The organism is Paenibacillus sp. TSM33 (genome assembly GCF_056099025.1).
On the sequence record NZ_JBLZXB010000018.1, the window covers coordinates 1 to 57,671 of the forward strand.

Consider the following 57,671-nt stretch of genomic DNA (forward strand, 5'->3'; position numbering starts at 1 on the left):
GATTGCTCCGCCTTTCCTCCTTCTCCCATGCAGGAAAAGGATGTATCGGGTATTAGCTACCGTTTCCGGTAGTTATCCCTGTCTTGTGGGCAGGTTGCCTACGTGTTACTCACCCGTCCGCCGCTAGATTCATTAGAAGCAAGCTTCTAACTAACCCCGCTCGACTTGCATGTATTAGGCACGCCGCCAGCGTTCGTCCTGAGCCAGGATCAAACTCTCCATTAAAGACCAACCGAGGTTGGTTATAGAAAGAGCGATTAGCTCATGTTGAAACTGACGAGATAAAATATCTCTTTTGGATTTTGTAAACAAAATCCGTACTCACTCGTTGTTCAGTTTTCAAAGATCAAACTTGCGTAACCCCTTATTTTTAACTCACTTCATTTCTTCACCGCATCTCAGCGGCGACTTAAATAATATATCATATTTCTTTTATCTTTGCAACACTTTTTTAAGAGAATTTTTCAATTAATTCTAATTTGTTTTTGTGTTGCTAACCATCTTGTAAAAGACAACTATAAGAATATACCACATGACTATGCTAATTAGCAACATCTTTTTTAGTGACATTATTCATGTGTAGGATTACTGCATTTAAAAAAAGAGACTATCATTCTCAACTAGCAGAATAACAGCCTCTTTAACATTTATCCCTTTCACCTTACGACTAACAAATCGGGACGGTACTAGTATTTACCTCTTTCTTATATTTATCTGTGTCAGTCATTAATCCATGGATTTTGACGTGCACGAGCACTATAGGATGAGGAGCGAGATCTTCCTCCTGTCGATTTACGGGATTTATGCTTCTTAACAGTAGCATGTTCACTTGAAACCTTAGCTTTAGACGTTTCTTCCTTGAAGGCACTGCTAGAGTTGTCTTTTGATTTGCCTTTAGACGCGCTATCTTCTTTTTTTGAAGAAGCAACTTCATTTTGCGATGGAATAGTCAGATTGTTACCTACCTCTTGCGTTCCCGGAGAGGCTGGCGCCGACTCGATGTTTCCTTCCCGGCCTCCACAGTCTGGCATAAACATATAGGGCGTTGTATATCCCTCTAATGGATACATAGGTGCATTTCCATGTGCGAACGGATGATATGGATGATTCGCGGAGTGTTGAGCTATTGGTTGACTAAAGTCAGACACGTATCCACTTGCAGGCATACTATATTGCGGTCCTCCCCATGCGTTGCCCCACTGGCTACCCTGGACTGCACTCTCTGATTGCTGCTGCAGGCCAGCTTGGTGGATAAATGGAGGATAGACAGGATAGGATGTATTTTCAGACGCTTCATGACTCGGATAATATCCAGGGGTGCAGCAGCAATCTGAATAAGCAGGATAAGGTGTGGGATGAGCATGTATAGGTGCTGTCTGCACAGGTCCCCAACACCATGGATGCTCACAGTCATGATGATAGCCCTGATCTGCAACTACAGTAGGAGAGGCATGTTCTGCAAAGGAAGTATTTACAGGGGCATTCCCCCAATTCTGAGGAGACCCAATCCCCGGATACAACGAGTTCGGCATTGCATTTATTGGCGGACTGTAATCAAATGTCGGTTGCTGTAATGGCCATGAGGAATTTTCCATCGGTTTCGAGCTTGTGCAGCCACAAAACTTTTCAGTTACAGGTTGCTTTTCGATATTAATTGGAAGCTGCGGTTTAGGTGCAATCGGTTGTGTGACTATAGGTTGCATTTGTTGAGGCGGGGCAGGTTGAGTAATTATGGGCTGCAATTGAGGTGGAGCAGGATTTACGGGCGCCATATTGACAGGTGCCATATTGACAGGTGCCATATTGACGGGCGCCATATTGACGGGCGCCATAGGAACTTGAGGCAGTTTTAATTCAGGAAGCTTAGGAGGATTCACTGTTTCTTTCGGCTGTGTCATTTCTTCTTTAGGGTTAGGCATATTCTCCGGTTTAGGCTGTGTTAATACCGCCTTGGGCTGGGTAAGTTCTTCCTTGGTTGGGGATTCGGTTTTAGGCTGTGTCATCTCTTCTTTCACTGCGGTGTTTTTTTTATTCACAGAAAGATCAGATACGTTTTCTTTGTAGTGTGGAATATTAACTGTTTCTCCAACCAAAAGTGCGTTCGGGTTTTTAAGCTGGGAATTAGCATCAATAATTATCTTAAGCGGTACATTCCACGCCTTGGACAACTTCCACAACGTATCACCTTGCTTAACCTTGTGTTGATAGACCGTTGACGGCTGTGTTTCCATCGTAACAGGATCTGTCGGAATTTTGATTTTCTCGCCGATGTTCAACTGATTAGGGTCTGCCAATTGGGGATTGGCGGCAATAACTTTCTCTAGTGTCACATTATACTTCTGTGCCAGTAAGTACAGAGTGTCACCTTTTTTGACGATGTGTATTTTCACAGGTCACAAACCTCCTAGACTTTCGTTCGGGCGGGATAAACGCCCGGCTTCTGTTATTACATCCTATGCACCTCCCGGGCGAATGACCCCCTACAAACAAAAAAATCCTCTCAACCGAATACACTTACAAGCATTCAGTCAAAAGGATCTCGTATTATTTTAGTCCTGCCACACTTTATAGCCATCCTGATCCACAATCTTCCGGAACTCTGCCAGGAGCTCCAAAGTCACTGGACCAGCAACACCGGAGCCGATTGTACGACCATCTACTTCATAAGCTGCAATCACTTCTGCCGCAGTTCCCGTAAAAAACACCTCGTCCGCGACATATACATCATGCAATGTAAAAGGTTGCTCCTTAAGCGAATATCCAAGCTTGGCACACAAATCGATGATAGCATTACGAGTAATCCCCTCAAGCGCTCCCAAATAGCAAGGCGGTGTGTACAACACTCCATTTTTGACAATGAAAATGTTGTCAGCAGAACCTTCCGTCACATATCCTTGGGAATTGAGCATAATAGCCTCGCCTACACCCGCATAGTTAGACTGGATCTTCACCAGGATATTGTTGAGGTAATTCAATGATTTAATCTTTGGATTCAAAGCATCTGGGATGTTGCGTCGCTGAGAGACAGAGATTGTTTTCAGACCAGTCAAGTAAGCTTCTTCCGGATAAATGGCGAGCTGCTCGACGATAATGATGACACTTGCCTTCGCACAACGAAGAGGATCTAAACCTAGATTTCCGACACCACGGGATACAACCAGCCTGATATAACCATTACGCATTTCGTTAAGGCGAATCGTTTCAGCCATGGCTTCCAACATTTCATCAGGAGACAACGGAATGTTCAACTGAATAGACTTCGCAGAATCATACAGACGTTCTAAATGCTCCTTACATTTAAAAATGTTGCCGTTATAAATACGAATCCCCTCAAATATACCATCTCCGTACAAGAAGCCATGATCATATACAGAAACCTTTGCGTTCTCCTTAGTCACATGCTGCCCATCCAAATAGATCCATTGTTCTGCCATTACAACCCCACCTCCGATTAATGTTCCTTCAAAATAGGTTCGATCGCTGCTTCAACATACTTGTAGCTTGGATAAGAACCAAGAATGCGTACATGGCACCCCAAAGCCTCGATCTCTGCAAAGGCTGCCGGAAGCAAAACGGAATGCAGAGATTCCAGAACTTCAATGTAAAAATAATAATTCCCCAATTGCTTTTTGGTCGGACGCGATTCAATACGAGACAGATTTAACCTGCGCCATGCAAATGCAGATAATACCTGATGCAGCGCTCCTGGGAAATCCTGCGGCGGCGTGACCAAAATACTGGTTCGCTGGCCTTCTGGCGTACGCGGGAACCTTACAGGTTGATGTCCAATCAAGACAAAGCGGGTAAAATTGTTATCGTGATCCGTCACTTTGCTGGCTAAAATATCCAATCCGTGTTTGACAGCCGCAAGCTTGGTTCCGAGAGCGGTCCAACCTTTACCTGGGTTATGTTTAACAATTTCGACAGCCTCTGCCGTACTTCCTGCATTCTCCAGTTCGGCTTGAGGAGCGAAAGCTTGTATGAATTCTTTACATTGGGGAAGCGCTACAGGATGAGACATAATTTTGACCACTTTACTCAAATCCAGCTTGTCCTGATCCCCAAGAAATTCACTACGATGTCCAATAAGATTTTGAATCGAAGGGTATACCCATTCCGCCTGCATTGGAATGTCTACCTCATGTACAAGCCAGTCCATATGCAAACTCACAGAGCCGTCAATCGTATTTTCAATAGGAATTACACTATAGTCTGCCTGTCCCTTGTCTATTGCCTGAAATACGTCTGCTATGTGCTTGTAAAACAGAAGTTCACAGGGTGTATCTCCTAACAAATATTTAATCGCTTCATGAGAAACAGTCCCCTCAGGAAGAAGTGCAATTCGTTTCATATCGTAAGTTCCCCTTTAATCATATCCATAAAAGGGTGTGTATTCCCTTCCGTATATACTTTAACCCCTTCAACCTCTGGACGCAATTTTAAAACAGACGCAGTGATCCCTTCTTTGTTCATTGTCTCCGTTAAATACTGTTCAAGCTCCGCTTTACGATTTTCCCGTTGATCCGTCAATGCCAGCAACGTCGGTCCAGCACCACTAAGTGCCACACCCAATGCACCATAATGCTGCGCATCCTGTAGTATCTCTGTCATACCCGGCACAAGTGCCGCACGGTAAGGCTGGTGAAGCTGATCACGCATCGCTTCGGCGATTAGATCTGTTCGGCCCGATGCCAATGCGGCTACCAGCATTGAAGCATGGCTTATATTATATACAGCATCCTTCAAGGATACATGGGCGGGCAGAACCTCTCTGGCCTTCGACGTGGACAGTTGAAAATCTGGAATAACTACCATAACCTCCAGATTAGCGTCTGGTTCAATCCGTAAGTGCTTGGCATGCTTGCCATCCCATACCGCAGTAATAATACCACCAAACAAAGAGGCTCCGACATTGTCCGGATGCTTTTCAATAGCGCTTGCCATGTCAAATAGCTTGGAATCCGACAGAGGCGAGCCAATCAGTGTATTAGCAGCCACCAGGGCGCCTACAATGGCAGAAGCGCTGCTGCCCAAACCACGGGTAAGCGGAATGTCCGAGTACATCGAAATTTCCAGTTCAGGAACAGATACACCTGCTTCACGAAAAACCATTTGTGCTACCTTGTAAATCAAATTGGTTTTATCTTGAGGAACGCCATTCATTTGATCTCCGTGCAGATGGAAAACTGTCTGCTCGGCCTCTTTCAATTCAATCCATGCGTATAGAGACAACGCCATGCCCAATGTATCAAAGCCAGGTCCCAGATTGGCTGTACTCGCAGGCACGCGCACTCTTGCTGTTTTCAAAACGGTCATACAGATGATTCCTCCTGCGTTTATTGACTATCCCTCTACCCGGTATACACTCTTGATGCGGCGAATTACGTCCAAGGTTTCAAAATGTTCCAAAACCTTTATCATACTTGCTTTACTAGCTAAATGAGTCACGATAATAATTTCAGCATCGGGATTCGTCTCATTCGGTTGCTGCACAACAGATGCCAAACTGACATTAAATTCAGCAAATACCTGCGTAATCTGTGCCAACACCCCAGCTTTATCATCCACATGCAAAAGCACGAAATTTTTGAAATACACGTCTTCGTCATTGCTAATTTTTTTAGGATTGTAGGGTACGATTGCTTTAAGCCCATTTACGCCGAGTTTGAGGTTTTTCACTACAGCTACCAGGTCAGCCACAACTGATGTAGCCGTTGGCATTTCGCCTGCACCTGCACCATAAAACATGGTTTCACCCACCGCTTCACCATGTACATAAACTGCGTTGAACACCCCGTTCACCGAAGCTAAGGGATGCTGCTTGCGCACCATAGTTGGCTGAACATTAATCGTAAATTCATCACCTTGACGCTCTGCAATACCAAGTAATTTCATTTCATATCCTAATCTTTTAGCAAAAGCAATATCTTCACTGGTTACCTTGGATATGCCGCTCACGCTTACATCCTTGAGCTCTACATTAGAGCGGAAACCGAGGGTGCCTAGTATTGCCATTTTACGAGCTGCATCCAACCCTTCGACGTCTGAGGTCGGATCAGATTCTGCGTACCCCAGCTCTTGCGCTTCCTTAAGAACCTCCTCATACGAGGCTCCTTCCTGACTCATTTTAGTCAAAATAAAGTTTGTTGTACCGTTCACGATTCCCATAATGCGGGTAATACGGTCAGAGGAGAAACCTTCAATGAGTGTACGAATAATCGGGATACCACCTGCGACACTAGCCTCATAAAAAATATCACATTGTTTTTCCTGTGCTTTTGCCAGTACTTCAGAACCGTGCAATGCCATTAAGTCCTTGTTGGCCGTTACAATGTGCTTGCCTCTCTCTAACGCTTCGAGAATGTACTCCTTCGTCTGATCAATCCCACCCATGACTTCGATAATCACATCAATTTCAGGATCTCGAATGACTTCCCACGGGTCCTCCGTAAGCTTGGCGGTGTCTACTTCAATGGAACGATACTTTTCTATGTTTTTTACAGCTATTTTTTCAATGACGATCGGTGAACCGACTTGTCTGCTCAAGTCTTCCTGATTACCCTCAACGATTCGAACGACTCCCGTACCTACAGTCCCCAAGCCTAACAATCCTACTTTGACCGGTTTCATCCATTCCCCTCCTGGTAACTTTTATCTAACGAACTGTATCGCCTCAGCCTTGCCCAATCAGGCGGACCCGCTTGACTCCAGAAATGCTTTCCAAGCCCTCCAGCAGAACACCCAATTCATCACTAAGCCTGGACATTTCTACTGAGATGACTACGTTGGCTCTGCCTTGCAGTGGAATACTTTGCTGGATCGTCAGCACATTACCTCCGTAATCTGCCACTCTGCCGAGCACCCTGGACAGCATGCCGGATTGATGCTCTAGATCAATAGAGATATTGACAATTCGCTCACGCTCCAACTGGTTAACCAAATGTATGCCATCTTTATATTTATAAAAGGCGCTTCGGCTTAGCCCAACTTGCTCCACAGCATCATGTACGGTTTTAACATCTCCCGAAGCCAGCAGCAGTTTTACCTGTATGGTCTTAACAATAGCTTCAGGCAAAATATCTTCCCGTACCAAGTAATAGCGCTCTTTCAAGAACGTCCTCTCCTCAAAGACTTATGTTTTTGTATAGAGGACATTATATCGAAACTCATGAAAATCGGCAAGCTAACAATACAAAAAACGGCTACTGCCTTCTATAGAATTCCCTATAGTGCAGTAACCGTTCAGGTTTTAAAGCTTTATATAATTTTTAGTAGTAGCTGCTGCCTTCTACGAATTCGAACTCGAAATCAGCAATGCGGACAGATGTACCATCTGTGGCACCACGCTTGCGTAGCTCAGCATCCACACCCATATGACGCAACGTTCTTGCTAATTTCAAGATGGCATCATGCGAATTCATCTGCATGCGCTTCATCATGCGCTCAATTTTGGGGCTGTGCACCACGAATGTGTCGTTTTCACGTACGATCGTAAAGCCCTCGTCTTCGGCCGTATCCAACTTAAATACCTTACGTTCATTGACTTCTGCTACTTCCTCAACAATCGGCTCGTCCGGTATTTGATCCAACAGATCAGCAGCCCGATAGAGCAGTTCCTTGACACCCTGACGTGTCAAAGAGGAAATAGGCATGATTTCAAGGTCAGGACGTATCGCAGCAATTTGCTCTTTGAAGTGAGCAAGATTTTCTTCAGCTTCCGGCATATCCATTTTATTGGCCGCCACAATTTGCGGACGCTCAGCCAGAGCTGCATTATATTGCTTTAATTCGTCGTTTATTTTGGTCCAGTCTTCAAACGGGTCACGTCCTTCAGAGCCCGCCATATCCACGACATGGATAATAATTCGCGTCCGTTCAATGTGCCGCAGGAATTCATGACCCAGTCCAGTGCCTTCATGGGCTCCTTCAATCAAACCAGGCAAATCGGCCATCACAAAGTTCCGCTGATCCCCCACATCTACGACGCCCAGATTTGGGGTAATCGTTGTAAAGTGGTATGCGCCAATCTTAGGTTTTGCGGATGATACAACTGACAACAAGGTAGACTTTCCTACACTAGGAAATCCGACCAAGCCTACGTCAGCCATCACTTTTAACTCAAGCGTAATATAACGTTCTTGTCCCTCCGCACCGTTTTCAGCCAATTCAGGCGCCGGATTACTCGGTGTAGCAAAACGAATATTTCCGCGTCCTCCGCGTCCTCCTTTAGCTACGACGACCTGTTGCCCATGACGTGTCATATCTGCCAATACTTCACCAGTGTCATCATCCATGATAACTGTCCCCGGTGGTATACGGACAATCATGTGCTCTGCGTTGGCTCCGTGTTGGCTTTTGTTGCGACCTTTTACTCCACGCTGGGCTTTAAAATGCCGCTGGTACCTAAAATCCATCAAGGTACGCAAACCCTCATCTACACGGAAAATTACATCTCCACCGTTCCCTCCGTCACCACCAGCTGGGCCGCCATTAGGAACATATTTCTCACGGCGAAACGCAATTAATCCGTCTCCACCGTCACCGCCTTTAACAAAAATCTTCGCTTTATCTACAAACATGGTTACACCTTCCTTATGTCTGGCACTGCATTCGAATTTGAAGCATATCGCCCGTAGGGAGCTTCTCTGTTCGAAGGCGTTCACTTCCGAGTACGGATCTGACCTGCTTTAGCATATTTAAATCGGCAGGTATGTCACTTCCTTCAAACCGGACAATAACATCATTCTGATCCATACCGAAATAAAGTGTCAATCTGCGCACTTCTCCCCAGGACGACCGGCCCCCGCCATATTGATACGCACGCACCGTTTGTATGACGGCCGAGGCAAGCGACTCGCCGTCTTCGGGAGACATGACAGCGTCTAACTTTAACTCTTCCTCAACCTGTACCGACAATTGTAAATTTCCGGCGTTCACGCGAAAAGACTGCAAATAAAACACCAGCGAGGGAATACCCAGCTTAGATAATTTACTGTCTTCCGACACCCGCCCTTTTATTGTTTCCACATAAGCAGCTGATTTATCATGCTTATTCATACGAATATAGCCATAAAGCACCTGTAAATCATTCATCCAGTCATGCCGATGATGGTTAAGCGTTGCTATCGCTGTACGCTCAAAAGAACGCAAAGCAGCTTTCCGCTCATGTTCAACCTGTTTATGGGTATACCACATACCAAAACAAGCAGCAGCTACAGCCCACACAGCTAGTATGATAATCGTTAATGCTTTGGGATAGAGCAGTGAAAAAACCAAAGGAATCAGAATGGAACCCAACGCCAGATAAGGCGCTCTTATCCGCTGGAACATGGCTTCTCTCCGTTCTGCGATAATTAAATGGACTAGTCAACAACCTTAATCCAGTATAGCACAGACTAACTTTCCAGTTCATTACCATCATGCAAAAAAGCCTCCGACAAAAGTGCCGGAGGCTTTTCAGCGTGTCTAAGCCGCTATTAAGCTTCTACAGTAGCTGCTACTGGAGCAACGTCGATCGGGTAGATGCTCACCTTTTTGCGATCACGGCCCCAACGTTCGAACTTCACAACGCCGTCCACTTTCGCGAACAGAGTGTCGTCCTTACCGATGCCCACGTTCGTGCCCGGGTGAATTTTCGTTCCGCGTTGACGAACCAAGATGCTACCGCCGGTAACTGCTTGACCGTCAGCACGTTTCACTCCAAGACGTTTCGATCTGCTGTCACGTCCGTTTTTTGTGGAACCTACACCTTTTTTCGATGCGAATAACTGAAGATCCAATGTCAATTTCAACATGATGTCTACCTCCTTCTTTGTTTATTTTCTATTTGAATATACTTACCGTATGATTCAGCAATGCTTGTCAGCATAATCACCATGGACTCCAACAACAGTTGAACCTGTGCGTTCGCATCATGATAACTTTCAGGAGAAAGATACGCGCTTAAAAAGCCGTTTTCCATTTCCGTTTCCATTTCAACGTCCGTAAGAGCTACAATCGAATTGACAGTTCCTACGGTTACCGCCGAAACACCAGCACATACGATATCCTCGCCAGATTTAGCAAAATTCGCATGGCCTTTAACAGAAAACCCCTGTATGCTGCCATCCTCCAGTCGTATAATACGCACGATAATCAATTATCGCACCCTCTTACGCTTGGATTTTTTCAATCGTCACTTTCGTGTACGGTTGACGATGACCTTGCTTCACATGGTAGTTCTTTTTAGGTTTGTATTTGTATACGATGACCTTTTGACCTTGACCATGCTTCTCAACTTTAGCTGTTACAGAAGCTCCAGAAAGAAGCGGTGTACCTGCTGTCAAGCCATTGTCGCCGGACACTGCCAGAACACGATCGAACGTTACAGTTTCACCATCATTAGCTTCCAACTTCTCGATGAACAATACATCGCCCTCTTGAACTTTGTATTGCTTACCACCTGTTTCGATAATTGCGTACATTTGCTTGCACCTCCTTATGTCTCAGACTCGCCTAATAGCAGGTGGCAGTTTCCTTAGGATACTGCACTTCAGTACCTGATTGGAGCGGTTACAGCATGTGCAGCCAATCTTACGCATCACACATACTAAATGATTGTAGCACAAGCTTCGTACACATTCAACCTTTAGTTTTGAAATAATTTTGATTGCACGTTCTATACGAGAGTCTTTTCTTCACGCACTTTTTTGCGGGTCATTTCCAGTAAACCTAACCGCGTCCAACCGACAACATATGATTTAGTCCGGTCCTTTTTTAATCTTGCCTCCAGCACAGAGGATACTTCCCTACGATTCTCCTCTTGTTCCATATCGATAAAATCAATGATGATAATACCGCCAATATCACGCACACGTACCAGGCGGGCAATCTCTTCTGCTGCTTCAATGTTAGTCTGGGTCACCGTCTCTTCCAGATTACTGCCGCCCGTAAACTTTCCAGTATTCACATCAACGACGGTCAATGCCTCCGTATGATCAATGACAATGTATCCGCCACCCTGAAGCCATACCTTTCGCGCAAAATCGCGTTCCAGCTGCTCATGAATGCCATAAGCTTTGAAAATAGTTTCTTCTGCACTGCGAAATATACTTACATGAGCTTTCGCAGAGCCAATCTGTTGCAGCATTATTTCTGCATCCTTTGCTTGCTCCTCACTATCAATGACCAGTTCATCTTGCTCAGGTGTAAACACATCACGAATTAAACGCTGAACGATACTCAGATCCCGGTGCAATTCACACGGTGCGGAGTGTTCACCCGCTTTACGCTGAATTGCCGCCCATTGCTTACGCAGTTGATTCAGATCATTTTCAATCGCCTCTATACTCATTTCCTCTGAAACAGTGCGAATGATAACCCCTTCTTCACCCGTGCGCAGTTGCTCTCCCATTGCTTTCAAACGGGCGCGTTCTCCCTCACGCTCAATCTTCTTGGATACGGCCACATAATCAGCACGAGGCATGTATACAATCCAGCGGCCCGGAAGTGAAAAATGAGTGGTCACCCTGGCTCCTTTGCTACCAACTGCCTCTTTTAATACCTGTACTACGATTTCCTGCCCCACCTTTAACAGTTCAGAAATGGACGGCTTTACCTCTGGCTGCTTGTCCAAATGAGCATGAAGTACATCATCCACATACAAAAAGGCATTCTTGCGCTGTCCAATGTCAACAAAGGCGGCTTGCATTCCTGGTAGCACATTAACCACCCTAGCTTTGAAAAAAGAACCTAGAATTCCCCGTTTTCGCGGTAGTTCAGCCGCATATTCAACCAATCGTCCCTCTTCCAACAGTGCCATTTGGGTCATCTGCTGTTGGCATTGTACAATCATTTGCTTCATGGTTTTTCAACCTCTCTGAATACAGCCTCTTCCTCAATTCATAAAACATTATTTGAGCTTGGATTCTCCACCATTTGGCGGGCGCGCCGCAAAATAAGAGCGTATAAGTCGTTGCTCCGGTAATACGGCTACAATCCGTCCCTGTTCATTCATGACGTAAACCATATGATATCGATCTCTTCTGAAAAGACGCAAAACAGGCTCCAAATGTTTCACTGGCAGGGATACAATAGGTAAAGCAATGCTTCCTTTAGCCGCTTCGCGGTAAAAAAGCTCGTCCCTCCCCAGCAAAAAACGTATAAAACGGTAAGGGATATTCCGATAATCCACAATATTAGAATAAAGCAAAAAAATCCCTACCGCCAGCAGATTTAAATGTAAAGGCTCATCTTGCCTTAATAACGGCGAAATACCATACAGGCAAAATAGCAGACTTGTTACAATACTGGCTCTAAAGGTCCACACTAATGTGCGGTGATAAGAAAAGAATAGGCTAATCAGTGACTGCAATATTTTTCCACCATCGAGCGGTAAAATGGGCAACAAATTAAACAATGCAATAACAGCATTCCCTTGAATTATATAATTTACATAATCATGCTCCAACCCACTTACATGCCTAAGCCACAAAAGGATGATGATCATGATTCCGTTCTGTAGTGGGCCCGCTAGGGCAATGACAATCTCCTTCCACGCATTGAGCTTCCCCTGATCTTCAATGACAGCCACTCCTCCAAAGGGTAACATCTGTATGGAAAGTAAGCGCGCTCCCAGCAACGAAGCAGCTGTCGCATGACCTAGTTCATGTATAAACACCAGTGTAAATAAAGTCATGATCTCGATAAAATGTCCAGTTAACACAGAGGTCAGCATAACTAGTACAAACAGTGGATGCAGTGATAGGGTCACCCCTCGGACATTAATCAAGGGCTACCACTTCCGACGGGTCAATGTATTGATCCCCTCTTTGAATTGCTAAAAATAAAGTTGCCGCCTCGCTACCACCGTGACTTGCTGGCAACACACCGATCTCTTCGCCCTCCTGAACCCAATCGTTCACTTTTAAGGTAGAGCGTGAAAGCCTTCCGTAAGTTGCTGTGATACCGCCAGTGTGACGAACTGTAACCGAAATTCCGCTTTTGGGATGGTTTAACACGTCTAATACACGTCCTGCATCTATACTTTTAACAGCGATTGCCCCGTTATCGGTAACATTCGGCGTAATTTCTACCCCTTTAAGACTCAGTACAAATGGTTGTGTTACATTGCCTTCAATCGGTGGAGAGCCCTTTCGACTTGCATCTACCTGGTTGGTTTCATGCTCCTCGCCAAAAATCGGTAAGAAGGAAGGAGCTCCGTCAAAATAAGTTTCATACCATTGCCCGGCGGCTGCAAAATCCATGTCCTTATTCAAGGCATCTGCGACAAACATTCTCAAATTTACTGCATAGGGAATATCCCAGCGAAATAAGCCCCATACCACTCCAAATAACACTGTTGCTATGATAGTTCTGCGCCAAAATGAACTCCAAAAAGACGGACCACGATTTGCCCCAAAAGATTGCTGCCAACGTTGTCGATCATTTTTCCACTCGGTTTCCGGATCTCTGGGCGAGTTGGCACTGACTGCAGGCATTGATTTCATTTCTCTGTACCCGTACCTGTTCTGATCTATGCCTGAGGAATACGCCTCCGCTTTGTTTCCCTCGATTAGCTGCTGTATACGTTCTTTTCTGCGCTGCTTGATTCCGGAATTCTTATCCATCTTGTTCAGCCCCCTCAGCGAGGTAAGTTTATTACATCTTATGAGGACGGGCTTCAACTTATGTTGTCCGGTTGGGGATTACATACCCTAAAAATCAAAAAACCGGCGCTAGCGCACCGGATATGTTTTGTATTTATCCATTTATGTAATGACCTAAATATACGAACCATTATCATAGAAATTTAAAAAAAGAAAACCAAAAACACTTAAATAAGTTGCCACTTATTTAAGTGTCTAGTATTACAAATGAACCCTACTGTAACACTTACCTTAGAAATCAGTGAAAATATCTCACCAGAAAGGGCCAAGCAACTACCAGCAATACCAATACTTTCTGTTTTCCTTATCCACCCATACCAAAGAACTTCTTAAAGCGTGTCATCACGCTCTTCTTCTGGTCAAGTTGCATAAGAGGCACAGTATCGCCCAAGATTCGTCTCGCAATGTTCCGGTAGGCAATTGCTGCCTGTGCATCCGGATTCATAACAGTAGGCTCTCCTGTATTAGCTGCTTTAATTACCATTTCATCATCCGGTACAATCCCAATAAGGTCTATGCTAAGCACTTGTAAAATCCCATCAATATCTAACATATCTCCGGATCTAACCATACTATTGCGAATACGGTTAACCACCAACTTAGGTGATATCACATGTGAACTTTCCAGTAAACCAATGACCCGATCTGCATCGCGTACAGCAGCATTTTCTGGAGTAGTCACAACAATGGCCTGATCCGCACCGGCAATGGCATTTTTAAAGCCTTGCTCAATACCCGCAGGGCAGTCGATCAATATATATTCAAAATCCTTCTTAAGCTCTAAAATAATATCCTTGACCTGCTCTGGCGTAACAGCACTCTTGTCCTTGGTTTGAGCAGCTGGCAGCATATACAGCTCCTCAAAACGCTTGTCTTTAACCAGTGCCTGATTCAGACGGCAACGACCTTCCGCTACATCAACAAGGTCATAAATAATCCGGTTTTCCAGACCCATCACAACGTCTAGATTACGCAAACCGATATCCGTATCCACCAAACACACCTTTTTGCCAAGCAGTGCAAGCGCTGTTCCTATATTGGCTGACGTCGTCGTTTTGCCGACGCCGCCTTTTCCTGAAGTGACGACGATAGCCTCTCCCATGTGCTACACCCCTTTGAACACGTTAAAATCGCGGCCCAGACGCACAATATTGCTCATTTTATCTATTTGCATAGCGCCATCCTTGAGATACGCAAATTCCATGCCGGATTCACGTGTCTCCCATTCATCTGGTGGACGGCTGATCATTTCGGAAATTCGCAGCTGTGTTGGTGCAAAATAGGAGGCCGCGATAATCGCTTCACTATTTCCCTCCATCCCTGCATGCGCCATACCCCGCAGAGCGCCAAGGACATAAATATCACCGGTACAAGTAATAATTCCACCCGGGTTAACATCTCCCAAAAAGAGTAAGTTTCCATTGTGATGAAGCACTTGTCCTGAACGGATAATCCCTGTCACCGTGTGAATGGGGGGCTTGCCCTGCACTACCGCAGGCAATCCGGGTGATTCTACAGACCTGATGAGCAGATTCCCCTTCTGCTTCAAAATCTCCAGAATACTTTCCTTCTGCTCCTCAGTTACTTCCCGACTTCCCAGCTTAATATCCACATGAATGATCGGGCCTGTTAAAATATTTTGATGACTGTGCTCCAGCTTAAAACGCAGTTCACCCAGCAAATCCTCAAATTCGCATTGATCGTCCAGCAGGAATACCAGGCCATCTTTGATGCCTTTAATCGTGACATGATTCGATTTCACCGCCATAAGCCTGTCCCTCCTATCTCAATCATTTCGTCCCCGGGACGTCAAATCCCTGCTAACCCGGACAAAATGTGTGTAAAAAGACCTAGACAGTCTCTTCCTTTTTCACACGGGTGCCCAAACGCTGCAATTGCTTGCGAACTGGGACATAAATGATGAGGGCGAACAGAAAGTGGATAAACAAATCAGGAATCATATACTGAGCAAGTGCCCAATTGAAAGTCTGATGATTCAGCTGGAATAGCTGATCAATGGCAAAAAGCATAGAATCCAACAGGAAACTACCAATCAACACGGCCGCCATCATAATGGGCATCGGTGCACGTCTAGCTGTAAACACAAGTCCTAATAAGTATGCAGACAACCCCATTGCAAAAGAATAAGGGCCGATGATAAACCCGTAGTACACTACGTCATGAATAAGTCCAAAAACAATACCTAGCACCAACGCTGTATGACGGCTGTAATACACAGATACAAACAAAATTATAACATACACAAAATTTGGTACCATTCTTGAATGCCAACTATCCGGGAGAAGCCACGGAAGAATCGTTCCTTCAGCTATAAACAGGACAAACAGCAGCAGTATCAGAACCTGACCGCGCATCTTCATTATTCCGGTACCTCAGGAGTGTAGAGGACGAGCAGTTCTTTCCAATCCACAAAGCTGGCTGCCGGTTTAATAATCGCTGTCCGTGTTTTGCCGAACTCTCCAACCTGAATTTTCTCCACCGTTCCAATCATTAGGTTTTTGCGGAACTTCCCGCCTGCACCAGACGTAATAATCTGATCACCCTTTGCGATTGGATCTTTTTCTTCAATGCGAGTCATTTGAAATCTGTTTGTACCCGGATCATAGCTTTCAATCATACCAAACGATTGATTTTCCTTACCCAAGACTGTCGCTGCAATAGCATAAGAATTCGGATTTTTAGGGTCCAATGTAGTCAACAGCGTAACGGTAGACGTAAAATTCCCCGTGCGGCTAATGACTCCAACAAATCCTTCAAGTGAACTAACCTCCTGACCAACCTTGGCTCCGTCCTTCTCACCAATATCAATCACGAGCGTTTTGGAATCATTGCTAACACTGTTCACTTGAGCAACACGATAATCATAATTATTTTTCGCCTTTTGCGTTTGGGTGAACTTCAGTTCATTCTGCAATCTGGCATTTGTTTCAACATAATTATGAGTCTGAATCTGGTCACGAGTCAGCTTGGCTACGGCTATTTTTAACCGCTCATTTTCTTCATAAATACTACGCATATTGCCGATATCTTCAAAGAAGCCCGCTATTGCTGAAGCGGGCCTGTAAAAGATACCTTGCACAAAGCCAATTGAATCTCTGGCGAACTTCTCGGGCCAGGTTAAGGAATTTCTCTGTCCAAGTGTAATCCCCATAAGGGCAATAAACAGAACGATTCCGATCAATAGAACAAATAGTCTTTTATTGCCAAACAGCTTAAACAGTTCCTACACCCCCGATTCAACGTTTGGAACGGACGGCAGAACTGCTGCGCGATTTGAACAAATGGATATTTTCCAGTGCTCTACCCGTACCGATTGCCACACAATCCAGAGGATTTTCCGCTACGATCACCGGCATTCCGGTCTCACCTGCCAACAACTTATCCAGGTTACGCAATAGTGCTCCACCACCAGTCAGTACAATTCCTCTATCCATGATGTCCGCCGCCAACTCGGGAGGGCATTTTTCCAATGTTACTTTGACTGCGTCCACGATCGCATTAACAGTATCCGATAATGCTTCGCTAATTTCATCGGAGGTAATCGTAATTGTCTTCGGTAAGCCTGTTACCAGATCACGTCCGCGAATTTCCGATGTTTCCACTTGCTCTAATGGCATAGCTGAGCCAACTTCCATTTTCAGCTGCTCAGAAGTCCGTTCACCAATCATCAGGTTGTATTGACGTTTCACGTATTGAATGATGGACTCGTCCATTTCATCGCCAGCCACTCGTACAGAACGACTTGTTACGATCCCCCCCAAGGAAATGACCGCAACTTCGGTTGTACCTCCACCGATATCGACAACCATACTGCCCGTAGGCTCCCATACTGGCAGATCAGCGCCAATCGCCGCTGCAAACGGCTCTTCAATCGTGTACGCCTCTCTTGCGCCTGCTTGCTTGGTCGCATCTTCAACAGCACGCTGTTCCACTGCAGTAATGCCCGAAGGCACGCAAACCATCACGTTCGGATGGCGCGGAAACAAAGAACGTTGTGCTTGCGCCTGACGGATGAAATATTTAATCATCGTTGCAGTCGTATCAAAATCGGCAATGACTCCATCCTTCATTGGACGAATTGCACGGATATTTCCCGGTGTGCGGCCGATCATTTTTTTCGCAGATTCCCCAACAGCCTCAATGGTTTTTGTATCTGTACGCAAAGCGACTACAGATGGTTCACGAACCACAATTCCCTTACCTCTTACGTATACAAGCGTGTTTGCCGTCCCCAAGTCAATTCCCAAATCTTTTGTAAAGCCACCCAGCATGATGTTAATCTCCTTTTCTCTTCCCTGAAATCTGTTATCCCTGTATAAACGGTTTATTCAGGCCGGTTTATCCGGTCGTGTTTAAATGTTTGATTTAAATATTATATTATATCAGACCTTGTTCCTTCAAACTTACAAAGGTCCCGTCCCCGATCACAATATGATCAAGCACGTCGATGCCTACGATGTTGCCCGCTTCCATCAGACGGCGAGTCAACTGGACATCTTCCGGGCTTGGCTTCGGATCACCGCTCGGATGGTTATGAGCGCAAATAATCGAAGCACTGCTGCACTTGATTGCAGCCCGAAATACTTCACGAGGATGCACGATGGCGGAATTCAGGCTGCCCATAGATAGCGTTTCCTGAGCAATGACATGGTTTTTGGTATTTAGAAACAGGCAAACAAAATGCTCTTTCTGCAAATAGCGAAGCTGTTCAAACAGCAGATCTGCCACATCCCGCGGGCAACTAATCACCGGGGTCTCCAAGTGGCGTGACAATGCCAATCGACGCCCGAGTTCGATACCCGCTTTTAGCTGTATCGCTTTAGCATTTCCAATCCCCTTAATCTGGGTCAACTCGCTCAGACTCATATCCACCAGTTGACGCAGATTCCCTGCCTGCTGCAAAATACGCTGCGCTAAATGCACAGATGATTCACTTTGTGTTCCTGTACGCAGTAGTATTGCTAGCAACTCCGCGTTGCTTAAGGCATCCGCCCCATATGTCATCATGCGCTCTCTTGGTCGTTCTTCATGGGGGAGGTCGCGAAGCATCAGTATTGGCGACTCCAGCATATGTTTATCCCCTTTTATGGACGCAGCACATTTACTCCAAAATCGGACAACATGTCCGACAGCAAGGAAAGCGGCAATCCTACGACGTTAAAATAACAACCCTGAATAGATTCCACCAACGTAGCACCCATGCCTTGAATGCCATACGATCCTGCTTTGTCAGACGGTTCTCCAGTATTTACGTATGCCACAATTTGCTCTTGGTTTAGAGGCTTCATTGTGACCTCCGTTTGGCGATGTCTAACAAGCATCTTGCCGGTTCCGGTATGTATGCAGGCTACCCCAGTGTACACACGGTGTGTTCTTCCCTGCAATGCAGTCAACATACGAACCGCGTCCGCATGGTCAGCAGGCTTGCCCAATACCGAATCCTCCAGCACGACAATCGTATCACTGCCAATCACCAATCCAGCTTCCTCGGACTGTGCGGCAGTGCGCACGACCGCTTCGGCTTTGCGGGCCGCAAGGGTCTCCACGATTTGCTGAGGCGTCCAGCTCTCAGGCGTGCTTTCATCCGCATGACTCGGCACCACCTCAAAGGGGAGTCTCAAATATGCGAGTAATTCCTTCCTTCTTGGTGAAGTCGATGCCAGAATAATGCGGGGCGTAATTTTCCCGTCCATAAGGGAAGCTCCTTTTCATCAGTTAGAGCCTGCGATACAGCCAGAATGCGGCGATGATGCCGATCAGACTAAGCAGGCTCAATTCAAAATTTATCGTTATGTTGTAGCTGATAATATCCAGATCCGCTCTCGGCGACCAGGATATCGTAGTGGGGTGGGTCAGAAAGGAAAGGACTTTGACCGATTGAAGGGCCTTAGCAATCCAGGCACCCAAAAGCCAACCGAGCAACAAAAACAGTATAAGCATTCCTACATTTTTTTTCATCCTGATCTTCCCTCGCCATTTTTTGACACCTTCATTATTATACGGTGATTTGTACTGCAATACAAACAGAAATCCGGCATGGGGAACTATTTCCAGTTCCTTGCCGGAAAGTATGGTTAGTCTACTGTTTTATGAATTGGATAAATTCCTTCTCACGCAAAACATATTCCATCATGGAGGACTGAATCTCCCAAATGTGTTCCTTGGCTGTGTTCTTGTTATATTCTCCAAGTGCAGAGACTGCGCTGTTCATCGCCTTTTCAAGCGAAGTTGCGGTGGCAGCCGCTTCCTTCGGAAGACCAGTGGGAAGTGCAGCGATATTTTGTGTCCACTGCTGATGCAGGTCGTTCAGCTCGCTCATGTCGGAGGCTGGCACCGTACTTAGGCCTTCTTCTCTGAGCAAAGTTGAGGAAAGTCCGCTCAGCTTGCCCACTAATGAGTTGCTTAACTGAAAAAAGGTAGTGAGTTTATCACCATTACCTCCGTAAGCCGCTTTTTCGAAACCGGGTAATTCGAGCTCGCGGACATACAATTCCACTCCTTGTGTCTTCAATTGATTACTTAGCAACTTGGCTTGCTCCCTATCCGACGATATTCCTGCATATACTCGGTTTTGATCCTCGCTATCCCCTTCTGCTGCAATGCCTGCCTTCAACAGTTCTTCCTTTGCCTGTAAAGCCCTCTCTGGAGTGCTGAAAACCCCGTATTGCAGCAAGTAATAGGTTTGTGGAGACACTTGAGTCGCTACAACGGTGACAGGGGCAGAATTCTCTTTTGCAGACGTTGTATCGACATCAACAGATTCTTTAAAAACGGGTACAGCCTCATTATCCAAAGAATCAGATCCCGGGACCATACTACCTCCGTTAAACAGTAACAACATAATATATCCGAACATGCCCCCAGTCACCAACGCACTGGCTACAGAACCGATTAATCTCCATCTGGAAGGGTGAGGTGGACGCTTTCTATACTCTTGACCGGAATAATAGGCCTCCTCAACATCATCCTCTTCTGGACTTTCCGGTAGAACGTCCGCATCTGACCAGGAAGCTGCCGAACGACCAAAAGGGTCGTCCCATCCCTCTTGTACCCTCAATGTTGGAGTAAAGCGCCGAGTTGCAGTGCGTTTATTCGTCTCCACAGGTTTGCCGAGCTCTGAATGTTGTGTAGTTCGAGTATGTTTCTCCATACTACTAGTCCGTTCCATTCCTTTACGCTGGTTATCCGTTTGATAAAGCTCATCATCGTGGTGTAACTCCGTATCTCTAATCATGTCACGCTGTCCGTTCGTAAACGACTCATTTTTGTTCGGAAGCACCTGTAGCTTATCCTCCCGGCTTGTTTCCGGCAACTGTTGATCGAACCGGAATGTCATCTTGGCCTTGTTCATGGATGCACTCCCTCCTTGTCCCATACTTCCTCATAGTCTGTTGTATGAGTCAAGCTGAGGAAATATGCCACGGCATTACAAAAAAGGGTATCCCGAAACACTTTCGTGTTCGGAATACCCTTCAAAGCTATAATACATTGGCGTAACAGCCTATATCCATGCGTATTACACTTGTTGTCCGCGAAGATGGCGTGCTAATGCGTCGCCAGCTTTCCAGATATCTCCTGCTCCCATTGTCAGCACAAGATCACCTGGTTGTAACCGATCTTTCAGCTCTTCGATCACGGCTTCTTTGGTCGGTAAATAGATTGCATTCGCATTGCTGTTTTGGACGATTAAATCCACCAGTTTGGAAGAATGCACACCTTCAATCTGTTTTTCTCCCGCTGGTGAATAAATATCGGTAATGATCACTTCACTAGCCTCGCTAAACGCACGGCTGAACGCATCCAGCAGGAAAAAGGTACGACTGTAGCGTTGTGGCTGGAACACGGCTATAATACGCTTGCCAGTTGCTCTCGCTGCACTGATCGTAGCCTCAATCTCTGTTGGGTGATGCGCATAGTCATCAATAATCAAAATGTCATTGCCTTCACCTAGCACTTGAAAACGACGTTTTGCTCCGTGAAATTCCACAATAGTTGCAGCAATTTGATCAAATGGAATTCCTGCTTCCAGACATGAAATTACGGTAGCCATCGCATTATACATGTTATGTTTACCTGGTACAGACAATTCAATCGTTCCGAGTGCTGTTCCCTTACGGCTCATCGTAAAGCTTAATCGGCGGTCACCTAATTGGATATCTGTCGCCATGTAATCCGCTTCATGCTCTACCCCATAAGTAATGACCCGAGTCTGGAGCTGAGGCAGCATCTCTCGGATGTTCTGATCATCTGCGCATACAATAGCTGCTCCATCCGGCCGAATTTGACTTAAAAACTGTACGTAAGCACTTTTCAGCCGATTAAAATCTCCATCGTAATTTTCCAAATGATCCGCTTCAATATTGGTTACGATACCCTGCCAAGGATGATATTGCAGGAAAGAACCATCGCTCTCATCCGCCTCGGCAACGACAAACTCGCTTTTACCCGCTTTGGCGTTCGTTCCCAAATTCGTGATTTCGCCGCCAATAATATACGTTGGATCAACGTTACATCTCTCCATAACCAGAGCGATCATAGAAGAAGTTGTCGTTTTCCCGTGCGCACCCGCAACCGCTATACCCTTACGTTCGTTAAGCAGGCGAGCCAGCATCTGTGAACGGTGCAGTGTTGGAATATTCAATTCTTCCGCTGCCACCCGCTCTACATTGTCACGTGACAATGCTGTTGAATAGACGACGATATCTGCGCCCGCAATATGTTCAGGCGTGTGTCCAATATATATTTTTGCACCTTTTGCCGCCAGTTTTTCTGTCAGCTCCTGTGATGCCACATCTGAGCCAGTCACGGTATATCCCATCTCCAGCATGACCCGAGCAATCGCGCTCATCCCGTAGCCGCCGATACCGATAAAATGAACATGTTCCGAAGTAATCAACAAATTTCACCAACCTTTTTCCGAATCGGTTTGATACATAAGGGTAGCCCGTACATCCGCAATAAGATACAGCGTGCCGGACACCACCCCCAGATCTTCCGCTTCCGTATGTGACTGAAGCAGGTCTAAAGCCTTTTTCCAGTCACCTTCTACAATAATTTTTAAATCCGTTTTGGCATAAGACGGCCGCAGCTTCTCCACGAGATGAGCCAAATCAGTGGCATTCATTTTGCGGCGAAAATCGGGCTCGGTCAGGATAAGCGTATCCACTAGTGGCAGTATATGCTGCAAGTATGCTTCATGATGCTTGTTTGACAGCATCCCCATCATTAAAACCAATTTTTTGTACGAATACACTTGTGGGAGACTCTTGGCCAGCGTCTGCGCCCCTTCTGGATTATGAGCCCCATCAAGGACAATTCTCGGCGATGTACTAACTTGTTCGAGACGCCCTGCCCAGGCAGCTTGCTTAAAGCCCTCCAGCAGATCCTCATCATCCAACACAAAAGCCATATACTGACGCAGGACTTCAAGTGCCATCAGAGCTCCTGCCGCATTAGAACATTGATGCTCACCTAACAACGTGATGTCGATTTCCATATGCCGAAAGGGTCCGGCGAATGAAAAGGTCTGACCTGTTTCATTCCCATTTAACCGTTCATACGTAAATTGTTCTCCAGCCAGGTACAAGGTAGCTCCTTGCTTGGCCGCCGTTTCACGTATGACCTGAATAGCCTCGGGCTGGGATACACAACTGACGACAGGTACACCCGGCTTGATGATCCCAGCCTTTTCTCTTGCAATCTGTTCCAGTGTATCTCCCAAAATGTCCGTATGGTCATAGCCGACATTCGTAATGACCGAGACGATAGGACTCACGATATTAGTTACATCCATCCTTCCCCCGAGACCTGTCTCCCATACCACAACATCTGGAAAAGATACCGTAGCATAGTACAAAATAGCCAACGCTGTGGACACCTCAAACATCGTAGGTGATCCCAACTCACTATCTGCGATTTCTTTCACCAACGGATACAAGCGATTGGCGAGTGAAACCAGCGTTTCATCTGGAATATCGGTCCCATTGAATTGAAAACGGTTCGTAAATCGGGTGATGTACGGAGAAGTAAAGGTCCCAACATCGTATCCACATTTCAGAAGAACAGAGGTTAGAAAGGCACAAGTCGAGCCCTTACCGTTGGTTCCCGCAATATGAATAAATTTCAGATGTCGTTGGGGATCACCCAGCCTACTCATCAGCTGTTCGATTCGTTCCAGTCCGGGTCTAATGCCAAACGGAATCAACCCGTTAATCCATTCCACTGCTTCATCATAACTTTGTAAAGGGGCTATGTCGCCGCCCCTGATCGTATCTGACATCCTCTTCACCTTCAGGTCATTTTATTGTGAGTGAAATTATCCCTTGAGTTCTTCAATACGTGCGATAACTTTAGCGCGCTTATCTGAGTAATCGGCTTGCTTGGCCTTCTCTTCCTCGATGACTTTGGCTGGTGCCTTTGCCACGAAGCCTTGGTTGGAGAGCTTTTTCTCCACGCGCTCCACTTCACTGTTCAAATGCTGAAGTTCTTTTTCGAGTCTGCTAATTTCCTGGGCAATATCTAGCAGTCCGGCTAACGGCAGGTATAGCTCTGCGCCGCTAACAATAGATGTCATGGCTTTATCTGGAGCGGTGAACTCTAATCCCGCGTCGAATTCAGACGTATTACAGAATCGACGTACATACTCCCCATTGCGGTTAATGATATCAAGAACGGCTTGATCGCCGGGTTTTATGAGCAATTCAATTTTTTTACTCATCGGCACGTTGACTTCAGCGCGGATATTGCGCACAGCACGAATCACGTCGATCAGCAAATTCATTTCAGCGACCGCACCCTTATCCTCGAAAGCAGGATCGTAAGCAGGCCAAGCAGCTAGTGTGATCGTTTCTCCCTCATGCGGAAGATGCTGCCATATTTCCTCGGAGATAAAAGGCATGAACGGATGAATCATGCGCAGTGTCCGATCCAAAACATAGGCAAGGACGGATTGTGTTTTCTTTTTCGCCTCTGCATTATCGCCATATAGGGAAAGCTTCGCAAACTCAATGTACCAGTCGCACAAATCATCCCAAATAAAGTTGTACAGAAGGCGGCCTGTCTCGCCAAATTCATAAGCATCTATTAGACGCGTGATGTCGCGTGAAGTTTCGTTTAGACGGTGCAGAATCCAACGATCAACGGTGCTCAAGTCACCGGTAATGTCTATATCTGCCGCAGTGACGCCTTCCAGATTCATCAGCGCAAAGCGTGATGCATTCCAGATTTTATTGGCAAAGTTACGCGCCTGCTCCACACGTTCCCAGCGGAAACGAAGATCTTGTCCAGGTGTGCTGCTGGTGGAGATCATATAACGCATTGCATCGGTACCATATTGGTCGATCACGTCGAGCGGATCAACACCATTGCCCAGGGATTTGGACATTTTTCTTCCGTCCGCGTCACGAACCAAACCGTGCATAAGTACATCCTTGAACGGAATCTCTTCCGTGAACTCCAGCGCGGTAAAGATCATACGCGATACCCAGAAATAAATAATGTCATAGCCTGTCACCAGAACATTCGTCGGATAATAGCGTTTGAGATCCTCTGTCTGCTCAGGCCAACCTAGGGTCGAAAACGGCCACAAAGCAGAGCTGAACCAAGTATCGAGTACATCCTCATCCTGTTTGAGCTTTCTACCGGCATATTCAGGCAAAGTGGTAGGGTCCTCCGCCGATACAATCACTTCTCCGGTTTCCTCATCATACCAAGCCGGAATACGGTGTCCCCACCATAATTGACGGGAAATACACCAATCTCGCACATTTTCAATCCAATGCAGATAAGTACGCTCAAAGCGATCCGGTACAAAGTTTACACCGTTGCCAGCCTTCTGTGCTTCAATCGCCTTAGCTGCCAGAGGCTTCATTTCCACGAACCATTGCGTCGACAGATAAGGTTCTACAACTACGCCAGAACGCTCACTATGACCTACTTGGTGTACATGCTCTTCAATACGAATCAGTACACCCTGCTCTTTCAAATCAGCGACGATTTGCTTACGGCAATCGCTGCGATCCAGTCCCTGATATTTGCCTGCTTCAGCATTCATCGTTCCCGTCTCGTCCATCACCGTAATTTGAGGCAACTGGTGACGTTGACCCATTTCAAAGTCATTCGGATCGTGAGCCGGTGTGATTTTAACCGCGCCGCTACCGAAATCTTTATCTACATAGTCATCCGCAATGACCGGAATTTCACGCCCGATGATTGGAAGCACAAGCGTTTTGCCGATCATTTGCTTATAGCGTTCATCTTCTGGATGTACAGCTACAGCCGTATCGCCCAGCATCGTTTCAGGGCGTGTAGTGGCTACAGTAATAAAGCCGCTACCGTCTTTCAGAGGGTATTGCAGGTGATACAGATTTCCGTTCACCTCTTTGTATTCCACCTCAATATCCGACAATGCGGTACGTGCAGCGGGGTCCCAGTTAATGATGCGTTTACCGCGATAAATCAGACCCTTTTTGTACAGTTTAACGAATACTTCGCGTACTGCTTTGGACAGTCCCTCATCTAATGTAAAACGTTCACGAGAATAATCGAGAGAAAAGCCCATTTTCTCCCATTGATTGTGGATATTGTCCAGATAAAGATCCTTCCACTCCCACACTTTCTCCAAAAACTTCTCACGGCCCAAATCGTAGCGAGTTAGGCCTTCTTCACGCAGCTTCTGTTCTACTTTTGTTTGAGTAGCAATACCTGCATGGTCTGCCCCTGGCAGCCACAAGGCATCATAACCCTGCATTCGCTTGGCGCGGATAATAATATCCTGCAAAGTAAAGTCAAGAGCATGTCCAATATGCAACATACCCGTAACATTCGGTGGTGGAATAACGATGGTAAAAGGCTCCGCCTCTGGATGTTGCCCGGCGCGGAAATAGCCCTTCTCCATCCACGTTTTGTACCATTTTTGTTCTGCTGATTTGGGATCGTACGTTGTTGGCATTTCCAAGGTTGTCTTGTTGTCTTGTTCTGACATATCAGGATACCTCCATGATTTTCAATTGGCAAATAAAAAAAGCCCTTCATCCTCAAAGGACGAAAGGCTGTTCTCTCGCGGTACCACCTTTGTTTCACCCCTAGTGCATGTATCCACTGATCCATTACACATGGTGTGACACTTTATGCAGATAACGGTTGCGGACCGGCCTTATTCTACCGTGAACCTCTTACCTTCCGAAGGAATGAAATGAGGAACCGTTCAAACAGGCGACTCCCGGGTGACTTCGGCCAGTAGCTTCCTGCGGAACCTCACAGCGCTGCAATTCCACTCTCTGAAGGGCTTGCTGCCTACTCTTCCCGATCTCAGTCTTTCAATAACTATACCACATCATACATTTCCCATTGACTATAGTCAACACCCATTTCTCATTGACGATAGTCAGCACTTCGTCGCATGTTTCAGCAACCGAATCAAGGGATGTACAATACCTGCCCTTCTTCTACATGATGCTCTGCCAATCTGTTATACAATTGAAGCTCCCGTGTGCTGAGTTGATAACGGTCTGCTATCGTTTCCAGTGTATCCTCGCGCTGTACAATGCATAACCTTACCTTGCGGAAAGGCGTTTCATCCTGTGTATGGAAAAAAAGATTTTTCCACTTGGCATCCTCACGCTCTTCGTCGACTTTCTGATCCTGACCTTGCGGTTCATGTTCCAGTTGCTGCTGGTGTTCCGCTTCTTTTACCGAACGGCTGGATTGAAGCAATGATGAGTAGACAACCGGGTCCGGCTCGTCTGCTCCTTCATCCTTTTTACTGTTAAAAGCCACGCGCATCTCTGGCTTTTCCTCAGTAAAGGTATCATGAACTTCATGGTTTACCTGTTCTGACGCCTCAGGCCTGAAGTCAAAGTCATTCCCCTGACTTGCTTCCAACTGCGGCTCCAAATAAATCTCCGACTCTGTGTCAGAATGCGGCTCCGACAGCAAAGAGTCGTATGCTACATTGGGAGATGTAGAAGATACTTTAGGCTCATCTCCTACCGTCCCTACTGCCTCTTGCTGAATTCCCCACACTTCCGGTGACTCCTGCTCATGCTTCACTTCGGAAGAACTGTCTTCAATTGCTTTTCCCGTCCATGGCTCATAATATCGATTCGGATCTACTATCGGGTCATAAGTCTGCTGCTCCAATGATAACTTCTGTTCAAGTTGATCCTCTGACGACTGTTCCCAGTAAGCTGACTCCTGTTGCGCTGCTACTGTGTATGAAGTTTCCGAGTCTGTATAGTTGTTGAATGCCGAGTCTTGGGTAGAATAGGCCTCTTCGTGACGATGCTCCCCATCGCCGGAAAGAGATGGAGCCGGATGCTCAGGCGCATGCACTACAGTAAACTCCTCATCCAGCCAAACCGCTGTCTCCTCTGCATGAGAGCTTTCCACCCCATGCAAAGAAAGAACCCCTGTAATGTTTAGACTGCGTAAAGAGAGCAGGTCCACATCAAAATTTTCAATCTCCACAGAGATATCTTCCAATCTTCCTACCCGATTCAGCGGAATGGTAATTTCCACAGGGATCAAATGATGAAGCTCGCTCGTGATCTGTTCAGGTGTGCGGTACACGCCCTCCAGCAGCAAATGCCCTCGCAAAGCGGCATGGTCGCCGTGGGTTACAACCTGAATGCGTGGCAGAAGCTCAATTTCCTCCAACTCGGCAATCCCGGCAGCTTCCTCCGTCAAATGAATGCGTTCATAGATATCAAAACGCAAGCCTTGCGGCTGATCATTCTGTTGTTTATTCAAGGATGGCATCCTCCTTTGGGCAGCCTCCGCACATCCTCTGACTCGTGTCAGGCGCACGGAAACTCCATATTGCAAACCGTTTCTAGGTTCAAGTATATGCGCCAAAATAGAAGGCATGCCATCTTTTATAGCTGTTTATGCAGCTTTTGAAAATCATCCGGCCAAGCATCCTCCACGTTTATCGTTTCACCGCTCAGCGGATGACAGAAGGTAAGGCGCTCTCCGTGAAGGGCCTGTCTGCCAAAATCAGCAGCACGACCGCCGTATAATACGTCCCCAAGTAAAGGATAGCCAGCATGACTAAGATGTACGCGTATCTGGTGCGTCCGACCTGTCTCCAGCGTCAGATACACGAGACTGACCGCATTCGGACCACTACCCGATACTTCTCCAACTTCCACATGGGTAACCGCCTTCTGTCCAGTTGGGGATACACGGCGGCGCTGTTTATGATGCCTATCCTTGCCAATCGGCCAATCCAACGTCCGCAGCGATTGAGGTACTTTCCCTCGTACCAAAGCTACATAACGACGACCGATGTCCTTAGCTCGCATTTGTTCGTCCAGCTTGAGCAACGCAAATTCATTTTTCGCATAAAGCACCGGGCCTGTCGTGTCCACATCCAGACGATGTACATGCCGTACTGCTGTATGAATGTCGTTGATTTCATAATAGGATGCGACAGCATGATCCAACGTCAGCGGTCCATCCTTTACACCACCGTCTGGATGGACCGCCATCCCCGCTGGTTTGTGCACGACCAAGCAAAAATCATCCTCGTATAGTATCTTCAAATCATACCAACGTGGGACGACGCCGAGGTCCACTACAGGAAAAAGGGCCAGCCGCAGCCGGTCCCCTGTAAGTTCAATCCCTTTTTCATGCCGTAGCCTGCGCCACAGCTTGTCCGGTAATCCCAGACGGTTCAGCAACCAGCGGTCCACAGCTTCAGCACGATTTTCATCAGTTGCAATTTCTCGCCCTGGTGTGACTTCCAGCCACGGTCCTCTTCTTTTCCAGCTGCCTTTCCAACTCATAGACGTTTGAGCGCGCGATAGTTCGCTTCAATGGTCGCATCAATATCCTCAACTGTATGCACACCTGATACGAACATGCCCTCAAATTGAGATGGAGCTACACTAACGCCCTCATTGACCATTTCAGTAAAGTAACGGCGGAAGTGGTCCTGATTACTCGTTTTAGCTGTATCAAAATTGACAACCTTCTCATCTGTGAAGAACGGACACACCATAGAACCTACACGGTTAATCGTGACAGGAATCCCCAGCTCTCGCGCGTTACGTTCGAATCCGGCCTGAAGCCGTGCTGCCCGTTCTTCCAGATGATCATATACTTCCGGTGTCAGCAATTTAAGCGTCGAATAACCTGCTGCCATAGCTAGCGGATTTCCGCTCAGCGTACCCGCTTGATAGATCGGGCCAGATGGTGCAATTTGCTCTAGAATGTCGCGACGGCCGCCATATGCACCTACAGGTAGGCCACCACCAATCACTTTGCCCAGACACGTAAGATCCGGCGTCACACCAAAGCGCCCTTGAGCAGAATGAAGTCCTACCCGGAATCCAGTCATCACTTCATCAAATATCAGCAGACTTCCGTACTGTCGGGTTACCTCACGCAAACCTTCCAAAAATCCAGGCTGTGGCGGTACAACACCCATATTGCCGGCTACTGGCTCGACAATAATCGCAGCAATCTCTTCGCCAAATTTCTCAAAAGCCAGCTTCACCGACGCCAAATCATTATAAGGGACAGTGATTGTATGTGTGGCCACGACTTCAGGTACACCCGGACTATCGGGTAGACCTAGGGTCGCAACACCAGAGCCCGCTTTTATCAGCAAGCTGTCCGCATGACCGTGATAAGAACCCTCAAATTTAAGGATTTTACTACGTTTCGTAAATCCACGTGCGAGTCGGATCGCACTCATTGTCGCCTCGGTCCCCGAGTTGACCATACGAACAATGTCCATAGAAGGAACACGCTCACATACGAGCTTAGCCATTTCCGTTTCCGCCAACGTTGGGGCTCCGAAGCTGGTTCCTTTTACAACAGCAGCCTGTAAGGCTTTAACCACTTCGGGGTGCGCGTGGCCCATAATAAGCGGTCCCCATGAACACACATAGTCTATATAGGATTGACCGTCAATATCATATACACGCGATCCTTCTCCACGCTCGATATATACCGGTGTTATACCTACGGATTTAAAAGCTCGAACCGGACTATTCACGCCACCCGGAATATATTGTTTTGCCTCATCAAAGGCTGCTTTGGAACGCGTATCCTTGCGTACCGTTCGTTGTTCGTCGATCATTCTAATCACTCCTGTCTTCTGAAAAATACACTTATTGCTTCAACCATCTTGCCGCATCCTTGGCAGAATAGGTAATAATCATATCTGCACCGGCACGCTTCATGCTTGTCAGAATCTCCAGCACCATTGCTTTTTCATCAATCCAGCCTTGGAGGGCTGCCGCTTTGACCATTGCATATTCACCACTGACATTGTAAGCCACCATAGGCAAATCAAATTGGTCCTTAATGGTGCGCATTACATCCAGATAAGAAAGAGAAGGCTTCACCATCAGCATGTCTGCACCCTCCATCACATCGGACTCCGCTTCCCGCAACGCCTCACGTGCATTGGCAGGGTCCATCTGATAGGATTTGCGGTCACCAAACTGCGGCGCAGAATCAGCAGCTTCCCGGAAAGGACCATAAAAAGCAGACGCATATTTGACGGAATACGACATAATTGGAATATGTGAAAAACCTTCCAGATCGAGTCCCTGCCGAATCGCCTGTACAAAACCGTCCATCATATTAGAAGGAGCGATAATATCTGCACCGGCTCTGGCCTGAGAAACGGCTGTACGTACCAGCACCTCCAGAGATTCATCATTCAATACTTCACCGCATACCTCACCATCATGCTCATGCATGTGCACCATACCGCAGTGTCCATGGTCCGTAAACTCACACAAGCAAGTGTCTGCCACGACCAGCAGTTCGGGATAACGCGATTTGATCAAACGGGTAGCTTCCTGAACAATACCGTTGTCCACAAAAGCTGAAGTCCCTACACTGTCCTTGGTTTCTGGTATGCCAAACAGGAGCACAGCAGGAATGCCGAGCTCACTAATTTCTTTCAGTTCTTCTTCCAGCCGATCCAGGGAAAAACGGTATACACCTGGCATGGAGCTGATCTCCTGTTTCACTCCAGTACCAAATGTTACGTAGATCGGTTGGATAAAATCAGCTGGATTCAATACCGTTTCACGCACCATGCTGCGGATAGCAGCCGACTGGCGCAAACGACGATGTCTGGTAAAAGGGACACTCATAATTACAAACCTCCATTTTTTATACATTCACTTGTAAAAATTAAAATTTATAATGTCATAACCGTACTTGATTGTTTCCAGTCACATAACGATTGAACTAGACTTTCAATGGTCGCCTTCTCTGACATTAGGCTGACAGTCAAGCCGGCCTGGGTTGCTGTCTCACCAGTCAAAGGACCGATCACAGCGATCGTAACTCCCTCCAGCAGCGAGACTGGATCACTGATCCCCATTTGTCTGAGGGCTTCCATGAAAAAGGTTACGGTTGAGGAACTGGTAAACGTAATTGCATGAATGGCACGCTCCTCCAGCAGCTTGAGAAGTTCATCATCCTGTGTGTTGGCCGCCAATACCGTTTGATACAAATCAGCCTCGGTCACATGAAGTCCCATCTCCCTCAGCTGATCCGGCAACCAGGAGCGAGCAAGGTCACCTCTTGGCAGAAATACGCTTTGTCCTGCCTGCAAATCCTGTTCAAACGCCTCAAGCAATCCCTCTGCCTGAAAAGGTCCTTCGATCTGTTCTGCTACAATTCCGTGTTTTCGAAGTGCGTCTGCTGTAGCTGGTCCCACTGCGGCAATACGAGCTTTGTATAGCGCACGTACATCCTTGCCCTGTTCCTTTAAGTGAGTGAAAAAGTATTCCACTCCGTTAACGCTGGTAAAAAACACCCAGTCATATTCAGGAAGTCTCGCAAATGCCTCTTTAATTTTCAGCTTTGTTGGCTCGTCCGAAGGGACAACGGTCTGGATAACTGGGAATTCATAAGGTTCACCGCCAAGCTCTTCAATCCGGTGAACCAGACTGCTGGCTTGCGCGCGTGCGCGAGTAACCAAAATTCGCTTCCCAAACAAAGGCATATCCTCAGCCCATTTTAACTGTTCACGCTGATTGACCACTTCTCCGACAACGATGACGGCGGGCGGTTGAAAATTCGCTACCTTCACCTTGGCTTCAATATCCGCCAGCGTACCCACTAGCGTATCTTGTTCGGCGCGGGTCCCCCAACGGATCAAAGCAACTGGAGTATCGGACGGCTTACCGTGCTTTATCAGCTGATCACTGATATAGCCGATCTTCGCTACACCCATCATAAAGATCAGTGTACCCGTTGCGTTCGTTACTTTATCCCAATGAATACTTTTATCGAGTTTATCCGGACTTTCATGACCTGTAATGATAGACAGCGACGAGGCCATCTCCCGATGTGTAACGGGAATGCCTGCATAGGCAGGCACACTGATGGCTGATGTGATGCCAGGTATGATTTCATAGGAAATACCGTGTTTACGCAGTAGCCCGGCTTCCTCGCCGACTCGTCCAAAAATAGTGGGGTCTCCCCCTTTGAGCCGGACGACTGTTTTTCCTTCCAAGGCTAAATCCACCAGCAGCTGATTAATTTCCTCTTGCTTCATGGTGTGACGATCTGGCAGCTTGCCAACATATATTTTTTGGGCCCCTGGCTTCATCAGCCCCAAGAGGCGAGGGCTTGCCAGTCTGTCATACACAATGACATCACCCAGTTGAATGCACTCCCAACCCTTGACCGTAATTAATCTTGCATCTCCAGGTCCTGCACCTACTAAATATACCTTTCCCACCATTCCATTATCCCCTCACCTGAGCCAGAATCTGTTCTGCTCCTTTGGCTATCAAACTGGCCGCTACCGCTTCTCCCAGCTTCTGCGGATCATTTCCCTGGAGCGTTTCCTTCAAAATAACTTCGCCGTCTGGCGAGCCTACCATCCCTGTGAGGCTGATTTCTTGACCCGCCCAAACCGCATGAGCTCCGATTGGCACTTGGCATCCCCCATTTAACACACCCAGAAAGGTTCGTTCTGCTGCAACCGTAGCTGAGGTATCCTGGTGGTTGTAGAGACGCAACAATGCCAACAGCTCTTCATCGCTCGCACGGCATTCAATACCGAGCGCTCCCTGTCCCACCGCCGGCAAACATGCCTCCTCCGGTATATAGGACGTAATTCGGTCTTTCCAGCCCATCCGGTGCAAGCCTGCTGCTGCCAAAATGATGGCGTCAAAACCTTCCGTCTCCAGCTTTTTAAGACGGGAATCAATATTGCCACGTACTGGCTCCAATTGTAGATCAGGTCGCATGGACTTGATTTGACTGGCTCTGCGCAAGCTGCTTGTGCCTACCTTCGCTCCTGGAGGCAAATCCTCCAGACTCTTGGCGCCCAAGGTGATCAGGCAATCGCGTGGGTCCTCACGGCGCGGCACAGCGCCATTGACAAGACCTTCCGGCAATTCGGACGGCATATCCTTCATACTATGTACTGCCATATCAATGTCACCAGCCAGCATGGCCTGTTCAATCTCTTTCACAAAAAGCCCTTTGCCACCCACTTTGGACAAGGTTACATCTAATATTCGATCACCCTTGGTCAGGATTTTTTTGACGACAAATTGTAAATCCAATCCATGCTCCACGCACAGTGCATTCAAATCCTCAATGACATGCCCGGTCTGAGTTAACGCCAGAGCGCTCTGTCTGCTGCCTACCACAATTGTTCGCATGTTATTCCTCCTGATTTTGCGCAATCCATAGATCTATTTCTTTTTCGGTCCAAGCCATAAATTCATGACGTCGTATCTGTTCCAAAATTCCGCTACTCGCCAAGCGCCTTAATAGTTTGGTCCTTTGTTGTGGGGAACTTATCTTGCGTTTGATGACTTGTCTCATATCGTGCATGAAATCCAGATAAGGCTCGTATTCGCTACTGAACAACGTATCCAGGGCTGATGTAATATCAGCGGTCACAGCGGGTCCTGCCCCTTCGGTTGAAATACTAATCGTCAGTCTCCCTCGTCGGATGATGCCTGGCGTTATAAAATCTCCCTCTTCCGAGCGATCCGCTACATTTACCAGTATACCCCTTTGTCTGGCCTCATGCGCAACCGTATTATTCACTTCTCTCTGGTTCGTAGCGGCATATACAAGAAAGGCTCCCTGGAGGTCGCCCTCGCGATATACGCGATTTACCCAGTGGAGCTGCTTGTGATCGGCCAGGATCTGCAAATCCGGCGTTATATTTGGGCTAATGACGGTAATGGAAGCCCCACTTTCCATCAACCCCTTAACCTTTCGTTCCGCAATCCTGCCGCCGCCTACAACACAACAGATCTTATTGTTACAATTCAACGAAATCGGGACAAAATGCTGCAAATGGCTTTTCACTCTCCCGTCCACTGATGAAATACAGACCAGGAATTCAGCAAAAAATTAAGAATTAACAGCGTGTAGCCAACCAAAGACCACTTTGCCATGACTAGGCCTGAACGCTGGTTCAATCTTTTGCTCACTAAAAAAACAATATACACACATAAGGCAATCGCTGTCATCAGCACTTTGGTATCTAGCAAAAGACGCCAGCGTTCCTCGGCAATAATAGAAATAACAGCCACAACAATAGAAACTCCCAGCAAAGGAGTACCAATTAATAGCGCCATATGTGTATACCGATCCATCATTTCCAGACTCGGCAGGCGCTTGATCGTGTCATTCCATTTCTTGACTTTCAATTTACGATGCAAAAACAGATACAACCCCGAAAATACAGCCGCTACCGTCATCGCGACAAAGCCAAGATTAGCTAGCGCAATATGAATCAGAAGCAGCCCATGTACGGTATGCCAATTTCCAAGCGGGTTGTCAATCGGCTCCATCCATATATTGTTGAGCACAAGAACAGCAAAACTAATGATATTAAGCAGCAACACCGCAAATTCCGATCGCTGATAACGTGACAGAATCAAAGAAATCAGTACCAGGATAAATGAGAACAGAAACAGAAAGTCGTAGGTCACAAAAATAGGAAGATGCCCTTCATTCCAGGTTCGCATTCCCATAAAAACAAGCTGGAGCATTACAACGACAATAAGAAGCCCTGTACCTGTCCGTTTAGCATTCGCATTGCGACGAATTCCATCCGAAAATACAAACAGAAGGCTCAGGGCAAAAACATAAATCATTGAATCATATATAAGCATGCCTGAGGCCACGTCTGTTCACCCACCTTTACAGGCTGGCCGGCGCAAACGACGCTGGCAAAGCCTGAGCCTGACCGGTTTTTCCATGAACACCAGCCTCCGGTTTTATTAACGCAGATGCATCGCTTTTATCTACTTTCTGAGCGGCGTCCTCCAAACGATCCTCCAAAGCAAAAATGTGGCTAAACATGTCTAGCGCCTCATTTCCCTGCTTTTGGACAGCCAGTTCCTTAACCCGATTGATTGGATCATGCATCATCTGATTCAGCATACTCTTCGTCAAGCGGCTTATCACTTTACGCTGCCGTTCATCCAGCTCGGGAAGCTTGTTAAACAAGCTTTCCAGGGTATCCTGATGTACAGACTCCGCTTTTTCCTGTAATGCACGAATCACCGGACGCACTCCCATCGTTTTCAACCATTGATAAAACTCACTAAGCTCATCTTCGATCATATGCTCGATTTTTGCAGCTTCAGTACGACGCATTTCCAGATTGCTCTCCACGATCCCTTCCAGATCATCAATATCATATAGGAAAACATTCTGCAATTCGCCAATAGCCGGGTCCAAATCGCGCGGAACCGCAATATCAATCATAAACAAAGGACGAGACTGGCGACGTTTCATACTGGCTTCGACGCGATTGCGATCCAGAATATACCCCTGAGCACCAGTCGAGCTAATCACAATATCCACATCCGCCAACCGATTTATGCCTTCCTCCATCGTAACTGGCGTTCCGTTAAACTTGGAGGCCAGATCCTCGGCGCGGGACAAAGTTCGATTTGCTACAATAACCTCAGCAGCTCCGCCGCTGTACAAATGCTTAACGGTAAGCTCGCTCATTTTACCAGCACCGAGGATCAGTACCTTTTTATCCGTAAACATCCCGAAAATCCGTTTGCCCAGCTCAACTGCAGCATAGCTAACAGATACGGCGCTCTCTCCAATCGACGTCTCCGAATGGGCACGCTTGCCCAATGTGACGGCCTGCTTAAACAACATATTAAACCAGGTTGCCGTTATTTTCTGAGATTGAGCCTGAAGAAAGGCATTCTTTACCTGTCCCAAAATTTGTGTTTCTCCGATAACCATAGAATCCAGACCACAAGTCACACGGAACAAATGCCGAATAGCCTGCTCGTCCTCATATATATATAAATGTTGTGTAAACTGATCACGAGGAATACCAAACCATTGTTCCATAAAACTGCGTATAAAATAACCGCACATGTGAAGGCGGTCCACCACAACATATATTTCAGTCCGATTGCAGGTTGCGACAACTACGCCCTCCAACACACTTTTGGTAAGTTTGAGTTGTTCCAGCGCTTTTGGCAAATCCTGTTCTGCAAATGTAAACCGTTCTCTGACTTCCACAGGCGCCGTACGATAATTCAACCCAACAACGACGATGTGCATTGTAAAATTCACCTGCCTAAACTGTAATAAGAATACTCACTGTTATCATAAACTATGTTAATTATATCACAGAAGTCCGAATCCCCTTCGGCTGTTTTATGAATTGTTTATGAAAATTGGATGGCTTTCATAAACATCCAGCACGTTCTGTACGATTTAGTTTAGTGTAAACCACTTTTAAAACAAATAACCATGGAAATGTTCCATGGTTATGGTATAGGACGCACACGGCTCCATAAAGGAGATTTACACCAACTCAGCGAGCTTGCACTCCGGGGATTCCACCTGAAGTTCACCCAAGCCCCGAATCAGTTTCTTCGCATATGTTTTTTTCGGTTTTAGAACGGATACCAGGTAATCAATAGCTAGCTGTGGATCAACAGTCTCACCGCAAGTATAACAATCAATAGCGGCAAACCCTCTCTCAGGATACGTATGAATAGAGAGATGACTCTCCGACAATAGTACAAGCACGGTAGCTCCCTGTGGTTCGAATTGCTTGGATTGAACGGACATCACCGTTGCTCCGCAAGCTTCAGCAGCTTCAACTAATTGAGTCTCCAGAAACTGCGCATCGTTCAGTAATTCAAACTCAACACCCCAAGTATCTACGGCAACGTGTCTTCCGAAAGTTGAGTATTCCAATTCCATCTTTCGGTTCCCCCTTCCTAGGAATAAAATGTTTGAAAAAAATTTCATCCGCTAGGACCTACGTCATTCACTTCCCGAGGGATAACCTCTCGCAACATTCAATGTCCTGAGTGAATCCTGGTTCCTATATTCATTTTCAACGAGATTAAAAATAACATCTATGTGCAGCAAATGCAATCATTTTTTTGGAATAAAAAAGCCCCTTTCGGTAAAGAAAGGGACTACACTGTATAACAATTCATTCCATATTCAGCCTTTTAAGCTTCCAGTGCAAATAATTTGGAGCAACTCATCCGAAGCTTGTGGTCAATCTGTTCTAGCTCAGAGAAAGTACGCGCCAGATTCCGCTCGTCAAGTAACGAATTAATGAGATTGTATACATCTGCTATTTCTTTTTCGACGTTCTGATGTTGAAAAAGCTGTTGCAGTTCTTGCACTGTATTTCTATATTCAAACACCAACCTGGAGCCTTCCGCATTCTTTTCCATAATTTTGCGAACCGCACCTTCATTATAAAAATACACCATAGTGAATCCTTGATACATGCGGTAAACAATACCTTCACCCTTAAAACGAACAAATAGCTGGCGTATAAACAGGGTTAGCTGTGGATGAACTAAGCGGCAAGTTAATTCACAGACAAACGCTCCCTCTTTGGCTTCAAAAAATAAATGAACTTCCTCACCCGCCATATGCTCCAGAACGATTTCCTGTCTTCCGTTATCCAGAACTTTAATGCGGTAATGCACCTGAGGATCATTCACTGCCTGCAAAAATTCGTCCATTTGGGTTTCTGACAAGGTCAAAGTGGTTTTTACATACTCTGTGGCTAACCGCTGTGCCATACCAATCTCCTCAATTCTTTCCTCAAACCTGTAGTGTAAACTTTATGCTTTATTATACATCAGACCTGTAGCGCTTTCTTGCGCATCAAATCATAAATATCCGGCATTCATCGGAAATAAACGGAGAATAACGGAGTCTCAGCTGCATAATCCCCCATTTGCTCACTTTTATGCTTAAATCCCACGATATCCTTTGTTTATCATATATTATTCCTACCCATTTAGTGAGTTTAATGTCTTTGAATCTAACATCACGAAAAAAAGGCGTCCTTCAGGACGCCCCTAACCTTACAATTCCGTCTGCTCTTCGTCGTTATTCTCGATATAGCTGGAGATGACCGACCACAGCTCTTCCTTGCCCATGCCTTCTTCGGATGAAAAGGGGATAAACAAACCCCCGGGAAGTATTCCGAGTTCCTGCTTGATTACCTTATAGTGCTTTTCTCGCCGTGTTTTAGGGATTTTATCTGCTTTTGTGCCTACAACACAGACCGGAAGCCCGTTATGGCGCAGCCAGTCGTACATCATGATATCATCCTTGGACGGTGGGTGGCGCAAATCTACCATTTGCAGCACCAGCTTGAGCGGCTCACGTTCCAGCAAATAAGACTCAATCATCTGCCCCCAAGCCTTGCGAGACGTTTTGGATACTTTAGCATAACCGTAACCAGGAAAATCGACAAAATAGAGTTCATCATTAATCCGGTAATAATTGAGTTGCTGGGTTTTACCTGGCGTAGAACTGGTACGCGCCAAATTTTTACGGTTAATCATCCGATTAATCAGTGATGATTTACCAACATTGGAGCGCCCCGCCAGAGCAATCTCTGGCAAAGCGTCCACAGGAAACTGATCCGGGCCAACCGCACTTATTATAAATTCTGCTTTTGTTACTTTCATTGTGTCTTTAATTCCTCTCTAATGTACCCTTGCCTGCTCAACCAAAGCATGCTTTAACACCTGATCCATATGGGCAACGGGAACAAATTCAACATCCTGCCGGATACTGTCGGGAATATCCTTCAAATCCCGTTCATTATCTTTGGGAAGCAGAATTTTTTTGTAGCCAGCCCGATGGGCAGCCAGCGACTTTTCTTTCAAACCACCAATCGGTAATACACGACCGCGCAGGGTAATTTCGCCCGTCATCGCTACATCCTTGGATACATGACGGTTGGTCAAAGCCGAAATTAATGCGGTAGCAATCGTAATTCCGGCAGATGGGCCATCCTTTGGAATCGCTCCCTCAGGAATATGAATGTGGATATCATTTTTCTCATAAAAGTCCAATTCAATACCCAGATCGACCGCCTTGGAACGAGTGTAGCTAAATGCCGCCTGCGCGGATTCTTTCATGACGTCTCCCAGTTTACCTGTAAGAATCAGTTTCCCGCTCCCAGGCACGACCGTCACTTCAATCATCAGTGTTTCACCACCGACCTCCGTCCATGCCAAGCCTGTAACCGTACCGATCTGATCCTCCAGTTCTGCTACACCGTAACGGAATTTGGCGATACCCAAATAATCTTTCAAATTATCCGGTGTGATTTGAATCGGTCCTTCACCACCGGATACAACTGACTTCGCCGCCTTGCGGCACAGAGAAGCCATTTGCTGTTCCAGATTCCGCACACCGGATTCACGGGTATATTCGCGAATGACACGGAGCAACGTATCCTCCCCAATAACCAATTGTTCCTCTCCTAAGCCATGCTCTCTCTTCTGCTTGGGCAGGAGATACCGATTGGCAATTTCCAGCTTCTCCAGTTCGGTGTAGCCGGGAATATAGAGCGTCTCCATACGATCCATCAGCGGACGCGGGATATTATGTGCAGCATTGGCTGTCGTAACAAACATCACGTTGGACAGATCAAACGGCAACTCAACAAAATGGTCACTGAACGTGTTGTTTTGTTCAGGATCAAGCACTTCGAGCAATGCCGCCGATGGATCGCCTCGGAAATCGGAGGCCATTTTATCAATCTCATCCAGCAAAAAAACTGGATTAGATGTTCCTGCGGTCTTCATTCCCTGAATAATCCGTCCCGGCATCGCGCCAACATAGGTCCGGCGGTGACCACGAATTTCCGCTTCATCTCGCACACCTCCAAGAGAGATGCGGACAAATTCCCGACCCATGGATTTGGCAATCGAGCGAGCCAGCGAGGTCTTGCCGACTCCTGGCGGACCTACGAGACACAGAATGGGTCCCTTAATGGTCTTCACCAGTTTGCGCACGGCCAAATACTCCAACACTCGCTCCTTGGGCTTATCCAGCCCGTAGTGGTCGTTATCGAGTATTTCTTCTGCTTTGACAATATCGAGATCATCATCTGTGAACTTGTTCCAAGGCAAGCTTAACAGCCAATCAACGTAATTGCGGATGACACCACCCTCGGCTGAGCTTGCTGGCATTTTTTCCAGACGGTCAATTTCCTTTTCGACCTTCTCCTTCACCGGAACAGGCAACTCTCGTTCACTTAGCTGGTTGCGTAGTTCTTCAACTTCTCCTGCGCGACCTTCCTTCTCACCAAGTTCCTTCTGAATCGCCTTCATTTGTTCACGCAGATAATACTCCTTTTGCGTCTTTTCCATCTGCTTTTTCACACGCTGGTTGATTTTACGTTCCAGCTCCAGCACTTCACGCTCATTATTCAAAATATCTAGGAGCTTCTCCAGACGCTGAGTTACGTCGATCGTCTCCAGTATATCCTGCTTTTCCTTAATTTTGAGCGTTAAATGGCTTGTGATCACATCAGCCAGTCGCCCTGGCTCCTCAATATCAGATACCGCAGCGAGAGTCTCTGGTGTTACCTTTTTGGACAAATTGATATAATGCTCGAACTGAGTTAATACAGTACGCATAAGCGCATCCGTTTCAGGCTGTACGTTTTCTGCCTCGTGCAGTTCCTTAGCCATTACCTCATAATATTCTTCATTGTCCGTATATTGAATAATCTCGGCGCGTTCCAGCCCTTCCACCAATACTCGAATGGTTCCGTTGGGAAGCTTGAGCATTTGGCGTACTTTGGCTACCGTGCCGACTCGAAAAATATCCTCTTGTGTGGGTTCTTCAATATTAACTTCTGATTGAGAACACAGGAGAATCAAATTGTCTTCAACCATCGCTTTTTCCAAAGCCTTAACCGATTTTTCCCGGCCCACATCGAGATGCAGAACCATGCTCGGGTAAACCAGAAGTCCTCTTAAAGGCAGCAAAGGAAAACGACGACCTTTTATCTTGGTGGGTCCCATCGCTTTCGCACCTCCAGTGATTCTCAGGTTCCGGATTTTACAATCCTCACGTTGCTATCTTTCATATTTTATCAAATGTTTTATAAAAAAACCAATGAAAGACTAGTTCATTAGCAAGATCCCGTATCTGAAATCGTCCCATTATGTGTTCCATCCGCCTGCAACAAGGAGGATTGAGATGGGCGAAAAGTCTCAATTGGCGCATGTACAGGCGCATCCGACGTCATCTCTTCCCCAAACACATGACGGAACACTTCAGTAACCGACTGTACAGGGATGACTTTTAGACCTTCAATGCTGTCAAAAAGAGCTTGCCAGTTGTCCTGCGGAATGATCACTTTTTTGGCCCCAGCCTGAAAAGCAGCTTCGACCTTGGCTAATACGCCGCCAATCGGTTTGACTCGGCCATGGATGCTAATCTCGCCAGTCATGGCAATTTCATGATCCACCGGAATGCCCCGCATCGCGGAGGCAATAGCTGTTGCCATCGCAATCCCTGCCGACGGACCATCTACTGGCGTCCCTCCAGGAAAATTGATATGCAGATCGTAATTGGACGGAGATAAACCGAGCGTACGCAAAACAGTCAGAACATTTTCCACAGAGCCTTTAGCCATGCTCTTACGACGCAGTGTTCGGGAATTACCTCCGATCTCTTCTTCATCCACAACACCCGTAATATTATAGCTTCCCTTTCCTTCGGGAACCGGAACCGCAGTAACTTCAATTTCCAGCAGCATGCCCATGTTCGGACCGTATACAGCTAATCCGTTAACGAATCCGATTTGCGGTAAGCCCGGTATTTTCCGATCAGGACGGGGTTGAATTTGGCTGCTACCCGCCACCCATTCTACATCCGAAGCATCGAGTCGTTCCCTTTTCTCGGTAAGTGCCAAACCAGCAGCAAGCTGGATCATATTGACTGCCTCTCGGCCGTTTGTCGCATAACGCTGTACAACCTCTACTGCCTCTGGACAAGGGCCAAAGCCTAGCTTGTGTACGGCATCTTCAGCAATACGAGCAATCTCCTGCGGCTGCAGGGCACGGAAGTAAATTTCCATACACCGGGATCGAATAGCAGGTGGCAGCTCATGCGGCGAACGGGTTGTCGCACCTACCAAACGGAAATCCGCAGGCAGACCGTTTTGGAAAATATCGTGAATGTAAGCAGGCGTATGCGAATCCTCTGAATTGTAATATGCACTTTCCAAAAATACCTTTCGATCCTCCAGCACTTTCAACAGCTTATTCATCTGCGTTGGATGCAGCTCGCCAATCTCATCAATGAATAGCATCCCTCCATGAGCCTTCGTTACAGCTCCGGGTTTAGGTTGAGGGATACCCGCTACACCCATCGCTCCTGCCCCTTGATAGATTGGATCATGTACTGAACCAATTAACGGGTCCGCAATACCACGCTCGTCAAAACGGGCCGTTGTAGCATCAATCTCCGTGAATTTAGCATCCCCCTTGAACGGGGAGGACTGATTCTTCTTAGCCTCTTCCAGCACCACACGTGCTGCAGCCGTTTTCCCTACACCAGGAGGGCCATAAATAATGACATGCTGCGGATTCGCACTGCATAACGCCGCTTTGAGCGCACGCAGCCCGTCCTTCTGACCGACGATATCCTGTAACGTGGCAGGCCGTGTGCGTTCAGCTAGCGGCTTAGTAAGTGAAATAGAACGCAATTTGCGCAACTTATCCAATTCCTTCCGAGATTCCCGATCCACCGCACTACGGTTCGTTTTCTGGCTCCGCAGAAGGTTCCAGAAATACAGACCAATGACAATCCCGAAAAACATTTGCACCAATAACAATATCATAGTCAAGTCCATCGTATTTCCTCCGTTTCTCATCTCAGCAATTTGAAAATGCTGTTCTATGAAAGACAGTATTTCCTTTTCCACGAGAGCTAAACGGCAGTCTTTCAAAAGATCAGAGAGAAATACAAAAACGCCGCGAAGAACAGTTCTGTAGCAGAGCTGCTCTCCACGGCGCTTATACAATGACCATAGTTTATGATTATACCTGTTTTAAAATAACCGCTTTTGCCTACACCTTCTCGGCAGAGTGACGCTCTTCACGTCCCGGTATTTTACCTGTTTCCTCATAAGCCTTGACGATAATATCAATTTCTTTTTTCAATTCGTCAACCATTTCAGCCTCAGGGACTTTGCGAATCATCTTTCCATAACGGAACAATAGACCTTCTCCGCGTGCTCCAGCAATTCCGATATCAGCTTCCTTCGCTTCACCCGGGCCGTTAACTGCACACCCCAGTACGGATACTTTAATCGGCACCTTGAGTTTTGCAATGTAATCCTCTACTTCGTTCGCAATAGAGAACAGATCAATATCCAGACGCCCGCAAGTCGGACAAGAAATCAATGTAGCTGCGTTCGTGATCAACCCAAACGTTTTGAGCAACTCCCGTGCTACCTTCACTTCTTCTACCGGATCGGCACTTAGCGAAATACGCATGGTGGACCCGATACCTGCTGCCAACAGAGCCCCCATACCCGCCGCGCTTTTAACCGTCCCAGTAAAGAGCGTACCCGCTTCAGTGATGCCCAAATGGAGGGGATACTTAATAATTTCAGCTGCCTTTGTGTAAGCGGCAATTGCCATTGGAACATCAGAAGCCTTGAGTGATACGATAATATCATGGAAATCAAGTTCTTCGAGTATCCCGATATGGTACAGCGCACTTTCTACCATCGCTTCTGGCGTAGGGTAGCCATACTTATCCAGTAAATGCTGTTCCAATGATCCGGCGTTCACACCAATCCGAATCGGAATCCCCTTTTCTTTACAAGCCTTAACGACAGCTTCCACTTTTTCACGTCGTCCAATGTTGCCTGGGTTAATGCGAACCTTGTCAATCCCATTTTCAATTGCCAGTAGAGCCAGCTTGTGATTAAAGTGAATATCTGCAACCAGCGGAATATGAATCCGTTTCTTAATTTCTTTAATAGCTGCGGCAGCTTCCTCATTGTTGACGGTAACCCGCACTATTTGACATCCAGCTTCCTCCAAGCGAAGAATCTCGGCTACTGTAGCTTCCACATCTGCCGTTTTGGTTGTGCACATGCTTTGGATGATGACTTCATTGCTGCCGCCAATCGTCAGATTCCCGACTTTAACGGGACGTGTGTCTTGTCTTAAGAACATGTACTTTTCTCTCCCATTAACGCCAAACCTCCACCCCATAAAACCTCATACAGGTTTAGTGAAGTGGAGATCTGGCTTCTCATGTTGTAGAGATCGCGAAGTATCAATCCTTAGGCGCTCTCTTCTTGTTTTTTATCCTTATCTGTACCACCGAGTTCCGGTGCGATTTTGTCTTTTACTACCTGTTCGTTGATGACGCAAGTCGTAACATCATCACGGGAAGGAACTTCGTACATAACGTCGAGCATAATACCTTCGATAATTGCACGAAGGCCACGGGCACCCGTGTTACGCTTGATCGCCTCACGAGCAATGGCTTCCAGGGCATCTTGCTTAAACTCCAGTTGCACATTGTCCAGTTCCAGCATCTTTTGGTATTGTTTGGTCAAGGCATTTTTCGGTTCAGACAAAATACGAACCAATGTCTTCTCATCAAGCGGCTCCAACGTAGAAATAACTGGCAAACGTCCTACGAATTCCGGAATCAGACCGAATTTCAACAGATCCTCAGGCAATACCATGGAGGTATATTCGCCTGGTTTCAGATCTTTTTGTTCACTAGTCGCGTTAAAACCGATGACCTTCTTACCGATACGACGTTTAATCATTTGCTCCAGACCATCAAAGGCACCGCCGCAAATGAACAGGATATTCGTCGTATCAATTTGAATGAATTCTTGATGCGGATGCTTGCGACCGCCTTGCGGAGGTACAGAAGCAACCGTACCTTCCAAAATTTTAAGCAACGCCTGCTGTACACCTTCACCCGATACATCACGCGTAATGGACGGGTTTTCGGATTTGCGGGCCACTTTATCAATTTCGTCAATGTAGATAATACCGCGCTCGGCTTTTTCTACATCATAATCGGCAGCTTGAATCAGTTTCAGCAAAATGTTTTCAACGTCTTCACCCACATAACCTGCTTCCGTGAGGGAAGTGGCATCTGCGATAGCAAAGGGAACGTTCAAAATTTTAGCCATAGTTTGCGCAAGCAACGTTTTACCCGAACCTGTAGGTCCAAGCATCAAAATGTTACTTTTTTGCAGTTCTACATCATCAATTTTGTTTTGTGTATTAATACGTTTGTAGTGATTATATACCGCAACAGACAATGATTTTTTTGCTTGATCCTGACCAATAACATATTGGTCCAGAATTTCACGGATTTGCATTGGTTTTGGAATGTCTTTCAGATCTACTTCTTCTTCATGACCCAATTCTTCCTCTACAATTTCCGTGCACAACTCGATACATTCGTCACATATATATACGCCCGGTCCGGCAACAAGCTTGCGAACCTGATCCTGAGATTTACCGCAGAAAGAACATTTTAATTGTCCTTTTTCATCATTAAATTTAAACATAGAGCCACCCCTTTACAGATTAATCGGTTTAGATAGCACCTGGTCAATGATACCATATGCCTTTGCCTCTTCCGCTTCCATGAAGAAATCCCGGTCAGTATCACGTTCGATTTTTTCGAGAGGCTGACCCGTACGCTCCACATAGATTTGATTCAGCTTGGCACGTGTTTTGATAATCCAGTCCGCATGAATCAACATGTCGGAGGCTTGCCCCTGAATGCCGCCGAGCGGCTGGTGGATCATGACTTCACTATTGGTAAGTGCATATCTCTTGCCTGGCGCACCAGCTGTGAGCAATAAAGAACCCATACTAGCAGCCATACCTACACAAATCGTCGATACGTCCGGCTTAATGAATTGCATTGTATCATATATACCCATGCCTGCAGTAACAGAACCGCCTGGCGAGTTAATGTACAAATTAATGTCCTTCTCCGGGTCTTCCGCAGAAAGGAACAATAGCTGTGCAATGACGAGATTGGCGACATCGTCATCAATCGGGCCACTTAGGAAAATAATGCGATCCTTAAGCAACCGCGAGTAAATATCGTAAGATCGTTCTCCTCGATTCGTTTGTTCCACAACCATAGGGACGAGACTCATCACGACCAACCTCTTTTCTTTATTAAAATGAACACCTGTATTCATCCGCTTCCTTAAGTCCCATTAAAACGGAAGCGGCAATCATGAAACGTGAACACCTTACAAAATATTTTAACATGTTCAGAGTCTCGTGTCATATTTGCCTGTGCTCGTATATAAAATGCAGGCAATTTACAGACGACCTGCCGAGACCTTCTCATATTTAACCATGTTTCGTATGTATGTGCAAATGTACGGTAGTGACTTATGTAAAGCAGAAAACACCATTCACAGCGCTTTCCATAAACGACTAAAATTTGGGTTGTCTAAGGTAAAAATAAGGCACGTAACTTTCACTACGTGCCTTATCCTTATCTAATTACTACGTTGCAGCCTGTTACAGCATGCACCGTATATTTTATCGTTTAAATTACTCAGTAGCTGCAGCTGGCGCTTCAACTTCTTTGCTGTTTTCCACCAGCAAAGCGATTGTTTTGCGCAGTGAGATCTCTTCTTTCAAGTTAGCGAACGAGCCGTTACTTTCCAGAATGCTGCGGATCTCTTCTACAGAACGTTTGTAAGTGTCAGCCATGTTTTGCAGTTCTTCATTAATTTCCGCTTCAGAAACTTCGATGTTTTCTGCTTTAGCCACTTGCTCCAGCACGAGGTTGTTGCGTACGCGCTTCTCAGCATCAGCTTTCATCTGCTCTTCCAGGTCTTCTTTGCTTTGACCGGAGAAGCCGAGGAACATTTCAAGGTTCATGCCTTGGCTGCGCAGACGGTTGTCGAAATCGCGAACCATGTTTTGCACTTCACTCTTAACCATTGCCTCAGGAATGTCGATTGTTGCATTTTCAGCAACTTTCTCCACTACAGCGCCCTCACGAGCTGCTTTAGCTTCGTTTTCTTTGCGCTCCAGCAATTGCTTTTTCAAGTCTTCCTTGAATTCAGCAAGTGTGTCAAATTCACTTACATCTTTAGCAAATTCATCGTCCAATTCAGGAAGAACTTTGCGTTTCAGTTCATGAACTTTCACTTTAAATACAGCTTGTTTACCAGCGAGGTCAGCAGAATGGTAGTTCTCAGGGAACGTTACTTCAACGTCCTTGGAATCACCAGTGTGCAAACCAATCACTTGATCTTCAAAGCCAGGGATGAAGGTATTAGAACCCAGTTCCAGAGAATACTTCTCAGCTTGTCCACCTTCGAACTGTACGCCATCTACGGAACCGTCGAAGTCAATGATAGCTGTATCACCGGATTGAGCAGCATCTTCATCAACGACAACCAATTCAGCATGACGTTGTTGCAGGCGCTCCAGCTCTTGAGCCAGTTCTTCGTCGCTTACTTCGATTTTGCTTACAGGCACTTCTACGCCTTTGTAATCGCCCAAAGTTACTTCAGGTTTAACCGTAACTTTTGCTTTGAATTTGAAAGATTCGCCTTTAGCAAATTGAACAATTTCAACATCTGGGCTATCTACTGGGAAGATGTCTGTTTGCTCTACAGCTTGGCTGTATGCTTCTGGCAACAGGAAGTCAATTGCATCCTGGTACAGACTTTCAATACCATAACGTTTTTCAAAGATAGGACGTGGTACTTTACCTTTACGGAATCCAGGTACGCTTACTTGTTTAACCACTTTATTAAAAGCTTTGTCGAGTGCAGCGGCTACACGATCCGCGTCTACCTCAACTTCAAGAACCCCAAGGTTCTTCTCTATTTTCTCCCAAGTTGCTTTCATTTTATGCTTTCCCCTCCAACAAAATCTTCACTTAGTTTTCATTACAATCAACGCACACAAAATAACCACTATAGTATATCTAACATTACTGTCTTTTTCAAGAGCAGCCCTTGAATGCTTTAACAGGTAAACGTTTCCGGTCATTATGGAGTGTTCATTCCCGCCGCTACGAATAATCGCATCGACCGATACGCTTGCTCAAAACGGAAGCGCAGTGCATCCGTAATGCCATATATAGCCCGGGTTTCTTCTTCATTATTGTTCCCGTTCAAACTTTCCGAAACGGTCTGATGGAGTGCTGCTGCCCAAATATCCGGCATTCCGTCCTCTTCCACTAACATTGATCTATAATCTTTCGTACCGTACACTGCCATCACAAACTGTGACCATAGCTCCTGTGCAAAATAGAATAGTGTAGGCTCATGTACTTCAGTCTGGTCGGCTACCCGTTCCAAAATACGCATAATCGCCTCTGGAAACTCGTCGGGCTGTAACGGAACCGTTTCAATATCGATTTCCGCCTTTTCATCACCCCGTCTGATTTCTATCGTCCCTTCCATTCCGCGACGTCTCAATGTCTGCAGAACACGGAATTGGAGCAGAGGATGGATTTCCCGTTCCGTAATCCAGCGAAGCAAGGCATCGTCAATTTCCGGCAGTTCCAAGTAGGATAGCTGTTCCAAAGCTAGAATCGTCTGTTCGGATAACGGTTGATCCATAGCCATCTGCAAAAGCTTGTTACCGTAACCTGCGTCCTGTTCCTGCTTAAAGCGTGCATGACGGCGAGCCAGCTCAACTTCACTGACTTCGTCTTCTTCCACATTGTCCGTTACCGCCCCGCTGTCAGCGTACTGTGGAAATGCAGCTTCCAGCCATTGTAATAGAGCGTTCCATTCATCGTATTGTTTCTGCTCCTGGCCCTGACACCGTATCAAAAAACGCAGCATCGCCACCGCTTCTCCGTAACGTTCGTTTTCAAGCATCACCGTAAGTTGAATTTGATAGTAGTCCAGTGTCTTCGGAAACAATACGATATTATTTTCTTTTGTCGTCACCTTGGAGTCCTTAATTTTCAAGGCACCCCCTCTCTTCCGCAAGCTAAAGTATTTGTAGATTATATGAGAAACAGTAGCACAAGTTCAACCACTCGTCTTCAACATATTCACCTGTATTCTAACATACCCTTTTATAAGGCAAAAAAAACGATGTGTAGTCTGAATTCATGTGGTGTAGAGTCCAAATAAGTGATATATGCAAAATAAGACTTGAATCTTTTTCATCCATATGGTATATTAATATTCGCTTGAATTTTATGTCCCAGTAGCTCAGCTGGATAGAGCAACGGCCTTCTAAGCCGTCGGTCGGGGGTTCGAATCCCTCCTGGGACGTATAGCCGAAGCTTCCTATTTAGGAAGCTTTTTTTATTTTCTAGCAAAATAAGACCCAGTGTGGACGTTGGAGCCTAGCATCGTATTATAACCTATTTTAATGTAGAAAAGGCTGTTTCCATAGCGCTGTTCGAGCGCTTGTCCGGGACAGCCTTTTAATCGAGGATATACCCATTACACCGCTTGACTGCGTGGAGTAGCAAGGAGTTTAATCAAATGAAATTAGTATCTTGGAATGTAAATGGCTTAAGGGCCTGTGTAACCAAAGGATTTTATACTTATCTAAAAGAGACGAATGCTGATATTTTTTGCGTACAGGAAACGAAGCTTCAAGAAGGACAAATTCTCATGGAGAACATGGAGGAATACGTGCAATACTGGAATTACGCCGAGAAAAAAGGGTATTCCGGCACAGCTATTTTCACCAAAATCAAGCCGCTCTCTGTGCATTATGGACTTGAAGAAAATGAAGAACCGGAGGGGCGCACCATTACTCTGGAATTCGAAAAATTTTATCTTGTCAATGTGTACACACCGAATACGAAACGAGACTTATCCCGACTGCCATACAGGCTCGAATGGGAAGACCGTTTTCGCAACTATCTACAACAACTAGACGCTCTGAAGCCTGTCATCATTTGCGGAGACTTGAACGTGGCTCATCAGGAGATCGATCTCAAAAATGCCAAAGCCAACTACGGTAATGCTGGGTTCACGCCCGAGGAACGAGACCGCATGTCACAGCTGCTTAACGCCGGATTTATAGATACCTTCAGATATTTTTATCCTGATCGGACGGACGTTTATTCCTGGTGGTCCTATATGCCAAAAGTAAGGGAACGAAATATCGGCTGGCGGATTGACTACTTCCTCGTCTCGGAGCGGCTTCGTCCGCAATTAAAAGACGCAAGTATCGATTGCCATATTACAGGCAGTGACCACTGCCCTGTCATATTGGAATTGCAAGATTTTTCTGCATAATTCGCACTAATACAAGAGTCTAGAGTTTTAAAAAGCCGTCATGCTCCGTTTGGCAGCATGACGGCTTAAATGAATTAAAGCGATCTCTCCAGATACACTTCGATACGAGAAACCAGCCGATCTCTCACATCCTGCGCCTCTTTTTGGTCTAATACAGCCTGGTTTATTGTCTTCTGCTCCTCATTGCTATAATGCAGTATATACTGTTTCACTATGCAGTCCGGCGTGTAAGTATCCATACGACTTGTATTATAAAACGTCACCTGGCAGCTTCCGAGAAAGCAGAAGGATAACTCACCTGTAGCTGTGAACAGCCGCCCTGGCAACTTGGGCTCCAGCTTCAAGGTAAGCCCCCTAGAATCATAGCCAAATGGCTGCCCGCCTGTCATCATCCATAGCCACATATGAATAAATTCTGCCGTAGATCCACTCAGCCTCGCAATATAGCCCGTTCCATGCAAACTTGCATCAGGATTAGCACTGCTAGCAATAAAAGAACTGTTTTCCAGCGTACTTCTTCCATAGATCGCAGCGTCCATAAAAGGGGGTAGCGCTTTTTGGATGTCTGCAAAAAATTCAGTGTAAAGCCCCGCCTTTAAGCACTCAAGTAAATATTTATATTCCATATGCATAAATATCGATTCATTTTCCAGCCACCCTGGCGTAAAAGCTCTGGAACGACCAAGTTCAAACGGCTGCCCCGCCAGACTCTCATTCACCTTATACATACCCAGCTTTTTGTCGTAAAGCTCGCTCTGTCTGATTTGTCGATACAGCTTGCGCCCATTTATAATGTCGCCAGTTACTTTCATAGCCCGGGTTGGCCCTTCCAAAAAGAACGGTATATCCTTGCGTTTAAAGGAATGTATATTTACAAACATCCCCCCGTTCTCATCCTCCTGTACCTCGAATTCTTTGGCTTCATAATAAAAGAAGGTTGGGTATATCCCCTTTCCTATACGCAGAGCCTTATCCATCCCCTCTTGAATCTTACGCTCAGCCCGATGCAAAAATACCAGCACATCATCAAAGGATAATGCTGCTTCGGTCCCTTCAAATCCAAAACGAACCGTTTCGCGGTATGCTTCTCTAGCATCCGAAATCCGTGACCAGAAGCCATGATCGGCACTACCATTCCCAGGCTTCGCATCATTAAAATCGTGGTAGTACTCTTCAACTGCGAGCCCTAGTTTTTGGATCAACCTGGCGACCTCTAGCGGTAGTCTCAGCACAAAGTCTGCCGAAAGCTTCATCTGTGCATGTATTAAAAATCTTACGAGTCGCTGTAATTCGCATAGCTCACTAAAGCCCGAAGCAAATAGCCCCGGAAGTCCGTTCATGGAATCATTCCATCCCGGTTTCCCCGCCTCCATCTCAATTCCCAAGCCTTCTGGATCTAATGTAGACAGCTTGATGGCAGCCAAGGATAGCAGCTTCTCGTACAAATTGGACTTGTAAATCTCTCCGTTGCCTCGTCCGGTTCGAACCCAGTGAACATCGCGGGTCCGCATGTGAAGTTGAGCTTTCTTCTCCTTGCTTTCTACAACCGCTCCGTACTGACGAATACGTCCGTCCTTCATCTGCACGTATTTGTTTCGGCGCGGCTGTACCCATGCGGGACTGTCGTAATACATGTACTCCCTGGCCGAGAGCAGGAGTTCTTCTTGTTTGTCTGGAAAGATACTTAAATAGCTTTCGATTAGATCCATATTATAAGTCCAATGGTCGATCCAGAAGCCTTCACCAAAATCAGCCTCATAGCATTGCTCGGAATGCTTGAGGGCTTCGGTCACAAATGTCTCTACCGTTTGCTTTAGTCCAATATTGTCATGAATGATGTGCTGAATCAGCTCGCCCGGGGTAAATGATGATTGAAAAAAAGTACACAAAGACGAATGGGCCGCCACTTCCACCTGTTCCAGCAACGGTTCGAGCTCTCGTATTTGAAAGCTACAGCCTTTTACAACAAGCGGGTTATAGCCGTCCGGCTGAATCAGGCTCATAAACAAACGAATATTAAAATCTCCGACGCCCGGGTTAAACCACACATCATTTCTCCGATTCTGGTTCGCATCGCGGAAATTACCATTTCCTTGAGAATAATACCCCGCCTGAAGTTTGAAAAAATTATAGTCTCGTTCCAGATCCCCATGCTTGCGCGAAAATACATGATACACAAAGGGTTGCTCCGTGCCGTTGTCCAGCAATAATGGATAACCACCACGTAACAGATTATCCAGATAGCTCTGACGACAGTATTCGTCAAACAACGGAATGGATGTCTGCGTGGCCATTCCATCCGTCAACTCTTCAACTAACGTTCTAGCTTCCTTCGCCTTTTGATCGATATAAGACATCGTTGCAATTTCTGTAATCCGTTTATTGATCAATTGAATATCATTCACATGCCCGATGACCGAACAGTGATTTACAGCTGCACCTGCCGCCAGTCGTGCCGCATAACCGCTAAACCCACAAGGCACTTTATTCGTCGTCACTGGCTGCTGTGATATCAGGTCTTCGACACGTGTATGGATAAAGCAGTCAGGGAAGGTCAGGGACGTATTTTCACCAAATATAATGGATGGATCGACAATGGGACGTACTAGTCTGGCCTTGCCATCCTGCTCCACAAAGCTATACATAAAATGTCCCGCCTCAATCTGATGGACCTCACTTGTATCCGCTGTACTTCCACGTACCTTATAGTAAGGTATGCTGTTATTGAGGTTATACACATCCATCCAGCTTTTCAGTGTATATCCAAGCTCCTTGTAAGCCGTATTGTCAATACCGAAGGGCAGCACAGCCGGCATGCCGTCCAGCACCTCCAGCTCAAGTTCTTGATCGGAATGATTGACAATCTCAACCTTGCGCACCAAAGCAGCGTAGCTTTCATGAGGAAGCGTAAAATATTGCACACGCACCTCCAGCCCTTTATCTGGATGAGAGCTATTAATTTCCAGCATATGGCGGGATATTAACATTTTTTGTTGCTCATGCTCCAAAGGACGCACAGCCGAAAACGGCTCCATATAGCTCCACTCATCCTGCCTTTTTACCTTTAAAAAGGTACGGAAGCCATGGATCGGTACGAGGCTATAGCTGCGGTTAGCCGGAAAAAATTCCATAATCGCTCCATTTTTATCCTCCACACCAAAGCTCGCAATTCCTTGTCCACGATTAACATAATACGCCCACAGGGGAATCCCCTGAACACCAGCAATGCCGGGCAAGAAACTGGAAAAGGGCTTGGCATGCGCAAAATTTTCAATCACAAAACGTCCTTGATTGTCAAAATAATACGACTGCATCGTATCCCCCTTTTCTATTTAAAACCCGTTCTTCGCCATCATTTGCTTGAACCATAGCGCACTTTGTTTGGGAGTCCGTTCCTGCGTCTCGTAATTGATATGCACAATGCCAAAACGCTTGCTGTACCCCCAGGCCCATTCAAAGTTATCAAGGAAAGACCAGACAAAATACCCCTTGAGCTGGCCTCCCTCTCTAATGAAGCGATGACAGGCCTTTAAATGTTCTTCAATATAGCGCTGACGCCCGGTATCCTCAATCTGTCCATTTACCAGTTCATCCCTCATCGCTGCTCCATTTTCCGTAATCAGAATGGGCAAGCCCTTGCTAAAATCCTTCTCAATCCGTGTCAGCAGCTTATAAAAAGATTCAGGGTGAATCTCCCATCCCATGTCCGTTACTGGCTCCTCCATGTGAACCTGCTCTACTTGCAGCAACGAAGCGTCGTTCGTTGATCGAATGATGCTACGGGTATAATAGTTAATGCCCAAAAAATCCCCCGGTTGCTGAATCAGCTCCATATCACCAGGCTGTACAAAATCCAATCCATTCAGATACGTTCCGTACCATTCCACCATATCTTCAGGATACTTTCCGTTAAACAATGGCTCCGCAAACCAACGATTAATAAAGCCATCTCTTCTGATGGCAGCAGCCACGTCCTCGGGTCGCTCGGAAGCCGCATCCACATGTTCCATGTTCAACGTAATGCCAATCTTACCCGTTAACCCTTTTTCCTTATGCAAATTGCTGGCAATCCCATGACACATCAGAATATGATGGGCGGCAGTAAAGGCTTCCCTCCAGTTCTCATGGCCAGGGGCATGCTCTCCTGTACCATAGCCCAAAATAGAGGCGCAATAAGGCTCATTTATCGTATTCCACCAGTTTATCCGCTCGCCGAATCGATCCATGATTACAGAGGCATACGTTTTAAAATGTTGGATAGTCTCTCGCTGTGTCCATCCACCCTCGTCCTCAATCCACTGCGGTAGATCCCAATGATACAGCGTCAGCATCGGGATCAGTCCAGCCAACTCAATCTCATCCAGCAGATGCTCGTAGAAGAGCAACCCCTCTTCGTTAATAATGCCAGCCGCGGGCATAATACGTGGCCAAGCTACAGAAAAACGATAATGTAAAAAACCAAGCTGTTTCATTAATTGCACGTCTTCTTTAAAGTGGTGAAAATGATCACATGCTACATCTCCACAGTCCCCTCCGATTACCTTCCCGGGGATTTGACAAAAAGTATCCCAAATGGAGGGCGTTCTGCCGCCCTCAGCTGTACCCCCTTCAATTTGATAAGAAGAGGTTGAAGTTCCCCACATAAACGTGGCAGGAAATATAAAGGTATTCTCGCTCATACTCGGTACCGTCCTTTCAGGAATCAAGACTTCACAGCTCCAGCCATTGCACCGCCGACAATAAAGCGCTGGAGGAAAATATACAAAATAACCAGCGGTAGTGTAACAATCAAGATACCGCAAGCAAGCAGCGGCCAGTTGTTCATGTATTGTCCATAGAAAGAGAACAGTCCCTTGGTCACTGGCTGATAGGCGGGATCAGACAAATAAATGGTAGGACCTATAATGTCGTTCCATGCACCAATGGCTGTCAAAATGATGCCTGTCGCCAACACGGGCTTCATCAGTGGTACAAGAATCGTGAACAAATAACGTGAATAACCGCATCCGTCCATTGCAGCCGCTTCATCCAGCTCTCGGGAGACAGACTTGATATACCCCACAAACATCAGAAAAGCGATGCCGGTACCTGTCGTTTTCAGCAAAATAAAACCAAGCTGTGTATTGTACAGTCCCAGACTATTAATAAGGGCAAATTGCGGAATTAGCGGATTGGGGAGATACATGGAAATCAGGAAAAACACATAAAAGAAGGTACTGAACTTAACATATCCCCGTGCCAGCGGAAAGGCGGCAAACACGGATATAATCAGGGTTAATAACGTAGAAACTCCTGTATACAAAATACTGTTCCACATATATTGAGAGAAATTCCCTTTATCCCAAGCATCCATGAAATTCTCCAAACGCAGACCCTTGGCTAGCGCTACAGGATCCATCAAATACTCGCTTTGCGTCTTCATTGATACATTAAAAAGGTAGAAAAGCGGGAGTACATATAACGAAAGCATGAGCAGTACGATGGTGTAGCTCACTATTTTGGTTCCTTTGCTACTGCTCATTACATTTCCACCTCTCTTCTGCGCAAGTAATAAAGTGCAATCATTGATACCGTAAACACGAATACAAACTGGATCATCGCAACTGCGGAAGCAAGACCATAATCTGATGTCCCGGAGCCAAAGGCTGTGGCATATACATCAAATGCAAGTGTCGTCGTGTTGAATTTACCCCCTGTCAGCACATAAATAATGTCAAAGGTTTGCAAGGCGCCGATAATGGACAGCAGCATATTGACGGTAAAGGACGGTGCAATCATTGGAAAGGTAATATTTTTGAACGCTTTCCATCCAGAAGCGCCGTCCATATATCCCGCTTCATATAAGTCACTAGGAATGGATTGGAGTCCAGCTAAGAAAATAGTCATCGAGTAACCCATGTACATCCAAATTTGCACAAAAATGACCAATTCAAATGCAATATCATAATCCCCAAAGAAGTTGGAGCTGGTTCCAAAAAAGTTCAGCAATGCTTGCGCAGGACCGCCAAGCGGATTGGCAAGCAACTGCCAGATCAGACCGGATACCGTTACCCCGAGCACAACGGGCAGAAAAAATACAGAACGATATAACACATCACCTTTGAGCTTTTTATTAATAAGGATAGCCATGAATAGCCCAACTGCGTTTTGGATCACAACCACCGCTACGGCAAAATATAAGGAACGGCCAATGGAAGCAATGCGATCTCCAGAATCGGAGGAGGTAAAAAAGGTCGTGTAATTCTCGAATCCGATAAAATTCCACGTCTGTCCCGGAACCCCGGTAGCATCTGTAAAGGAAAAAAGCACGGTTACCATAGAGGGTCCAAAACCAAGAAGCAAATAGAGCAGCACCGGAATACTCAGCAGAAAATAGGGCATTATCCGGGCAGCACCCTTTCCAAAGGGATACATGGGTCTCACACCTTTTCACATTATTATGGGAGCTTTGCAGTTACCATTGTGTTCAT

At 46.3% G+C, this 57,671-nt stretch carries 50 protein-coding genes, 1 tRNA gene, 1 rRNA gene and 1 other annotated feature; of the genes, 2 read left to right on the top strand and 50 right to left on the bottom strand.

Features of this window, described 5'->3' with window-relative positions:
• The 46 genes from ACN6NF_RS19010 to ACN6NF_RS19235 form a co-directional block, all read right to left on the bottom strand.
• Nucleotides 1–225: ribosomal RNA gene (locus ACN6NF_RS19010) — 16S ribosomal RNA — on the bottom strand; the annotation flags it as partial.
• A 494-nt stretch (nt 226–719) separates the two neighbouring features.
• Entirely contained in the window at nt 720–2,390 is a 1,671-nt protein-coding gene (locus tag ACN6NF_RS19015) for a LysM peptidoglycan-binding domain-containing protein (RefSeq protein ID WP_474319087.1), read from the bottom strand.
• A gap of 159 nt (nt 2,391–2,549) precedes the next feature.
• Nucleotides 2,550–3,434 (bottom strand): branched-chain-amino-acid transaminase, encoded by an 885-nt coding sequence (gene ilvE, locus ACN6NF_RS19020; RefSeq protein WP_444955754.1) that lies wholly within the window; start codon nt 3,432–3,434, stop codon nt 2,550–2,552.
• A 17-nt stretch (nt 3,435–3,451) separates the two neighbouring features.
• Nucleotides 3,452–4,351 (bottom strand): prephenate dehydratase, encoded by a 900-nt coding sequence (pheA, locus tag ACN6NF_RS19025; protein ID WP_474319088.1) that lies wholly within the window; start codon nt 4,349–4,351, stop codon nt 3,452–3,454.
• The gene (thrB, locus tag ACN6NF_RS19030; protein ID WP_474319089.1) at nt 4,348–5,316 is read right to left on the bottom strand and encodes a homoserine kinase; all 969 of its coding nucleotides are present in this window, start codon (nt 5,314–5,316) and stop codon (nt 4,348–4,350) included. Before thrB ends, pheA begins: the two co-directional genes overlap by 4 nt.
• Nucleotides 5,317–5,343: 27 nt before the next feature.
• The gene (locus tag ACN6NF_RS19035) at nt 5,344–6,630 is read right to left on the bottom strand and encodes a homoserine dehydrogenase (RefSeq protein ID WP_474319090.1); all 1,287 of its coding nucleotides are present in this window, start codon (nt 6,628–6,630) and stop codon (nt 5,344–5,346) included.
• A 43-nt stretch (nt 6,631–6,673) separates the two neighbouring features.
• Nucleotides 6,674–7,111, bottom strand: coding sequence for an ACT domain-containing protein (locus ACN6NF_RS19040; RefSeq protein WP_013372659.1), 438 nt, complete (start codon nt 7,109–7,111; stop codon nt 6,674–6,676).
• Between the two features lie 157 nt (nt 7,112–7,268).
• Entirely contained in the window at nt 7,269–8,579 is a 1,311-nt protein-coding gene (gene obgE, locus ACN6NF_RS19045) for a GTPase ObgE (RefSeq protein ID WP_151255956.1), read from the bottom strand.
• Nucleotides 8,580–8,592: 13 nt separating this feature from the next.
• Nucleotides 8,593–9,330, bottom strand: coding sequence for a Spo0B domain-containing protein (locus tag ACN6NF_RS19050; protein WP_474319091.1), 738 nt, complete (start codon nt 9,328–9,330; stop codon nt 8,593–8,595).
• A gap of 146 nt (nt 9,331–9,476) precedes the next feature.
• Nucleotides 9,477–9,794, bottom strand: a complete 318-nt coding sequence (gene rpmA / locus ACN6NF_RS19055) for a 50S ribosomal protein L27 (RefSeq protein ID WP_013311590.1) — start codon at nt 9,792–9,794, stop codon at nt 9,477–9,479.
• Between the two features lie 5 nt (nt 9,795–9,799).
• The gene (locus tag ACN6NF_RS19060) at nt 9,800–10,138 is read right to left on the bottom strand and encodes a ribosomal-processing cysteine protease Prp (RefSeq protein WP_016818432.1); all 339 of its coding nucleotides are present in this window, start codon (nt 10,136–10,138) and stop codon (nt 9,800–9,802) included.
• Between the two features lie 13 nt (nt 10,139–10,151).
• A complete protein-coding gene (rplU, locus tag ACN6NF_RS19065) occupies nt 10,152–10,463 on the bottom strand; it encodes a 50S ribosomal protein L21 (RefSeq protein ID WP_013311592.1) in 312 nt (103 codons plus the stop codon).
• Between the two features lie 13 nt (nt 10,464–10,476).
• Nucleotides 10,477–10,563, bottom strand: a sequence feature (ribosomal protein L21 leader region).
• Between the two features lie 94 nt (nt 10,564–10,657).
• The gene (locus ACN6NF_RS19070; protein ID WP_017427423.1) at nt 10,658–11,842 is read right to left on the bottom strand and encodes an Rne/Rng family ribonuclease; all 1,185 of its coding nucleotides are present in this window, start codon (nt 11,840–11,842) and stop codon (nt 10,658–10,660) included.
• 48 nt (nt 11,843–11,890) lie between these two features.
• Nucleotides 11,891–12,769 (bottom strand): M50 family metallopeptidase, encoded by an 879-nt coding sequence (locus ACN6NF_RS19075; protein WP_430211737.1) that lies wholly within the window; start codon nt 12,767–12,769, stop codon nt 11,891–11,893.
• The gene (locus ACN6NF_RS19080) at nt 12,762–13,607 is read right to left on the bottom strand and encodes a peptidoglycan DD-metalloendopeptidase family protein (RefSeq protein ID WP_474319092.1); all 846 of its coding nucleotides are present in this window, start codon (nt 13,605–13,607) and stop codon (nt 12,762–12,764) included. Before ACN6NF_RS19080 ends, ACN6NF_RS19075 begins: the two co-directional genes overlap by 8 nt.
• A gap of 343 nt (nt 13,608–13,950) precedes the next feature.
• A complete protein-coding gene (gene minD / locus ACN6NF_RS19085; protein WP_107734840.1) occupies nt 13,951–14,748 on the bottom strand; it encodes a septum site-determining protein MinD in 798 nt (265 codons plus the stop codon).
• Nucleotides 14,749–14,751: 3 nt separating this feature from the next.
• On the bottom strand, nt 14,752–15,414 hold the full coding sequence (minC, locus tag ACN6NF_RS19090) for a septum site-determining protein MinC (protein WP_474319093.1): 663 nt from the start codon (nt 15,412–15,414) through the stop codon (nt 14,752–14,754).
• 82 nt (nt 15,415–15,496) lie between these two features.
• Complete coding sequence (gene mreD / locus ACN6NF_RS19095; protein WP_474319094.1) at nt 15,497–16,027, bottom strand: rod shape-determining protein MreD; 531 nt, start codon at nt 16,025–16,027, stop codon at nt 15,497–15,499.
• Nucleotides 16,027–16,848, bottom strand: coding sequence for a rod shape-determining protein MreC (gene mreC, locus ACN6NF_RS19100; protein ID WP_017427421.1), 822 nt, complete (start codon nt 16,846–16,848; stop codon nt 16,027–16,029). The genes mreD and mreC overlap by 1 nt, the downstream gene beginning before the upstream one ends.
• Before the next feature lie 55 nt (nt 16,849–16,903).
• Complete coding sequence (locus ACN6NF_RS19105; RefSeq protein WP_013311600.1) at nt 16,904–17,938, bottom strand: rod shape-determining protein; 1,035 nt, start codon at nt 17,936–17,938, stop codon at nt 16,904–16,906.
• A 106-nt stretch (nt 17,939–18,044) separates the two neighbouring features.
• Complete coding sequence (radC, locus tag ACN6NF_RS19110) at nt 18,045–18,737, bottom strand: RadC family protein (protein WP_474319095.1); 693 nt, start codon at nt 18,735–18,737, stop codon at nt 18,045–18,047.
• 14 nt (nt 18,738–18,751) lie between these two features.
• Nucleotides 18,752–19,360: a Maf family protein gene (locus ACN6NF_RS19115; RefSeq protein WP_013372673.1), complete on the bottom strand. Its 609-nt coding sequence runs from the start codon at nt 19,358–19,360 to the stop codon at nt 18,752–18,754.
• Nucleotides 19,361–19,382: 22 nt separating this feature from the next.
• Nucleotides 19,383–19,625 (bottom strand): DUF4321 domain-containing protein, encoded by a 243-nt coding sequence (locus ACN6NF_RS19120; RefSeq protein ID WP_013372674.1) that lies wholly within the window; start codon nt 19,623–19,625, stop codon nt 19,383–19,385.
• Between the two features lie 121 nt (nt 19,626–19,746).
• On the bottom strand, nt 19,747–21,018 hold the full coding sequence (locus tag ACN6NF_RS19125; protein WP_474319096.1) for an SPOR domain-containing protein: 1,272 nt from the start codon (nt 21,016–21,018) through the stop codon (nt 19,747–19,749).
• A 165-nt stretch (nt 21,019–21,183) separates the two neighbouring features.
• Nucleotides 21,184–22,563 carry a UDP-N-acetylmuramate--L-alanine ligase gene (gene murC, locus ACN6NF_RS19130; RefSeq protein ID WP_474319391.1) on the bottom strand — a complete coding sequence of 460 codons (1,380 nt, stop codon included), beginning with the start codon at nt 22,561–22,563 and terminating at the stop codon, nt 21,184–21,186.
• 6 nt (nt 22,564–22,569) lie between these two features.
• Nucleotides 22,570–23,946 (bottom strand): bifunctional folylpolyglutamate synthase/dihydrofolate synthase, encoded by a 1,377-nt coding sequence (locus ACN6NF_RS19135; RefSeq protein WP_474319097.1) that lies wholly within the window; start codon nt 23,944–23,946, stop codon nt 22,570–22,572.
• A 36-nt stretch (nt 23,947–23,982) separates the two neighbouring features.
• Nucleotides 23,983–26,649: a valine--tRNA ligase gene (locus ACN6NF_RS19140; RefSeq protein ID WP_474319098.1), complete on the bottom strand. Its 2,667-nt coding sequence runs from the start codon at nt 26,647–26,649 to the stop codon at nt 23,983–23,985.
• Nucleotides 26,650–27,083: 434 nt separating this feature from the next.
• On the bottom strand, nt 27,084–28,415 hold the full coding sequence (locus ACN6NF_RS19145; RefSeq protein WP_474319099.1) for a LysM peptidoglycan-binding domain-containing protein: 1,332 nt from the start codon (nt 28,413–28,415) through the stop codon (nt 27,084–27,086).
• Nucleotides 28,416–28,540: 125 nt separating this feature from the next.
• Complete coding sequence (locus ACN6NF_RS19150) at nt 28,541–29,452, bottom strand: RluA family pseudouridine synthase (protein ID WP_474319100.1); 912 nt, start codon at nt 29,450–29,452, stop codon at nt 28,541–28,543.
• Nucleotides 29,449–30,753 (bottom strand): glutamate-1-semialdehyde 2,1-aminomutase, encoded by a 1,305-nt coding sequence (gene hemL, locus ACN6NF_RS19155; protein ID WP_474319101.1) that lies wholly within the window; start codon nt 30,751–30,753, stop codon nt 29,449–29,451. The genes ACN6NF_RS19150 and hemL overlap by 4 nt, the downstream gene beginning before the upstream one ends.
• Nucleotides 30,754–30,784: 31 nt before the next feature.
• Nucleotides 30,785–31,783 carry a porphobilinogen synthase gene (hemB, locus tag ACN6NF_RS19160; RefSeq protein WP_013372683.1) on the bottom strand — a complete coding sequence of 333 codons (999 nt, stop codon included), beginning with the start codon at nt 31,781–31,783 and terminating at the stop codon, nt 30,785–30,787.
• A 47-nt stretch (nt 31,784–31,830) separates the two neighbouring features.
• Nucleotides 31,831–33,387 (bottom strand): uroporphyrinogen-III C-methyltransferase, encoded by a 1,557-nt coding sequence (gene cobA / locus ACN6NF_RS19165; protein ID WP_474319102.1) that lies wholly within the window; start codon nt 33,385–33,387, stop codon nt 31,831–31,833.
• Between the two features lie 4 nt (nt 33,388–33,391).
• Nucleotides 33,392–34,318, bottom strand: coding sequence for a hydroxymethylbilane synthase (gene hemC, locus ACN6NF_RS19170; RefSeq protein ID WP_474319103.1), 927 nt, complete (start codon nt 34,316–34,318; stop codon nt 33,392–33,394).
• Between the two features lies 1 nt (nt 34,319).
• On the bottom strand, nt 34,320–34,967 hold the full coding sequence (locus tag ACN6NF_RS19175; RefSeq protein ID WP_474319393.1) for a precorrin-2 dehydrogenase/sirohydrochlorin ferrochelatase family protein: 648 nt from the start codon (nt 34,965–34,967) through the stop codon (nt 34,320–34,322).
• Between the two features lie 8 nt (nt 34,968–34,975).
• Entirely contained in the window at nt 34,976–35,803 is an 828-nt protein-coding gene (gene ccsA, locus ACN6NF_RS19180; protein ID WP_016818412.1) for a cytochrome c biogenesis protein CcsA, read from the bottom strand.
• Nucleotides 35,804–35,819: 16 nt separating this feature from the next.
• Nucleotides 35,820–37,214, bottom strand: a complete 1,395-nt coding sequence (gene hemA, locus ACN6NF_RS19185) for a glutamyl-tRNA reductase (protein WP_474319104.1) — start codon at nt 37,212–37,214, stop codon at nt 35,820–35,822.
• Nucleotides 37,215–37,460: 246 nt separating this feature from the next.
• Complete coding sequence (gene speD, locus ACN6NF_RS19190) at nt 37,461–37,859, bottom strand: adenosylmethionine decarboxylase (RefSeq protein WP_474319394.1); 399 nt, start codon at nt 37,857–37,859, stop codon at nt 37,461–37,463.
• Between the two features lie 263 nt (nt 37,860–38,122).
• Complete coding sequence (locus tag ACN6NF_RS19195) at nt 38,123–38,710, bottom strand: non-ribosomal peptide synthetase module (protein ID WP_474319105.1); 588 nt, start codon at nt 38,708–38,710, stop codon at nt 38,123–38,125.
• Between the two features lie 288 nt (nt 38,711–38,998).
• Complete coding sequence (yihA, locus tag ACN6NF_RS19200; RefSeq protein WP_474319106.1) at nt 38,999–39,610, bottom strand: ribosome biogenesis GTP-binding protein YihA/YsxC; 612 nt, start codon at nt 39,608–39,610, stop codon at nt 38,999–39,001.
• A gap of 18 nt (nt 39,611–39,628) precedes the next feature.
• Nucleotides 39,629–41,965, bottom strand: coding sequence for an endopeptidase La (gene lon, locus ACN6NF_RS19205; protein WP_474319107.1), 2,337 nt, complete (start codon nt 41,963–41,965; stop codon nt 39,629–39,631).
• Between the two features lie 110 nt (nt 41,966–42,075).
• Nucleotides 42,076–43,803 (bottom strand): ATP-dependent protease LonB, encoded by a 1,728-nt coding sequence (gene lonB / locus ACN6NF_RS19210; RefSeq protein WP_474319108.1) that lies wholly within the window; start codon nt 43,801–43,803, stop codon nt 42,076–42,078.
• 217 nt (nt 43,804–44,020) lie between these two features.
• Nucleotides 44,021–45,139, bottom strand: a complete 1,119-nt coding sequence (gene ispG, locus ACN6NF_RS19215; protein WP_474319109.1) for a flavodoxin-dependent (E)-4-hydroxy-3-methylbut-2-enyl-diphosphate synthase — start codon at nt 45,137–45,139, stop codon at nt 44,021–44,023.
• A gap of 110 nt (nt 45,140–45,249) precedes the next feature.
• Nucleotides 45,250–46,506: an ATP-dependent protease ATP-binding subunit ClpX gene (gene clpX, locus ACN6NF_RS19220; RefSeq protein ID WP_013372695.1), complete on the bottom strand. Its 1,257-nt coding sequence runs from the start codon at nt 46,504–46,506 to the stop codon at nt 45,250–45,252.
• A 12-nt stretch (nt 46,507–46,518) separates the two neighbouring features.
• Nucleotides 46,519–47,109, bottom strand: a complete 591-nt coding sequence (gene clpP / locus ACN6NF_RS19225) for an ATP-dependent Clp endopeptidase proteolytic subunit ClpP (RefSeq protein ID WP_016324659.1) — start codon at nt 47,107–47,109, stop codon at nt 46,519–46,521.
• A 409-nt stretch (nt 47,110–47,518) separates the two neighbouring features.
• Nucleotides 47,519–48,832, bottom strand: coding sequence for a trigger factor (gene tig, locus ACN6NF_RS19230; RefSeq protein ID WP_474319110.1), 1,314 nt, complete (start codon nt 48,830–48,832; stop codon nt 47,519–47,521).
• Between the two features lie 143 nt (nt 48,833–48,975).
• The gene (locus ACN6NF_RS19235; RefSeq protein ID WP_474319111.1) at nt 48,976–49,908 is read right to left on the bottom strand and encodes a hypothetical protein; all 933 of its coding nucleotides are present in this window, start codon (nt 49,906–49,908) and stop codon (nt 48,976–48,978) included.
• A gap of 238 nt (nt 49,909–50,146) precedes the next feature.
• On the opposite strand from ACN6NF_RS19235, the gene ACN6NF_RS19240 reads away from it, so the two are divergent.
• Nucleotides 50,147–50,220 (top strand) — tRNA-Arg (locus tag ACN6NF_RS19240).
• 216 nt (nt 50,221–50,436) lie between these two features.
• Entirely contained in the window at nt 50,437–51,201 is a 765-nt protein-coding gene (locus ACN6NF_RS19245) for an exodeoxyribonuclease III (protein ID WP_474319112.1), read from the top strand.
• Nucleotides 51,202–51,275: 74 nt separating this feature from the next.
• Here the strand turns inward: ACN6NF_RS19245 and ACN6NF_RS19250 are convergent, their stop codons facing one another.
• The 4 genes from ACN6NF_RS19250 to ACN6NF_RS19265 are packed head-to-tail and all read right to left on the bottom strand — an operon-like array spanning nt 51,276 to nt 57,615.
• Nucleotides 51,276–54,515, bottom strand: a complete 3,240-nt coding sequence (locus ACN6NF_RS19250; RefSeq protein ID WP_474319113.1) for a cellobiose phosphorylase — start codon at nt 54,513–54,515, stop codon at nt 51,276–51,278.
• An 18-nt stretch (nt 54,516–54,533) separates the two neighbouring features.
• A complete protein-coding gene (locus tag ACN6NF_RS19255; protein WP_474319114.1) occupies nt 54,534–55,880 on the bottom strand; it encodes a GH1 family beta-glucosidase in 1,347 nt (448 codons plus the stop codon).
• 23 nt (nt 55,881–55,903) lie between these two features.
• Nucleotides 55,904–56,722: a carbohydrate ABC transporter permease gene (locus ACN6NF_RS19260; protein WP_017427404.1), complete on the bottom strand. Its 819-nt coding sequence runs from the start codon at nt 56,720–56,722 to the stop codon at nt 55,904–55,906.
• Complete coding sequence (locus ACN6NF_RS19265) at nt 56,722–57,615, bottom strand: carbohydrate ABC transporter permease (protein WP_474319115.1); 894 nt, start codon at nt 57,613–57,615, stop codon at nt 56,722–56,724. The genes ACN6NF_RS19260 and ACN6NF_RS19265 overlap by 1 nt, the downstream gene beginning before the upstream one ends.
• Nucleotides 57,616–57,671: the final 56 nt, after the last annotated feature.

What these genes read in the sequence shown, in the direction of transcription:
- ACN6NF_RS19195 (WP_474319105.1), bottom strand. Translation starts at nt 38,710, where the DNA reads ATGGCACAGCGGTTAGCCACAGAGTATGTAAAAACCACTTTGACCTTG.
- ACN6NF_RS19245 (WP_474319112.1), top strand. Translation starts at nt 50,437, where the DNA reads ATGAAATTAGTATCTTGGAATGTAAATGGCTTAAGGGCCTGTGTAACC.
- ispG (WP_474319109.1), bottom strand. Translation starts at nt 45,139, where the DNA reads ATGTTCTTAAGACAAGACACACGTCCCGTTAAAGTCGGGAATCTGACG.
- ACN6NF_RS19265 (WP_474319115.1), bottom strand. Translation starts at nt 57,615, where the DNA reads ATGTATCCCTTTGGAAAGGGTGCTGCCCGGATAATGCCCTATTTTCTG.
- rpmA (WP_013311590.1), bottom strand. Translation starts at nt 9,794, where the DNA reads ATGTTGAAATTGACATTGGATCTTCAGTTATTCGCATCGAAAAAAGGT.
- lon (WP_474319107.1), bottom strand. Translation starts at nt 41,965, where the DNA reads ATGGGACCCACCAAGATAAAAGGTCGTCGTTTTCCTTTGCTGCCTTTA.
- ACN6NF_RS19035 (WP_474319090.1), bottom strand. Translation starts at nt 6,630, where the DNA reads ATGAAACCGGTCAAAGTAGGATTGTTAGGCTTGGGGACTGTAGGTACG.
- hemA (WP_474319104.1), bottom strand. Translation starts at nt 37,214, where the DNA reads ATGCACATCGTCGTTGTTGGGTTGAATTATCGTACGGCGCCTGTGGAA.
- ACN6NF_RS19135 (WP_474319097.1), bottom strand. Translation starts at nt 23,946, where the DNA reads ATGTCAGATACGATCAGGGGCGGCGACATAGCCCCTTTACAAAGTTAT.
- ACN6NF_RS19150 (WP_474319100.1), bottom strand. Translation starts at nt 29,452, where the DNA reads ATGAGTTGGAAAGGCAGCTGGAAAAGAAGAGGACCGTGGCTGGAAGTC.
- ACN6NF_RS19255 (WP_474319114.1), bottom strand. Translation starts at nt 55,880, where the DNA reads ATGAGCGAGAATACCTTTATATTTCCTGCCACGTTTATGTGGGGAACT.
- hemC (WP_474319103.1), bottom strand. Translation starts at nt 34,318, where the DNA reads ATGCGAACAATTGTGGTAGGCAGCAGACAGAGCGCTCTGGCGTTAACT.
- ACN6NF_RS19120 (WP_013372674.1), bottom strand. Translation starts at nt 19,625, where the DNA reads ATGAAAAAAAATGTAGGAATGCTTATACTGTTTTTGTTGCTCGGTTGG.
- mreD (WP_474319094.1), bottom strand. Translation starts at nt 16,027, where the DNA reads ATGAAGATGCGCGGTCAGGTTCTGATACTGCTGCTGTTTGTCCTGTTT.
- ACN6NF_RS19115 (WP_013372673.1), bottom strand. Translation starts at nt 19,360, where the DNA reads ATGGACGGGAAAATTACGCCCCGCATTATTCTGGCATCGACTTCACCA.
- clpP (WP_016324659.1), bottom strand. Translation starts at nt 47,109, where the DNA reads ATGAGTCTCGTCCCTATGGTTGTGGAACAAACGAATCGAGGAGAACGA.
- ACN6NF_RS19070 (WP_017427423.1), bottom strand. Translation starts at nt 11,842, where the DNA reads ATGAAGCAAATGATTGTACAATGCCAACAGCAGATGACCCAAATGGCA.
- minC (WP_474319093.1), bottom strand. Translation starts at nt 15,414, where the DNA reads ATGGCGGTGAAATCGAATCATGTCACGATTAAAGGCATCAAAGATGGC.
- clpX (WP_013372695.1), bottom strand. Translation starts at nt 46,506, where the DNA reads ATGTTTAAATTTAATGATGAAAAAGGACAATTAAAATGTTCTTTCTGC.
- ACN6NF_RS19050 (WP_474319091.1), bottom strand. Translation starts at nt 9,330, where the DNA reads ATGTTCCAGCGGATAAGAGCGCCTTATCTGGCGTTGGGTTCCATTCTG.
- minD (WP_107734840.1), bottom strand. Translation starts at nt 14,748, where the DNA reads ATGGGAGAGGCTATCGTCGTCACTTCAGGAAAAGGCGGCGTCGGCAAA.
- thrB (WP_474319089.1), bottom strand. Translation starts at nt 5,316, where the DNA reads ATGACCGTTTTGAAAACAGCAAGAGTGCGCGTGCCTGCGAGTACAGCC.
- ACN6NF_RS19250 (WP_474319113.1), bottom strand. Translation starts at nt 54,515, where the DNA reads ATGCAGTCGTATTATTTTGACAATCAAGGACGTTTTGTGATTGAAAAT.
- obgE (WP_151255956.1), bottom strand. Translation starts at nt 8,579, where the DNA reads ATGTTTGTAGATAAAGCGAAGATTTTTGTTAAAGGCGGTGACGGTGGA.
- pheA (WP_474319088.1), bottom strand. Translation starts at nt 4,351, where the DNA reads ATGAAACGAATTGCACTTCTTCCTGAGGGGACTGTTTCTCATGAAGCG.
- ACN6NF_RS19105 (WP_013311600.1), bottom strand. Translation starts at nt 17,938, where the DNA reads ATGCTGGGTGGCTTTACAAAAGATTTGGGAATTGACTTGGGGACGGCA.
- ACN6NF_RS19140 (WP_474319098.1), bottom strand. Translation starts at nt 26,649, where the DNA reads ATGTCAGAACAAGACAACAAGACAACCTTGGAAATGCCAACAACGTAC.
- tig (WP_474319110.1), bottom strand. Translation starts at nt 48,832, where the DNA reads ATGAAAGCAACTTGGGAGAAAATAGAGAAGAACCTTGGGGTTCTTGAA.
- ilvE (WP_444955754.1), bottom strand. Translation starts at nt 3,434, where the DNA reads ATGGCAGAACAATGGATCTATTTGGATGGGCAGCATGTGACTAAGGAG.
- hemB (WP_013372683.1), bottom strand. Translation starts at nt 31,783, where the DNA reads ATGAGTGTCCCTTTTACCAGACATCGTCGTTTGCGCCAGTCGGCTGCT.
- lonB (WP_474319108.1), bottom strand. Translation starts at nt 43,803, where the DNA reads ATGGACTTGACTATGATATTGTTATTGGTGCAAATGTTTTTCGGGATT.
- ACN6NF_RS19125 (WP_474319096.1), bottom strand. Translation starts at nt 21,018, where the DNA reads ATGAACAAGGCCAAGATGACATTCCGGTTCGATCAACAGTTGCCGGAA.
- cobA (WP_474319102.1), bottom strand. Translation starts at nt 33,387, where the DNA reads ATGGTGGGAAAGGTATATTTAGTAGGTGCAGGACCTGGAGATGCAAGA.
- yihA (WP_474319106.1), bottom strand. Translation starts at nt 39,610, where the DNA reads ATGAAAGTAACAAAAGCAGAATTTATAATAAGTGCGGTTGGCCCGGAT.
- hemL (WP_474319101.1), bottom strand. Translation starts at nt 30,753, where the DNA reads ATGATCGACGAACAACGAACGGTACGCAAGGATACGCGTTCCAAAGCA.
- radC (WP_474319095.1), bottom strand. Translation starts at nt 18,737, where the DNA reads ATGCTGGAGTCGCCAATACTGATGCTTCGCGACCTCCCCCATGAAGAA.
- rplU (WP_013311592.1), bottom strand. Translation starts at nt 10,463, where the DNA reads ATGTACGCAATTATCGAAACAGGTGGTAAGCAATACAAAGTTCAAGAG.
- ACN6NF_RS19260 (WP_017427404.1), bottom strand. Translation starts at nt 56,722, where the DNA reads ATGAGCAGTAGCAAAGGAACCAAAATAGTGAGCTACACCATCGTACTG.
- ACN6NF_RS19080 (WP_474319092.1), bottom strand. Translation starts at nt 13,607, where the DNA reads ATGGATAAGAATTCCGGAATCAAGCAGCGCAGAAAAGAACGTATACAG.